Below are 57,671 nucleotides of genomic sequence, written 5' to 3' on the forward strand. Positions count from 1 at the left end.
CTGTTGCTGTTGCTGTTGCTGTTGCTGTTGCTGTTGCTGTTGCTGTTGCTGTTGCTGTTGCTGTTGCTGTTGCTGTTTTAGCTTTTCTTCTACAACCGATAGGTTTTTCTTCGCGGCTTCAAAGTTAGGCTTTTCCTCTAGCAGTTTTTTATACAAATCAGCCGCATCTTCTAATTGACCATTTTGAGCGAGCGAGTTGGCGAGGTTATAGCGGCCGTTAAGGGAGGCATCATGAGAAAATGCTTCGATAGCGGCTTCGTAGTCACCTTTTTGATAACTGGCGGCTCCTTTCCAGCTTGGGTTTGTAAATAGGTTTTGCGCCTGTTCATACTCACCTTGCTTGTAGAGTTCCGCTCCTTGTTGGTCGGCATTTAAGAACGGATTAGCTTCTGCATGCGGTGTCCACGTTACTGGGACTGCAGTCGCAACTACCACCCAAATCAGGCCACGTCGAAACAGTAAAGCCGCAGGAAGAAGTAACAACGGCAGTAACCAAAAGCCACTGTTGAGACGAGAATCAGTTTTAACTTCTTCGCTTTGGGTCGCAGAAAGCTGGCTACCAATGTTATTAGTAAAGGCCGCGATATTTTCAACATCACGGTTGGTGTGCTGAATAGGAACAAATAGACCGCCAGTTTTATTCGCTAGCGTCTGTAGGTTTTTCAGGTTTGTTTTCGCTACGACGGTTGTGCCTTGTGCCGTTTTTAGCAGAGAGCCATCGGGCAGCGCGATAGGCGCACCGTTAGGAGTCCCGACGGCAAGAACAGAAATGCGAAACTTTGTACCTTGGACTAAATCTAACGCGCGAGACAGCTCTGACGTATCAAGATCATCCGCTAACACGATGATATCGCCTTGTTGCGTGCCGGCTTGAGAAAACTGGTTGATCGCCAGTTCAATCGCGGCAGGCAGGTTTGCTCCTTGAAAAGGCATCAGCTCTGGTGACAAATTTTCGATAATCCCCGCAAGCGTGCTGGAATCAGTTGTCAGTGGACTTAAGTTATAGGCATCGCCAGCGTAAGCAATAAGTCCAGTGGCTCCCTCTTTCCATTTAGGCAGCAAATCGAGCGCCTTATAACGTGTTTGTGCTAGCCGATTGGGTTTGATGTCTGTAGCAAACATAGAGCGAGACATATCAAGCACCAAGATACGGTTTTGGTTTAACTCAAAGCTTGGTCGAGCATTGGACTGCCAGCTTGGCCCCGCTAATGAAATGCAAGTTATTGCCCAAGCTAAACCCCATAGAGTGAAGTAATGCTTAGACTGCGTGTTTTGTCCGAGCATCCGCGATAGGTGAGGGGCAATCAGTGTGGACTTTTGGGCTCTAAATTTGTGATTAAGCAAGAGTGCAATAGGGATCACGATGAGCCCCAAAAGCCAATAAGGATTGAGGAAAATAAACTCAGCCATGTTTTCTCCTTAATAGGAATAACAATACCGATAATACAAATGCAGCGCTTAATGGATATGGAAACCATTCAGACTGTGGGCGCCAAGTTTGTGTGTCGCTAGATACGGGTTCTAGCTGGTTGATGGTGTCATAAATCTTTTCGAGCTCTTCTGTATCTCGCGCTCGAAAATATTGTCCACCTGTCACCTCTGCCACTTTAGTCAGTGTTTGTTCATCTAAGTCGGCTGCGGTGTTGACTTTGCGAGTCATGAAAAACTCTTTCACCATCATTTCACCAGCGCCCACACCCACGGTGTAAATAGTGGCGTTGTATTTTTTCGCAATTTCCGCTGCTTCTAGCGGCTCGAGAACCCCTGCAGTATTGCTGCCGTCACTGAGCAAAATCATGACTCGTTGCGGAGCATCACTGTCTACAAAGGTTTTTGTGCCTAAACCAATACCATCACCAATGGCGGTTCGTTGACCAACCAAGCCGATGACGGTTTGATTAATCTGTTGCATGACGGTTTTGCGGTCTGCAGTGAGTGGTGTTTGCAAATAAGCATGGTCGCCAAACAAAACAACTCCGAGACGGTCACCTTTTCTCTTTGCTACGAAATCAGACAGAACTTTTTTGACTGCTGTGAGGCGATCGATATATTCGCCGTTGAGTTCCATGTCTTCCTGCTGCATCGAACCGGACAGATCGACGACTAACATCAAGTCCCGATATTTGGGTTGGAATTCAACGGGATCGCCAAACCAAACTGGACGCGCACAAGCGACGACAAGAAGGCCCCAGATCGCGATTGAAAGCGCTTTTTGCAGGGCTTGCTTAGGTTTGCTGCTATTCTCATTAGTTGGTAAGTACGCCAATTTGATCTCGGCTTGTTGAGATTCTTGTGGCAGGAACTTGTATACCAGCCAGGGGATGGGCAACAAAAACAGTGCCCACCACCAGACAAATTCAATGTTTAGCCATTGGGCAAGATCGGTTATGAGTGTTTGCTCAGTCACGGTTATTTGCCTTTTTCTTTGGTGGCAAAGCGTAGGTTATCCAAACGACACAATCGTCTACCAAGCTTTGATGATGCCCTTGGGAGGAATTCTGATACAACGCTTCTTGCCACTGATGTTGTTTGTCTACGAATCGACTTTCTTTGGTATGGCTATCGAGAAATTCATACCAAGCGATTCCGGTTAATGGTGCGATCTCTTCACGCGGAAAGTAACTCAATGCTGCCTGGCGCAATATTTCCAGAGCAGAAGAGGGGGTATGAGGCGCGGTAGGTTGAGTTAAAAGTGTTAATGCTGTCTTTTTTGCGCGTAAGTTTTTTTTACGCCATCTCACATAAAGACAAATGCCGAAAACGAAGAGCAAGGTGGCTGCAAGCACCACCCACCATCCCCAAGCGAGCGGAAACCAATCCGGTGCGTTTGGCAAAATCAAAGGTTCAAGGTCTAGGCTTTGGTTGTTTGTTGTCATTATTATTACTGCTTAATAAATACTGCTTGTCAGTTTGTTAGCTTAATTGTGAAATTAAGGGCCAGCCACTTGATAGCGTGTTAAATGGAATTGCTATCGAATGGCACTGCTGCTTAATGGTTTCTTGATGTTGGGTAAAGTGGCTTTCGAGTTCTCTTCGTTGTCCTTTAGAGCCAAAGTTAAACCATTGACTATGCAGCCCATCCGAAGCTTTCACTTGACCTCTAAAGTCTGTTTCGCCTCTTTCTAACGGATCATAAAACTGAACGGCCCTTACGCTATTGTGTTGTTTGAGTCGACGTAGTTGTGCCAGTTCCGTTGGTGTTACGTGGGCAAAGTCACTGAGCATAATCAATTCGCTGCCTTTTGGGGTGAGCGTATGAAGTGTCTCCAATACTTGTGTATAAGGCAGTGTACGAGTGTCGTTGCTTGCAGTACGAGTTACTTGCGCATTATGTATGTCGACTATGGCGTTAAGAATCCGCAGCCCTTGTCTTTGTAAAGAAGAGGGGCGAAATTCAAGACATTGATGTCCGTCATCAATCACTGCGCCGATGCGATCTTTTTTAGCTAGAGTTAGCCAAATTAGAACACTGGCAAAGTGGGCCAATTGAACGGATTTGAGTACATACTTAGATCCAAAATGTAGACTAGAACTTAGATCAAGATAAAGAATGACCGCTTGCTCTTTATCTTCTGCAAACAATTTTGTATGTGCTTTACCGGTCCTAGCGGTGACTCGCCAATCAATGCTGCGAATATCGTCGCCAGGTTGATATTGGCGCACCTCCATAAAATCCATACCTCGCCCTTTTTGGCGACTGGTATGGTTACCACTCATCTGCGACCAGAGACTCTGTGCTGGTGGTAACCAACGTACAGATTGAGTGCGATATTGGAGCAGCTCTTCAAGGGTTAATGTCACCCCATTCGCATGAGGTGGTAATGAATGTGTAGCGGACATATCACTCACCTGTTTATGCACTGCCAACAAGGTTTAGCAGTTTATCGATGACCTGGTTTGCCGTAATGCCTTCCGCTTGAGCGTGGTAACTCAACAATAAACGGTGGCGCAGTACCGGATAAGCCATGGTTTGAACATCTTCCGGAGAGACAAAATCACGACCAGCAAGCCAAGCGTGCGCACGTGCACAGCGATCAAGAGCGATGGTGGCACGCGGACTCACACCCATTGACAACCACTTGTCCAACTCAGTGTCATATTCGTTGGCTTGACGTGTCGCCATAACTAAACGGACGATGTACTGCTCTATCGTTTCCGCCATATGAATATCCAACACTTCTTTACGTGCGGTGAATATATCTTGTTGGCTTAACATTGGGCGTTCAACCTTTGCTTCGCCTTTTGCTTCTCCGCGGTTAATACGCAAGATAGATAGCTCATGCTCCGCATCTGGGTATTCCACTTCTAAATGCAATAAAAAGCGGTCTAGCTGCGCTTCAGGAAGGGGGTAGGTCCCTTCTTGCTCTATCGGGTTTTGAGTTGCCATAACCAAAAACAACTCTGGCAGCGGGTAGGTATGACGACCTGCTGTGACTTGTTTCTCTGCCATTGCTTCAAGCATTGCCGCTTGTACTTTGGCTGGCGCACGGTTTATCTCATCCGCAAGAATAAGCGAGTTGAAGATAGGACCTGATTGGAAAGTGAATTCTCCGGTTTCGGGACGGAAGATATCGGTGCCGGTTAAATCGGCTGGCAGCAAATCAGGGGTGAACTGAATGCGGTGGAAGTCGCCTTCAACACAGTCTGAGAGTGATTTTACTGCACGGGTTTTTGCTAACCCAGGAGGGCCTTCAACTAAAATATGCCCATCCGCAAGAAGCGCAACAAGCAGTTGCTTTACCAGATCTTGCTGTCCGATGATCTGCGACTCTAAGTATTGCTGAAGAGTTTCGAAGTTAGATTTATGCATGCTTTGGACTCTCGGTATCCATGTGATTTTCGTGTTGAGTATTGGTCATTTTCCATGTGAAAAAAGTTCCAACGCTCTATTGCAATTTATCTTTTCAATATTGGGACGCTACAGAGAATTGCAAGTACGTGCTATCTCTGAAAGTGCTTATTTGACAGTGTGTTACATTTATTTTTCATAATATAATGAGAAATGCCTCTAGTTTTGTACATATGAGCCGATAAAGATTCCGTGGTGTGCGTGTCATGAGATATGCACCTGATTCCCCTTGTGGGGCCAATAACAAGTGATTCTTTTAAAAGGTCCGAATATGTTGAAACTTCATTCCTTGAGCATCAAACAGAAGGTTGTACTTGGCATTACGTTTGCTGTTCTAGCATCAACAATCATTGTTGGTGTTATGGCTCAGCGTCATGCGAGAGATGTATTGAGCCATCGTCTTATTGACATCGAGCTACCTGCGATGTTGCAGCAAATCAATACCGAAATTGACCGCGAAGTTGTCGAAATGCAACAAGCGGCAAAACAGCTGGCTACAAACGAATTTATTGTTGAAGCCCTATCTAATACAGACCGTGATCCGTCAGTAGAAGTTCAGTTGGTTCAGCAGCTCAATAACGTTAAATCACAGTATGGTCTTAATGATGCGTCGGTAGCGAATCGTCAAACGGCATATTACTGGAATCAAAACGGATTCTTACGTCAACTTAACCGAACGCAAGATGCTTGGTTCTTTGGATTTACGTCGTCTGGTCAAGAAACGTCCGTGAGTGTGTTCCAAGAGGCAAATGGCGAAGTGAAAATGTTTGCCAATTTCCAAGATCTTAATGGTACATCAATGTCAGGTCTCTCTAAATCTATGGGAGACATGGTTACTTTGCTCAATGGGTTTAAAATTGAAGATACGGGTTACGTGTTCCTCACTAATGAACAAGGCCAGATTCAAATACACCGCCAACAAGGTAAGAACCAAACTTCTATCACTAAACTATTTGGTAGTGACGCAAGTGCGCTGTTGAACAAAAATAGCTTCAACCTAATTAATGTGGAGTTTGAAGGGCAGGATACTTTTGTTTCTAGTTTGTATGTTCCTTCAATGAACTGGTTTGTTATTGGCGTGGTTCCCGTTGATGAAGTATTCGCAGACCTGAATGCGACAGCTAAAAAAATGCTGTTTACGACCATCATTGTTGCCGTTGTATTCATCCTCATGGGCGTATGGTTAGCAAACAGCATTACGAAACCAATCCGACTGATTGCCGATCGTTTTACCGACCTTGGGCAAGGTGAAGGCGATTTGGCGCAGCGTATTGAAATTAAGGGTAATGATGAAATTGCTCAGCTTTCAAAAGGCTTTAATGGATTTATTGAGAAGATTCATGCCACGATGAAAGAGGTTGCTTTAACCAGTGGCTCATTAAGTCAAGCGGCAGAAAGTGTGTCAACGAAAGCAACATCCACACACGACAACAGCCAAGAGCAGCGTGATCAAACCATTCAAGTAGTTGCAGCTATCAACCAAATGGGTGCGACCATCAGTGAAATTGCATCGAACGCTGCTACCGCTGCTGATACGGCAAATCAGGCTTCAGATAACACTCAAACTGGTCGAGAAGTTGTGATGAAAGCAAAAGAGGTGATCAGCCGCCTAGCCGATGATGTTGAAACAACCAATATTGTTGTTACGCAGTTGGCATCGACAACCAAAGATATTGGCTCGATTCTGGGGGTAATTCGTGACATCTCTGAGCAAACGAATTTACTTGCGCTAAACGCTGCAATTGAGGCTGCTCGTGCTGGTGAGCAGGGACGTGGTTTTGCGGTTGTTGCTGATGAGGTAAGAAACCTAGCTTCACGCACGGCCGATTCTACAGAAGAGATTCAGCGCATGATCAATCAGCTTCAAAGTGACGCACAAGACGCGGTAAGTGCTATGGAAGCGGGCAAAGCGGTCACCATAGAAGGGGTTACTTCTACCGATGAAGCAGTCGAGGTATTAATCAGTATTTCTGAACGAATCACCGACATCTCTGATCGTAATACACAGGTTGCAACGGCGACGGAAGAGCAATCCACGGTGGTGCATACCATTAATCAAAATATCGAAGAAATCAACGCGATAAATGAAATGACAACCGCGACAGCAGAAGAGTTGGCGGATGCAAGTCGCGATCTTCAAGCGCTCTCTTCTCGTTTGGACAAGATGGTTGGTAGCTTCAAGTTATAGAGTTGGATAGAATAGGCGAAGTTTAAAAGTTCAATCATTAATTTTAGGTAAGTACTATGAATGACTTCGAAAAAGAACTAGAGCAAATTTCTCAAGAAACCGCTCAGGAGCCAGAAGTAAAACTGCCGTCGCTAGAAGAGCAAAAAGCGATCGTCGCTGAGCTGAAAAAGCTGGAAGCGGAAGGTAAGCTGACGCCAGAAGTGTTAGAACAACACTTTGGTAAGTTTAACCAAAAAAACGCAGTTCCAATCCACTAAGTTAGGTGGTGTTTTGCCTCTAACGTGCGTGATTAAATCACCTGCTCAAACACAAAAAGGGAGTTTATACTCCCTTTTTTAATGTCTGAAAAATGCTAATACCTCTCACATACTTGCCACTTAAAAATTATTGACACTTCAATGAGTTATTAATTAGTACTAGTGATTTTCATACTTGACAATACTACCGCTCTATCTAAATCTATTGCGTATTTCAATAAAAACGACCAAGGGAATGCGATCAGGATGGAGCAGCAAAAAAAAAGAAACGTTATTTTAATCACGGAGGGAAGTCTACAGTCATCTCTGTTGAAAGATGTATTGGAGACCAAACTCGGTATTAGTGTTGCTCTAATCACGCCAGATAATCTGATTCACGGAGTGTTACATGAATCTCTTGCATCAGCCATTATTGTTGATTGCAGCGTGATCACGGATGAAATTTTTCGCCGTTATGCGGAGTTTAAAGCGGCCAAGCAGAAAAACACGCTTGAAATCTTAATTAATTGTGAGCAATCCATATCGACAGAAGACCTCTTTGCTTGGCGTACTTTGGCCGGTATTTTCTATACCTCTGATGATATAAAAACGTTGCAAGTTGGTATTGGTAAGGTGCTTCAAGGAGATATGTGGTTCAGCCGTAAGTTTTCTCAGCAGTACATTACTTACCTTCGTCGACATTGCAAACCTATAAATAAGAATGTTTCGGCTATTCTGACCAAACGAGAGCAACAAATAATTACCTTTCTTTCCATGGGGGCGTCCAATCAACAAATCGCCGAACAATTATTTGTCAGCGAGAATACGGTAAAAACGCATTTACATAATATTTTCAAGAAGATTGATGTGAAAAATAGAGTTCAAGCACTTATTTGGGCAAAGGAAAATATTTCAGACAACTCGTTAACGGTGTAATGCTATTGCAATATTAGGTTGCCTAATTTAGTAAACTCTTAATAATTTCTGTGACCTGAATGTGTTAAAAGTGTTTCTTTTATGAGAAACACTTTTTTTGGTTCTCTTTTTAATAACTTTAGAATTTAAAAAAGTAGCAAATAACTTTACTCTGTGAACTAGCACTTACATATCAAACTAAGTGCTGACGATTAACTACTAATTTAAGAATGTTAAGTCACTGAAAGTATGAGAAACATTATGGAACAGTATATGGAAAAGCCTGAAATCCTAATGCTCACTCAACAAAGTTTACAGAGTGAAAACTTTAAGGAAATGCTTTCTAAAAATACAGAAACTAAAATAACGATCATTGATACTAAAAACCCTAGTTATCATGAACTCATTCCGGAACGCTACTTTTTGCTTGTTGATTTTTCAGTTGAGATTCCTTCCGAAACTTTAGTTTATTTAAAAGATAGTAATAAAGTGCTAGGAACTATAATGCTTAATCTAGGTTATGACTTAGACACAGAAGAACTCGCTTCTTGGCCTCATGTAAAAGGTATATTTGGTCCAGGAGATTCAATGGACAAGGTTTGTCAGGGATTAAAAGCAATAATAAAAGGGGATAATTGGCTGTCTCGAAGATTACTTGATCAGCTAGTAAATTATTATCGAGGCAGAGAAGTAAATAGCATTATCGAACCTGCTATTGAGGTTGAGCTTACTCGGCGTGAAGTTCAGGTTTTAAAAATGTTGAAAGAAGGTGGTTCAAATATGGAAATCGCTGATTCTTTATTTATCAGCGAGCATACTATTAAATCACATCTATACAATATTTTTAGAAAGTTAGAAGTAAAGAACCGTACGCAAGCTACAAGTTGGGCTAAGAGAAACCTGTAGTACTAGTATTAACTTGCTGTAATAAAAAGAAAATACTCTATAAAGTACTAAATTTTATATTTATTATTAAAATGTCAGTCTGAAATATCATCCCATATTCAAACTTATTCCTATTCAGTTGACTATTAGACTTCTCATGTCGTGACGAATCTAGTCAGACGTGGAACAGAAGGTCTATTCAATTAATAAGCTAAGAGGGAATAAAAATGAGCGCAAGTGACAATGACACGTATTTAGGCGATGCAGGTGTAAATAACCAATTTGCTGATTTCGATGGCGGCGATGATTTGTTTATCGGTTTTGGTGGTAATGACTCGTTTGTTGGCGGTGGCGGTAATGATTATGTGATCGGCGGCGACGGCGACGATCGCCTAACTGGTGGTGCTGGAGATGACATCCTTAGGGCTGGTACAGGAAACGACTACCTCGGCGGTGGTACCGGTAATGACTTGCTGTTGGGTTTGCTGGGTGACAATAAATTAAATGGTGGTGTCGGTGAAGATATTCTTGTTGCTGGTTCTGGTGACAACGTTTTAGTTGGCGGCAGCAATGGCGATAAGTTTGTGTTCACGGATAAGTTTGGTGGCCATGGCGAAGCCAAAGTTGTTGATTTCACCATTGGTGAAGACTCTTTGCACATCATTAGCGACTCTGTCACAGACTTTGGTGATTTAAGCTTTAGCTACGATGCAGTTGGGAATGCAGTGTTTACCGATGGGGCTGATCTAACAGTGAAACTTATTGGCGTGACTGAAACTGACATCAACACCTATGGTGCTGATCTGTTCGTAATCTAAACGACTGAAAATAACTCTGGATGTGAATTAGTTTGCGTGGCTCTGCCATGCTGAGGTGAACTAATCGGACACTCTAGAGCGATTTGAGGTTACCTTAAGCTAGGCGCTAGTATTTCTGGCGCCTACAATTTTCACGTTAAACGGAAGTAGTCGTGCAAAAAACGGTTTTCAAAGAAGTGAAACAAAAACTATGCACGCTTGCGGGCTTGCTGATCGTTTTTAGCCTTTTTATCAACTTATTGGTTCTCTCGATTCCGTTGTACATGCTTCAAGTGTACAACCGAGTGATATCTTCCTACTCAACCGATACTTTATTCTTGCTCACTGTCATCGTAATTGTCGCGTTGTTAACCATGTCCATCATCGACATTGCACGAGCACAAATGAGTAAATCTTTTGGTTATTGGATGGACACAAAACTCTCCGCTTTCATGCTCAAGCGCACGATTCAATATCAATCACATACCGGGAAGAGTTATACCTCGCAAACTCTGAGAGACATTCAGAACATCAAAAGCTTTTTGAGCAGTCAAGCACCTTACCCACTGTTGGATGCGCCCTGGACACCGCTGTTTATTTTATTTGTGTATTTATTGCACCCGATATTAGGTCACATCGCGTTACTTGGATCTATCGTATTGTTTAGCCTAGGTCTACTTAATGAGCTAATGACGCGTAAAACAATGCAAGAGAGCGAAGTCAGAGCGATTTCTCATATCAACAACGCAGAATTAGCCACGCAAAACTCCAATTCAATTCTCGCAATGGGGATGATGAATGCATTTTTAGAGAAGTGGCAGTCGCGCGTGAGCGAAGTGAATGTGCTTGAAGAGCGAGTTGCAGGTAAGTCTATCTACATGGCTAACTTTTCTAAGTTTGTGCGTGGCTCATTACAGATATTTTTACTGGGAGGTGGTGCATGGTTAGTTATCCAACATGAGATAACGGCAGGGGCGATGATCGCGAGCTCCATATTAATGAGTCGGGCATTATCGCCGATGGAGCAGGCGATAGGCACGTGGCGAAGCGCGATGTCTGCTAAAGGCGCCTATAAAAGGTTGAAAGAAATCGATGCGATCGTGCGCCAAGATGAATCAGATATGCCACTGCCTAAACCAAAAGGACACTATGAGCTTTCCGGACTGGCCTATCGCCACCCTGGAGCAACTGAACCAGTGCTCTCATCGCTCAGCTTATCGATTCCTCCGGGTGTTGCTGTTGGGGTGATTGGCCCTTCTGGTACGGGTAAATCGACGTTTGCTCGGCTGCTATTAGGTACGGTTAAGCCATTAGCGGGTAAAGTGACTCTTGATGGTATGGAAGTCTCCGTATGGGCATCTGAAGATCGCGGCGTGCATTTTGGGTATCTCGCTCAAGAGGTGGAGTTATTTCCTGGCACAATTCGAGAGAACATCGCGCGCTTTAAAGAAGAAGACCCCGCTAAAGTCATCAAGGCGGCGCAACTAGCAGGATGTCATGAATTAATACTCAAGAAAAACAAAGGCTATGATTGCATTATTGGTGAAAATGGCCGTGGTTTATCTGGGGGGGAAAGGCAGAGAATCGCTCTTGCAAGAGCCGTTTATGGCGACCCATCTATTGTGATTTTCGATGAAGCGAATGCCAACCTCGATGGTGAGGGAGAGGCTGCGTATCAACGTTTGATTGCCCATTTAAAAGCACAGAGTACAACGATTATCGTCATTGCCCACAATCCGAGTACGTTACGACAAATGGATAGGCTGTTGTATTTGGCTGACGGCCGAGTCAAGTTATACGGCGCTAAAGATGAAGTATTAAAACGTTTGATGGGCGAAGAAAGAACAGATATCCCAAGGGTAAGAAATGAGCAATCAACTGCCAACCGTTAATCAGAGTTCTACCGAGATCGTATATCGTTTTAGCCCCAAAGCGAGACTAAGCTTTCGAAAACCAATTTTACTTGGTGTGGTGACCTTAAGTGTTTTTCTTGGAGGTCTTGGCTACTGGGCTGCAACAGCCAAATTAGAAAGTGCAGCGATTGCTTATGGTGATTTGTCAGTTCTCACTAAGCGACAAGAAATTCAGCATTTAGAAGGCGGTATTATTGAAAAGCTATATGTACAGGAGGGGGATTTAGTCGAAAAAGGTCAGTTATTAATTCAACTTTCTAAGCGTCAAGCTATGGCTAAGTTGGACTCGTTAAGTGGTCGTTTTATCCATACTCTAGCAAAGGAAAACCGTTTAAGTGCGGAGCTTGACGAGCTTCCAACGATTGTATGGTCTGATGATCTTGAAAGCATTCCCCGTGTCGATATCGTACAAGAAGCACAACTGGTTCAAAACAAGATCTTTGAAGCGAGAAAGCGATTCTTTGATAGTAAACTGAGTATCATTGAGCAGAGTATTTCTGGAGCAAATTTAGAGCTTGAAAACCTTCAGCAAACCAAAGTGATTGAGACGGAACGACTCAACTTTATTGCTGAAGAAATAGACAGCAACCAAGCCTTGGTGCAAAAAGGTTTCTCGGGAAAATCTACTTTACTTCAACTCAAGCGCTTAGCAGCGGAGGTGAGAAGTACCTTAAGCCAGTTAGACAGGCAATCGCTCACCGTTAGAAAAAGGTTAGATGAGAACCTAGCGCAAATTGAAGAGTTGAAGCTTGAAAGGCTGAATGAGATTGTCGAGGAACTACGAAATACCAAAACGGAAATTGTCGCAATTCGGGAAGAATATCGCTCCGCTCAAGATATTGTCGCAAGAACAACGATCAACGCACCTATTTCTGGTCGCGTAGTCAACATGCAAGTGTTTACCGAAAAAGGTGTGATTGGGTCGGGTGAAACGTTACTAGAACTGGTCCCGCAAGACGATAAGTTGTTAGTCGAGGCTCGTGTTAATCCTCAGGATATTGATTTAGTGAATCCAGGCCAGCAAGCGCATGTTCGTCTGACCGCTCTGAATGCACGGACGTTGGCACCTTTAGACGGTACAGTGCTGACGATTTCTGCCGATAAGCTCTCGCAAGAAAACCAAGAAGATTTTTATCTCGCTAGAATTGCAATTTCACCGGAAGATGTGACAAAACATCGTTTAACCTCAGGTATGAATGCCGAAGTGCTTATTTTATCTGAGCCACGAACGCCATTGAGCTACCTAATAAAGCCAATTACAGAAAGCATGAATCGCGCCTTCAGAGAGGAGTAATTTCAAAAAGACTTGAGTGAGCACGGACAACAGACAAAATAATTTGTTATCGTTAGCTGTTACTGGGCCGTATTTTTATTCGAGGGAGCCGTGGAATGGAGAAAGTGCAGTTAGTTGTCGATTTTCTTCTCACTCATAAATTGATTTTTACCGCACTGATCTTTGCGATTATGTGGTTAATTCGTCGTGCAATTTTATCGATGATTCGTGGTGATCACGCTTTTCTCTCAGAAGATCAGCGTAGTTGGATGTCCAGAACTAAAAATGGCACCTTTGCTGTTACATTACTGATTTTATTTATTTTATGGCAATCAGAAATTAACGAGTTTGCTCTGAGTGTAACGGCGATTGCCGTTGCCATTGTAGTGGCATCCAAAGAAATCATTTTGTGTTTTACGGGTTCGATTCAAAGAGCAAGTTCACGTTCTTTTCGCGTTGGGGACTGGATTGAGGTCGGGAAGTTATGCGGTGAAGTGATTGAGCACAATATGATGGCGACGGTGATTCAAGAGATCGACCTGCATCATGGGCAATATCATTACACCGGCAAAACAGCGACATTGCCTAATAGTATGTTCTTTACCTATCCAGTAAAGAACCTCAACTTCATGAAGCGGTACGTTTACCACAACTTTTCTGTAGTGGTGAAAGACTTCGTCAATTTGTATCCACTGCTACCGATTTTAACTGATAAAATTGAAGAACATTGCAGTTACTTTGCTGATGTTGCACATCGTTACAATGCGATGATTGAAAAACATGCCGGTGTTGACCTTCCTGGTTCTGAGCCACATATGCATATTTCTAGCAACATTAATGGTGAACAAATTCTGCACGTGATGATTTTCTGCCCAACCGATAAAGCGAACCACTTAGAGCACTTAATTCGTAAGGACTTTATGGAACTTTATGAGCAGCGTTTTCCTGTAGTGCGAGAAGAATAGAGCATCGTACTTCGCCTTTAATTTCAAACCCCGCTATCAAAATAGCGGGGTTTGTTTTTCTTAGCGTATTTTTAGGCTGTAACAATATTCCCAACTTAGCTGAATTTACTCTTCAGCATTAAAAATAGGAAGTAAGTGCTGCCTATAATAGCGACCAACGTGCCAGCTGCGACCTGACTTGGATAAATAGCGATTTGTCCTAGCCAATCTGCCCACAACATTAGGGTTGCGCCAATTAAGGCACCGACACACAGTTGCTCTTTCACTTTTCTTGCTCCTAACATCATCGCCATATGGGGAGCGACCAAGCCAACAAAAGATATTGGACCAACTGTAGCGGTAGAAAAGGCGCATAACAAAGCAACGATGGTGAGCATAAGCGTATTGGCTACGGTAGGGTTAAGCCCTCGTGCATTTGAGAATTGTCGCCCGATGGAAATTAGTGTTAGCCAACGAGAAATCGAGAATACAGCGGCAAGCAGAACTATTATGGCCAAACATAGCATCAGTGCGGTGTCGGCTGTGACTCGATAAATAGAACCAGTTAGCCACAATAAAATTTTGTAACTGTCACCTGAGCCTTGAGCTAGCGAAAATTGAACGAGGGCTTCTAATAGTGCCGTTAGTGCGATGCCGGACAACACGAAGTTAGATGGATTAAAATGGCTTCGTTTACCGATAATCAGCAATAACATCAATACGGACATACTTCCGAAAAAAGCGATACCCCAGCTAAATACGGAGAGAAGCGACCCAGCGATGACTCCTGTCGTTATAATGGCAAACGTGGCTCCGGAAGACACACCGAGAATATCGGGACTTGCCAGAGGGTTATAAACAATGCGTTGCAAAATGATTCCGGCAACGGATAGCGCAATACCGACAGAAAGTGCGGTTAACATTCGCGGCCAACGCAATTGCCATTGGAACTCACCTGGCACAGACCATTGAATTCCGTTTATACCATGGGTAACGAATGAGTAAGCTAGAATCCCAACCAGACTGAATAGCGCAATGCTGCATACCGCGCGTTTAGAAAGCGCCGTTTTTCCTTGGCTCATTGAAAGGTTAAGTTGATCGGTTGCCGTCAGCTTTTTACGAGTAAACCAAATTAAAGCGGGAGCGCCAATAGCTGCAGCCGCTACACCGCTAGGAATGGTTTCCTCTAACCATAAGCTCAGCGAGATAGCGGCAGAGTCTGTGATGATTAGTAGCATTGCGCCCAAAAGCATGCTGCTGATCAATTCGTCGCGCGGTGTTCTTGCCCCCATCGCTCTGGCAATATTGGGTGTCAGTAATCCGATGAAGCTGATAATGCCAACTGCGGTGATTGAGGCAGATACCAGCCAAATACCCATCACCATTAACGCACCAAACGCGGGTAATACCGCTAAGCCTCGGGCTGCTGCGCCTTCTTGTCCTAGTTTCATTAAGGTCAGAATACGTGGTGCGACGATCAAAATTACGATTGCGATAGCGCAGCGAGGCAATAACCACTCAAACCAATCCCAGCTGTATTGAGAAAGGTCTCCGGCTCCCCACATAAAAATATTCTGTGCGAACTGGGCGTTTAAAATAATAATGGCTGTGGCGATAGAACCGAGCAAGATATTGATCACCATCCCCGAAACGACCAGCGGCAAACCTGTCATGTTACGCACACCGGCAATTGATACGATCAGGCCAAACGCCACTAAAGCCCCAACCATTGCGGCTAATGCAGAGTAATCGGCGACCCAATCGACGAACCAAATGTTTACCACGACTAATGCAAGCCAAGCACCAGAAGAAGTGCCAAGAGTCAACGGCGAGGTGAGGTTATTCTGCGTTAATTGCTGCATTAAGCTGCCGGTGAGACCAAGCATGGCACCAACAAGCAGGGTCATACTTAACCTAGGAAGCTGCGCTTGCGTAAAGAATACATCACGAAACTCGGTTGCTACCTCTGGTTTTGTTAATAATTGCCATTGTTCGAAAAGTGATAAATTAGTATCAATTTGTAGGCTAAAGACGCTAAGTAATGTAATCAGCGCCAGATAACCAATATAATGTTTCGTTCTCATTGTTCTGGTGCCAACTCTATTAGACTGTCGGTAATCGCTTCAGCGGTGTATTGCAAAGACATGGCACCGCCATACGCCCACACTGCTCTGACTGAATTTACCCGCTGCTTCTTTACAAACGGCATCGCTTGCCAAAGTGGCGACTCTTTCAGTTTTCGTTCTTCTGGGAAAGGCTGTACGTAGAGAACGTAGCTGTTTTTGAGGCCCTGAAGCCGATTGATTCGATCTTGCTTTACTCCCCACGCTCGTGGGTCCTCTTTAATTGGAGCCTGTAATCCCAGTTTTCTAACCACGTAGTCAGTGGTGGAGTTTTCGGTTGCAAGTAATACAGTATTCGGAGTTGAAAATCGCATCACAAGAACGCTGAGTGGAGAAGAGTAATAGTGGCGAATTCGCTGGCGCATCTGCGCAAATGAAGCATCTAATTCTGCCAGTTTCTGTTCCGCAAGTGCCTCTTTATTGAATAGCTTGCTGAGCGTACGAAAGTGACGAATGGCCGTTTCAGCTGCGGCCTCATTTTCAGAAAAATTAGGTAAATAGATTACCGGAGCAATTTGTTTGAGTAACGGAATCAAGTCTTGCTGTGGAGACGCAGCAAGGATGACATCTGGTTTCAAACTGGCTATTTTTTCTAAGTTGGGTTCTGCTCGGGTTCCAATATCTTCAATTGACTCTGGTGCAGTTGGATTGACGACCCATTGGCGGTAGCCTGGTAAATTTGGGGCTGCGATTGGTTCTACGTTTAGCGCCAAAACTTGTTCTAAGATGTCCCAGTTTAAGGCTACAACGCGTTGAGGCGCTTGCTCAAAACTATGCTCGCCATATTCATCGGTAACGGTGATGACTGCATGTGCATTGGTCATAAAAAATGCGAGGAGAAAAGCAGATTGTGTAACCACAGTAAGTAAACGAGCTATTATGCGCATACAACAGCCACCTTTTGGCTCGCTAATGTGTTAGCCGGGCTTGGGTGTTCAATCAGCTTAATTGGTGACTCATATAGTTTAGAAAGGCGTGCCTCGTCTAACAACATGTCGGCGTTGCCTTCAAAGGCAATCTTACCTTTTTTGAGCGCAACAATGTGGGTGGCGTAGCGCAGTGCTAAGTTCAGATCGTGCAGGATCACGATAATGCCTACATTCTCGGTTCGATTCAGTTCTGCCAGCAGCGCCATTAGTTGAAACTGATGGTGAACATCGAGCGCCGAGGTTGGCTCATCGAGAATTAAAATTGGCGATTGTTGAGCCAGTAGCATAGACACCCAAGCACGTTGGCGCTCGCCGCCCGATAAGTCATCCGCCAAAGCTTGAGCAAAAGGTGTAACCCCTGTTCGTTCCATAGCCTGCGTGATGATCTGTTTGTCTTCAGCTTTCCAACGACCAAGTGCCCCACGCCACGGAAAGCGACCTAAGCGCACTAGCTCTTCTACCGTTAAACCAGCCGAAGAGGGCAGCTTTTGTGGCAAATAGGCGATCTGTTTTGCCAACTCTTTGGTTTTGAGTGATGAAAGGGAAGTATCGTTTAGTGTTACCGTGCCTTTATCTGGTGGCATTTGACCAGAAAGCAGGTTCACCAGTGTCGACTTACCTGAACCGTTATGGCCTAAAACGACCGTTAGCTCATTTGTTGGGATGTTAAGTTGTTCGATGCCGAGGATCTGACGTCCACCTCGCACGATCTCAATATTAGACAGTTGAAACATGGATGGCTCTTAGGAGAAAACTCCCCTCAATAGAGGGGAGTAGAAGTACAATTACCAGCGGTAGTTTGCGTTTAGCATAACAGAGCGAGACTGGCCGTAGTAACACCAGTAATCGCAACCTGAAACAAACTCTTTATCTAGGATGTTGTTCACGTTTAGCTGTGCTTGCCACTGTGAAGTGATGTCGTAAGTGACTGACGCATCCCAAAGAGTGACAGAAGGAACCGTTAGGTTCGAGCTCTTAGGGTTATCTTTTGACTCACCTACGTAGCGCACACCAGTACCGATATTGAGGCCTGGAATCAGGCTGTAGGCGCTGTAGTCTACCCATGCAGACGCTTGATGCTCAGGAATAAGTGCGGCTTGTTTTTTACCTTGGCCAAAGCTCTCATCTGTTTTCGCTTTAGTGTAGGTGTAGCTTGCCATCAGTTTTAGATCGTCGGTTAGCTGCGCCGTGCTTTCTAGCTCAATACCTTGAGATGTCACTTCACCTGTTTGTGTCGCAATCCATGTTGATGGGTTAGTGACCAACGCGTTCTTTTGCGTGATGTCGAACCATGCAAGGTTGATAAAGCCATCCATAAAGCTTGGCTCATACTTTACACCCACTTCTACTTGCTCGCCTTCCAGCGGTTTGTAAAGTTCATTGGTTGCCGCATCAATAGTGCTGATCACTTCAAACGACTGAGAGTAGTTTGCGTAAGGTGACAGGCCATTGTTTGCAAGGTACATCACACCCGCACTTAGAGAGAGCTGACCATCATCACGAGATTCACTTTGATCAACGGTAGCGCCCTTGCCAGAGTTTTCTGTTTTCACCCAGTCGTAACGAGCACCTATGTTACCAATCCACTGTTCATGCAGTTTCAATTGGTATTGTGAATAGAGACTTGCTTGAGATTTCTCAATCTCACGTTTCACGTTGTTGGCAGGATCAAGAGGGGTGAAGTTGCCGTAAACTGGGTTCCACGGGTTGATAGTGCCAAATGCATAGTTGTCTTGCTCGTCGCCATCGGTTTTGTGGAATTGCAGATCCATACCGATAAGCACTGTGTGCTCTGCGTTGTCTGTCATCCAGTTGCCGACAGCATTGTTATCGAACGTGATGCTCTGGTTTTTTCCGTCACGGAATACGATGCCTTGCGTTAACTCTTCTTTCGCTGGATCGTTGTTTGAGAACGCGTAAGAGCTGCGCAAGTACAACTCATTCGAACCGTAGTTGAGGTTTTGCGAGAGTGACCACGTGTCATTGATGTCGTGCTCTAGTAAGTAACCTAGAGAAAACTGCGTGCGTTCGTATTTATCGTAGTTTGGCTGACCAAGGTTAGTCGAAGGATCGATTTTGCCAAAGTTAGAACCAATCAGAGTACCTGCTGCCGGGAAGAATGGGTTAGTTGGTACACCGTCATCATGAAGGTAAGTTGCCAAAACGGTCAGCATTGTACGGTCAGAAATGTCGAACTCGACACTTGGCGCTAGGTAGAAACGCTCGTTGTTTGTGCCGTCCAGTTCACCATCTTGGCTTGTCATCAAGCCAACCAAACGATAGCGCACAGTGCCTGCGTCGTTTGCTTCGTCAGCAATGTCAAAACCTACGGATTGGTGTTGGTTGTTGCCAACTTCGACTTTTACTTCGCCTTGAGGCGTAAACGTTGGTTTTTTCTGAACAGCATTCACGATACCGCCTGGTGCCGATTCACCAAACAGAATAGCCGATGGACCTTTAACGACTTCTACACTTTCTAGGCCGTAAGGTTCGACCAACCATGTGTAGTAACCATCGCGGAATAGGCGGTTGCCGTTTAGGTAAGTCGCTGCATCAAATCCACGAACTTTGAACCAATCAGTGTCGTTGTCTGCGCCATAAGGCTGAGCGGTTACACCAGACGTGTAGCGTAATGCTTCATCTAGCTTTTTCGGTGCACGAACACGAAGTTCATCTTCAGAAATGATAGATACGCTGCGCGGCGTTTCTGCTGCCGGGGTTTCTACTTTAAGTGCTTGCGCGGTGACCGTTATGGTCTCCATGGCAATCACGTCATCTTGTACGACGTCTTCTTGAGCTTGTGCTGTGAATGCAACCACTGCTGTAGGTGCTAAAGCACAAACCAACGCGTTGCGGATAGCGATGGTCAGTGAGTTATTCTTTTGCATAAATCTATTCCCGATAATTATGATTAACGCTAAGCTTAATTGTAATTATTATCATTTGAGCTTTTGTTTCGGTATTTTACTGACTTTTGTATCAAAAGATAGTAAAACGTTCGCAAATTCATTCGCGGTACCTAAAGTCATTGTTATGTTCAATTGGTTTGAAAAACTGACCCAACCCTTTCCCCAGATGGAAACCGAAAAGCCACCGAAGACGCTATTTGGCTTTTGTCGTTTTTACACTCGTGGCTTTGAAGCCCCTTTACTCGTTATGGCTGTGTTCAGTGCGCTTATTGCCATTACAGAGGTGACGCTGTTGCGTTATATGGGCGAGCTCGTCGATATTCTCTCTAATCAAGATCGCGCAACATTCTGGCAAGACCAGGGTGATCGCATGCTAATGATGCTGTTCTTAGTGGCGGTTGTGATGCCAGCTCTCGGTTTTGTCCACTCAATGGTGATGCACCAAACGTTATTGGGTAACTACCCGATGTCTATCCGTTGGTTGATTCACCGTTACTTGCTAAAACAAGCGGTTGGATTTTTCCAGCGTGACTTTGCAGGCCGAGTTGCGACCAAAGTGATGCAAAGTGCGTTAGCGGTACGAGAAACGGTCATGAAGCTGGTGGATGTACTGGTTTATATCAGCGTTTATTTTCTTTCGATGCTCTGGATGATGGGCGAAGCCGATGGTTTGCTAATGTTGCCTATTGTGATTTGGATAGGAATGTACGCGGTTATCCAGTTCTACTTTATCCCTAAAATGAAACAAGTAGCGACAGAGCAAGCGGATGCTCGTTCTGTAATGACTGGGCGCATTGTCGATTCTTACACCAACATATCTACCGTAAAGCTATTCGCGCACTCGCAACGAGAGTTGGAATACGCAGAAAGCAGCATGAAGCAATTTTTGGTGACGGTTTACCGCCAAATGCGCATGGTGACTTGTTTACTGTTTAGTGTGGATGCCATCAACTATTTGCTGCTGATGTCTATTAGTGCCATTTCGGTTTATCTATGGCTAGATCACGCTGTAACAATTGGTGCTATTGCGATTGCCATCAGTATTGCGTTGCGCGTACAAGGTATGTCGAAGTGGATCATGTGGGAAGTTAGCGCACTGTTTGAAAACATCGGTACAGTAGTAGACGGTATTAATACGATTTCAAACGATGTTGAAGTGAAAGACGTACCAAATGCTAAGCCTTTGCAAATCTCTCAAGGTGAGATCTGCTTTGATCACGTAGGTTTTAACTACAGTGATGAGAAGGCAGTATTTGAGAACTTGAATCTGACTATCAAACCGGGCGAAAAAGTCGGCATTGTCGGTCGCTCTGGGGCAGGTAAATCCACGTTGGTCAACTTGTTGCTGCGCTTTTACGACGTAAATAGCGGTAAGATTTGTATTGATGGACAGGACATTTCTCAAGTTGAACAAGAGTCGCTTCGCCAACACATCGGTATGATCACGCAAGACACCTCTTTGCTGCATCGTTCAATTAAAGAGAACATTCTTTACGGTGATCCAGATGCTTCAATGGATGCCGTTATCGCAGCTGCTGAGAAAGCACATGCTCATGATTTCATTCAATCTCTACGAGACGAGCAAGGTAACGTTGGCTATGACGTTGAAGTGGGTGAACGCGGTGTGAAGCTGTCTGGTGGTCAGCGTCAACGTGTGGCGATTGCTCGCGTTCTGCTGAAAAACGCGCCAATTTTGATCATGGATGAAGCAACGTCTGCACTTGATTCAGAAGTAGAATCGGCAATTCAAGAAAACCTTGAAGTTCTGATGGAAGGAAAAACAGTGATTGCGATTGCTCACCGTTTATCAACGATTGCCGCGATGGATCGTTTGATTGTAATGGATGACGGCAAAATCATTGAGCAAGGCTCGCATTACGAGCTGCTGCAATTGGGTGGTGTTTACGCTCAGTTGTGGAAGCATCAAACCGGCGGATTTTTGTCTGAGCAAGGTGATGCTCAACTGCAAGTCATCTAATATGACGCTACACGAAAGAGGAGCAAATGCTCCTCTTTTTTGTGTCTGTCGTTTATACCGAGTAAGTAGGCGTTAATGGGCAACGTTAACTTGTGATTATTCATTGAGTTAGGCCAACTTAATGATGATTATGTTTATAACTCACTGTCGTTATTGAATTTTTTACGCTTTTTTTACGCGAACTCCGAATGGGCTTTTGCTAAAGTTTTCTACATCGAATTTTGGTTGATGTATTTTATGTTTGTTCAATGGCGAGATAACACCTTTCTCTTTTCTACTACCGTGATTGTTGGTGCGGTTGTCGTCTCATGGCTGTTAGACCAACTGTTTGGCTCTACAGCCGCAGTCCTGCTGATTTTACAGTTAGCGGTCGTGGTAGTGGCGTTTCAATGCAACTCGCGATTCGCTTATGCGGCGGCGGTGGTCGAAGCGTTGAGCTTCAACTTCTTTTTCACGACGCCTCGTTACTCTTTGCAGATGTTTCGTCCGGAAGACATTTTTAATTTAGTCGTGTTTATGGTGGTGGCTTTTATCACCAGCACCTTTGCGGATCTTTATCGTCGGCAGCAGGGAGAGTTAAAACAAACCAAGCTGCAAAACAGCATCCTGCTATCGGTGTCCCATGACCTACGCACGCCGCTAGCAACCATTATTGGAACACTGACCACACTCAACGAGTACATGCCCAAGCTCGATGACTTAGAGCGTAAAGAATTGCTCGACAGTGCGACTTCAGAAAGCCATCGCTTGCATCAATATATCGAGAACCTCTTACAGGCGACTAAGCTCCAGCACGGCACATTAAAAATTACCAAAAAAGATGAGCTGATTGCAGATATTGTGCGGGATGCGGTTTCTCGTTTGCCGAATTACACCGAGAAAGTGTCCATGAATATGGATGATTCCGTTGGTTATTTATCAGTAAGTCGTTCGCTCATCGAACAAGCGATTTTTAATGTGCTGGATAATGCCATGCGATTTTCACCAGAGAATGAATCTGTTGAGGTTTCACTTTCTAAGCAGGGTTTGTCGTGCGTGATTGATGTTCGGGACATGGGGATTGGCATCAAAGCTGAAGATGCGGAAAAAATATTCAACCTTTTCTATTCCGGCGCGAACAACAAATCGGCCGATTCAGGCACCGGAATGGGACTCGCGGTTGCCAAAGGCATCATCATCGCACACCAAGGAGAGATTCAATCTATGCCAGTATCAGAAGGGACGCTGATCCGCATTCTACTTCCACTCAATCAAGGAGCAGAGCAGGCGTGAGTTACAAAGTTTTAGTCGTGGACGATGAGCCTCGCATTCATACCTTTATTCGAATTTCGCTGTCTGCTGAAGGGTTTGATTACATTGGCGCGAGTACCATTGCAGAAGCCAAAGCGTGTTTCGAAGCACATTCGCCGCACGTCATTCTGCTAGATTTAGGCTTGCCCGACGGCGATGGGACGGAGTTTCTCACGACGCTTCGTCAGACGTATAAAACGCCAGTGCTAGTGCTGACAGCTCGCGATCAAGAAGAGGAAAAAATCCGCCTTTTAGAAGCGGGCGCGAATGATTACTTAAGCAAGCCTTTTGGCGTAAAAGAGCTCATCGCGCGCATCAAAGTGCTGGTTCGAGATTTGGTGGATGAGAAATCCATCGCTGATGAGCTGGTGGCTGGCCGAGTCAAAATCATCAAAAGCACCCACCAATTTTGGTTGGATCAGAGGGAAATTCCACTCACCAAGAAAGAATTTTCTTTCATTGAACAGTTGATTCTCAAGCCGGGAAAACTCATTGAGCAAACTCATTTGCTAGCGGTGATTTGGGGAAAAAGTCATGTCGAAGACACTCACTACTTACGCGTGTTAGTGAGTCAACTACGCAAAAAACTGAACGATAGTGCTGACGAACAGCGGCTATTAAAAACCGAGCCGGGGCTGGGTTATCGTTTAGTGCTTGAGACGTCCAAGCACCACTAAATTCCAAATTTAATCAACGTTAATGCCAAGGTTTAGTGCTGGTTATCGGCACTCGAACAGGATTCGTGTTGCCTATTTTTCGTGACGGAAAATCAGCCTAGCCCTTAGCGCATTAGCATTTTCTATACATAAAACACAGTTAGGGATTGATATGGCTCACTTTACAGTAATTGGTTTAGGGCGATTTGGCGTTGCCGCTAGCTTAGAACTTATTCATCTTGGACACACCGTAACGGGGGTGGATAGCGACCCGAAAATCGTCGAGAAATACGTCGAAGAGTTAACGCAAGCGGTCATATGTGACGCAACAGACGAAGGTGCACTCAGAGAGTTAGCGTTAGCGAACAGTGATGTGGTGTTGGTGGCGATTGGCGAAGACATGCAAGCCAGTTTGTTGTGTACGCTGGCGCTGAAAAATCTGGGTGTGAAATCTATTTGGGTCAAAGCGAGCACCAAAGCACACCACACCATCGTGTCTAAGCTTGGTGTACAACGCATTATTCATCCGGAAGAGGAGATGGGCGTAAGAGTCGCGCAGGCACTCAACTATCCGATGGTGAACAACTATTTGGAAATGGGGCATGGTTTGTATGTGGTGGAAATCCACGTTAAATCCAATCTGCACGATACGCCGCTTTCTAAGTTGATCAGCCGAGGCAGTTACAACATTCAGCCTATCTTGGTGAAGCGCGAAGAAGCCGTCTACACCAATATCAATGATGAGTTTGTGCTTAATGAGTTCGACACGCTGTTGCTTTGCGGTAGTCGCGCTGAGCTGAAATACGTCGCTCCAAGGTTGGTGTAACATGGTTTTGTGGCATCCCTCTGTTATCCCAATCGAGCGAAAACCCAAAGCGGGCAAAAAATTGTTGGGCGCACCGCCATTAATACTTAGCCTCAGCTTTGCGTGCTTGATCATGCTCGGCACGGTCTTACTCAAACTGCCGATTGCCACCACAGAGCCCATCACTTGGATTCAAAGCCTGTTTACTGCGACATCGGCCATTACGGTGACGGGATTAGTTGTGGTAGACACGGGCACGGCGTTTACGCCTTTTGGGCAAGTGGTTATTGCTTTCCTGATTCAATGTGGTGGCCTAGGTTTGATGACGTTTGCTATCGTGACCTTGCTGGCTCTGGGCGGAAAAATTGGCTTTTTGGAGCGAGCAGTCGCGAGAGAGGCGTTCAACCAGACTGATTCATCGACACTCATTGCCACCGCTAAATCTGTATTGATGTTCGCTCTGCTCGTTGAACTTATTGGTTTCACTATTTTGAGCGTTTATTGGAGTGAAGAGCTGGGCTGGGAAACCAGTTTGTTCCATGGTTTCTTCTACACCATCAGTGCGTTTAACAATGCAGGTTTTGCGTTGAGTGCCGATAGCTTAATGCCTTACGTGGACGACCCGGTCGTTAACTTCACCATTACCAGTTTGTTCATTATTGGTGGTTTAGGCTTCTCGGTTTGGATTGACTTAAAACGCAATCGCCGTTGGCATCGACTCACCGTTTACAGTCGAATGATGATCTTAGGCACGATGATCATTAACGTGGTGGCACTTATCGCGATTTATCTGATTGAATATGACAACCCCAACACGCTTGCCCCGTTGAGCGAAGCAGGGAAATGGTGGGCATCGTGGTTTCAAGCGGTGACGCCAAGAACGGCAGGGTTCAACACTTTAGCTATCGATCAGTTGGAAGATGCCACAACGGCGATCATTCTGGTGTTGATGTTTATCGGCGGTGGATCATTGAGTACGGCAAGTGGCATTAAAGTTGTGACATTTATAGTGTTAGTCTTGGCGACTTACAGCTATTTGCGTCGCGATGAAGCAACCTATGCCTTTCAACGCAAGATTCCCAAAGAGACCATCAGCAAGGCATTGGCGCTGACTCTGATCTCGGTGGGCGTGACTTGGTTTGCCATATTCACGCTGTTACTGACAGAGAAAGCGTCTATGTTAGACATTATGTTCGAAGCAGTCTCGGCACTGGGTACGGTTGGTTTGTCGCGAGGCTTAACGGGCAGTTTATCCGAACCGGGTGAGTTAGTGATCATCTTCATGATGTTTATGGGACGATTAGGCCCCCTTACTTTGGCGTACTTCTTAGCCAGTCCAAGAAAGAAAAAAGCGCGTTACGCGAGCACTAAATTGGCAATAGGGTAAATGGGCTAACTCGAAGAAAGTGAGCAAAAGGCTAGGCAAAAGAGGAGTAACTGCTCCTCTTTTTGTGCTCGTTGTAGCCACGAAACTGTATACGGCAGTCTCTCTCACAACAATTTATGATTCATCTCTATTTTTTATCATTTATAAATTGTCGTTTTTGGGGTGTTGTCCAGAATGGCATTATCCACGTGCAACATAAGATTGCCGGGAATAAAAATAATTACAATACTGCCTTACTGGAAGATACATGAAAATCAAACCCCTCCCACCTTTAAATAGCCTCGTTGCGTTTGAAGCGTCGGCGCGGCACTTGAGTTTTACATTAGCCGCTGACGAGCTAAACGTGACCCAAGGTGCTATCAGTCGCCAAATTAGACAATTAGAAGAATACTTAGGCAAGGCTATGTTCACGCGAGCCAATCGAAGCATTAATTTAACGCCTACAGGTCTTCAATATTATCAAGCTGTCAGCCAATCTTTGCTCGATATTGCTCAAATCACGGGTGAAGTGAAGAAGTGGCAGGGCGAACAAAAGATCACGGTTGCGACGACAAATGCAATGGCAGCCTTGTGGTTGTTGCCTAAGGTTGCTCAATTTCAAAATGAACATGATGACATCGATATAAGGATATTGGCCTCAGATAATGTGTTGGACTTACGCCGATTAGATTGCGATATCGCCTTGTTTTATTGTCGCACTCCACCTGCGGAAATGGACGTGACAACGCTATTCTCAGAAGAAGTATTCCCTGTGTGTAGCCCGCTTTATCTAGAGAAAATCGGCCAGCCTAGTGAGCCAGAAGAAATCTTCAATAAAACGTTACTCTATCTGGAAGAGTCTCAAAGAGATTGGGTGAATTGGGAGCAGTGGTTTGCGAGTGTAGGATTGCCAAATATTTCGCCTCGTAATCGCATGAACATCAATAACTATCCAATGCTGTTACAAGCGGCAATTAATGGTCAGGGCATCGCGTTAGCCTGGGGCTCATTAGTGGACGACTATTTACAAAGCGGCGCTTTGGTTAGGCCAGTCGAACACGTGCTTTCAACACCTTCCAATTTTTCTATGCTTGAACCTAAAAATAGAGGTTTAATCCCAGCAAGCGTCAAGCGTTTTAGAGAGTGGCTTTTGCAACAGTTGCCAGATGAGGTGGGTGATCGAGGTTTAGCCTAAATCAATAAGCAGAGAAAATAACAGAGTTTGGTCATGTTAAAAAGCGGGAGTACCAGTTCCCGCTTTGTTTTAATTGATTGGATGAAACGACGCACTAACTTAGTACTGGTCCCTGATTGAGTGTGGAATCATCTTTTAGTGAGGATGTTGAAGCGATAGGCTCGGAAACCACTGTTTTGCTTTCAACAAGCGGTTCAACAGGACCATCAAGTTTCTCTTGCTCTGGGTGAACGTGCTCTGGAAGCATTGCCCATGGCTTAGGTTCGCGTCGAATACTATGAAACAGCGTTAAGCTCATCACCGCGATAAAAATGGCGATAGGGAAACCGGCAATAATGGAGGCCGTTTGCATTGCTTTTAACCCTCCTGCGTATAGAAGTACTCCCGCAATGGCTGCGATCATGATCCCCCACAATACGCGTATAGAGGTGGGAGGCTCACTGTGCCCAGCGGCATCGAGGGTACATAGAACCAAGGTACCCGAGTCTGCGGAGGTAATGAAATAAGTACCGAGTAATAGACACGCAAGCACGCTAAGTAGTTTACCAAACATACCTGTATCTAGATTGTCGAATAGCGTAAACAAAGCGCGTGTCGTATCGGCTTTAGTCGCTTCAAGAATCGGGCCGCCAGAAAAATCCGCAGGTGGTGTTTGTTTGGCTTCTTGTGCCGCAGTGACTTGCTCTTGATGAGCAACACGAGCGTCTTGCTCTACCTTCAACGCTGCACCACCAAATACTGAAATCCATAAAAACGTGATCAGCGTGGGTACGATGAGAGCACCGCCGATAAGTTCACGTATTGTGCGTCCTTTAGAGATACGAGCCACAAACATGCCAACGAAAGGTGCCCAAGTCATCCACCAAGGCCAGTAATAAGCCGTCCACCAGTTTTGCCAGCCAGAGTCATTCTGTGCATCGCTCCATAAGCTCATACCGACAATGTTTTGTGCATAAAGCCCTGTGCTTTCAAGTAGCGTATTTAAGATATAGCGAGTTGGACCAATGTAAAGTACGACTAGCACGAGTGCGAGTGAAAGCAGCATGTTCCATTCTGATAAACGGCGAATACCTTTTCCTACACCAGATAGCACCGACGCAACCGCACAAGTACAAAGGGAAACGATAATAAAGAGTTGAATCCCCAAACTAATTTCTAGACCAAAGGCTTGATTCAAACCAGAGTTTATTTGGATAACTCCCATCCCCAAGGTTTGAGAGATACCGAAAGCAGTCACCGCGACTGTTAGGATATCAACCGTGTGCCCGATAGGCCCATAAATACGATCACCAATCAAAGGGTACAAGATAGAGCGTAGGGTAAAAGGCAGATCTTTACGGTAGGAAAAGTAAGCTAATGCGAGTGCAACAATGATAAAGACAGACCAAGGATGTAGACCCCAGTGAAAGAATGTCAGTTTCATTGATGTTGTTGCGGCTTCATTGGTCAGGCCTTGAGTAAATGGGTTGTCAGCGTAATGCCACATCGGTTCGGCGACCGACCAGAAAATTAAGCCTATCCCCATGCCTCCGGAAAAAAGCATGGATACCCAAGACAAATAACTAAACTCTGGTTTTTCGTCATCTTTACTCAAACGAATATGCCCATATCGACTAACCATAAGGTAAAGAAGAAAACCGACAACGAGTGAAACAAGTCCGATGTAAAACCACTTCATATTCTGTAGCAAAATGCCGGAAATCGTTTCGAAGTATTGGCCCGCTTGATTGGCGAGAATGGCGCAGAAAAGTACAAAACCGATAACGACGATCTTTGATGCGATTGTCACAGTCGGATTGAGTCCTTTCAATATCCCAGATGTTGCTCTCATAGGCATCCCTCACAGTGCGTTTGTTTTAACGTTATTGTTTGTTGCGTTATTGTTAATTTTTGAAAGAGAGTAGAGAGAGGGCTTTTGTGTTTCAACTGATTAATACTCATCGGTTAATGAGTATTAATCATGACAAGAAGATCATTGTTAATTAAAAGGTTATTTTTTTGTTCGAGATCAATGCATGAATGACAAAAACTCATCCAAGCCCGGCGAAAAAGTCGTTTGTTTGTTGCCGGGTTGTTAATCAAAATTATCTCCACTAACACAACACGATGTTGTACGCACTGGATGCAACTCGACTCTCGGAGATAAGAATATGAGCAATGTCAACCAAACCATTATTCCTGTTGAACTTGTTGATAATGTACTGAACCCAATCAGTGAAGCAACAGGAATGCCGAATCAGGCCTACACCAGCGAAGAGTATTTTACTTTTGAGCGTGATCAGGTGTTTGGTAACACTTGGGTATGTATTGGTTTTGCATCAGACCTGCTTAGAAATGGTTATGTAATGCCACTTGATTTCATGAATCTTCCACTACTCATGATGAGAAATCGTCAAGGTGAAGTCCAAGTCTTCCACAACGTGTGTAGCCACCGAGGTATGAAGCTGGTTCATGAGGCAGGCGAAGTTCAAGGCATGATTCGCTGTCCTTACCATTCATGGACGTACGATCTTGACGGCAATCTAAAAGGCACACCACACATCGGTGGTATCGCAAAACACAAAGATGACCGATTTAAGTGTGAAAAGCACGGCCTTAAGCCACTTCGTTCAGCCGTTTGGATGGACATGGTATTCGTCAACTTATCGGGCAATGCAGAAAGCTTTGAAGAGCATATCGCGCCGCTAGAGCAACGTTGGCAGCAATTCTTAGGTGAAGAAGGATTAGGGCTTCTTCGCCGCGTGAACATGGGTGGCAACTTAGAGATAGAAGTGAAAAGTAACTGGAAGCTTGCCGTAGAAAACTACTGTGAAGCTTACCACTTACCTTGGGTGCATCCGAGTTTGAACAGTTATTCTCGCCTAGAGGATCACTACAACATCATGTTTGCAGAGCGTTTTGCTGGCCAAGGTAGTCTCGCATACAACCTCTCTGATACTGCAGGAACACACTTACCTAAATTTCCAAGCTGGCCAGAAGATAAACTGCGTCATGCAGAATATGTTGCACTCTTTCCAAACGTGTTGCTTGGTATTCAAGCCGATCATGCCTTTGCAATGATGATTGAACCAATCACTGCGAATAAAAGTGTTGAGCACCTACGTGTTTTCTATGTGGGTGATGAAGCAACGAAAGATGAGTTCGCTGCGTGCCGTACTGCTACCGTTGAGTCATGGCGAGTCGTATTCGGCGAAGATATTGGAGCGGTCGAGGGCATGCAGGAAGGTCGTTACTCACCTGGCTTTGGTGGTGGTGTGTTCTCACCAGAAATGGATGTTCCGACGCATTTCTTTCAAACCTGGTTGGCAAAGCAAGTGAAAGCGGCACTGGAGCAGTAATATGATGCATTACCTTAATTATATTGATGGTGAGTGGTGCGATTCAGAGCAAGCGCTGACCGTCATTAACCCTGGCACAGCCGAAGCGTATGCGACGATTGCAGAAGCCACTATCACCGATGCCGACCGCGCAATGGCAGCGGCACGTCGAGTGGTCAAGCAAGGTCTTCTTTCGGACGTTCGTCCAGCCGTCAGAACCGAGTGGATGTTAAAAGCCTCCGCGGCTATTCGTGAAATGGTTGATGAAGGTGGGTTAGTTGCCTGCCGTGAAAATGGGAAATCTTTGCAAGATGCCAAAGATGAGTTTTTAGAATCGGCACGTTACTTCGAATACTACGCTGGCATGGCCGACAAGCTGGAAGGCACGTCAATTCCATTGGGTAAAGATTATGTCGATTTCACCCAATATGTGCCGTTTGGTGTGTCAGTGCAGATTGTGCCGTGGAATTTCCCAGTTTCTATTTGTGCACGCTCATTAGCACCTGCATTAGCTGCTGGTAACGCAGTGGTGATCAAATCGCCAGAGATTTCCCCACTCGCTATGACGTTGTTGATTAAAGCGATTGAAAAAGCGGGCTTCCCAAAAGGCACGATTAACTTGCTATGTGGCAAAGGCTCAGTCGTTGGCAGTCATTTGGTGCAGCATCAAGACGTTGATCAAATTGTCTTTACAGGTTCTGTGCCGACCGGCCAACGCATACTGAAAGATTCAGCGCAACGCGCCACACCATCTGTGATGGAGCTGGGTGGTAAATCGGCCGCTATCGCACTGAAAGATGTGAGTCTCGAAACGCTTTTACAAAGCGTTCAAGTCGGTATTTTCTTTAACGCTGGTCAAGTTTGTTCGGCAATGTCTCGTTTGCTAATTCAAAAAGAGCGTTATGAAGAAGTAAAAGCGGCGGTAGTGGAAATGGCAAAAAGCCTAACTATTGGTCAAGGCGAAAGCCAGCCGGACATCACACCGTTGGTATCGGCTGATCAACAAGCACGCGTGCTTGAAATGATAGAACAAGCAAAAGCCGACGGCGCGAACATCCTAACGGGTGGGTACGCCCCTGATTTGTCAGGTTACTTTGTGGCACCGACGGTGATTGAAGCCTCACCAGATATGCGTATTGCTCAAGAAGAAGTGTTTGGCCCTGTACTGGTAATTACACCGTTTGAAACCGAGCAAGAGGCCGTTGAAATCGCGAATGGCACCGATTTTGGCCTGGTCGCTGGTGTCTTTGGTGAAAGCCTAAACCAAACATTGCGTGTGGCACAGCAACTGCGTGGTGGACAAGTGTTCATCAATGAATGGTTTGCTGGTGGCATCGAAACACCATTTGGTGGCGTGGGCTTGTCCGGGTTTGGGCGAGAAAAAGGACAAGAAGCGATTTATAGCTACGTCCAGACACGCAATATTGCCATTCGTTTGCAGTAAGACAGCAACGTATAGCTACCGTGTAACTGTATTTTCATCACCTCGTACCGGCTTGGATTTCAGACCACAAGCTAGGGCGAGGTTGATGGAATCACAACAAATCTGACAGCGGTTTGTAAACACGGAAATTCTGAACAAGGTAGTTGGAGTATAAGTGATGAGAAAGTGGCTCTGTATTATTTGCGGCTTAATCTATGATGAAGCACAAGGTTGGCCATCCGATGGCATTGCACCAGGAACAGCATGGGAAGATGTACCGGATGACTGGTTATGTCCTGACTGTTTAGTGGGTAAGGCCGATTTTGAAATGATCGAAATCACCGACGATGCGCCACTAGAAGAGGTTGCAGCTGTGTCTTCGGTGTCGGTAGAAGCGTCTGTTCAGCGAAATACGGCTCAGCCTCTTCCATCTGAAGTTACTCAACCTGTATTCTCAAATGACCCTATCGTTATCATCGGTAGTGGCCACAGTGGTTACCAGTTGGCGGCGGCACTTAGAGCACAATCCGAGACGGTTGCTATCACCGTCTTTACCGCTGATGATGGCGCTTTGTACAGCAAACCAGCTTTGTCTAATGCGTTGGTCATGAACAAAGACGGCGACGCGCTGCAAAGTGAAAGCGCGTTGAAGTGGGAAAGCCGTCTCAATATCCGCGTTTACCCGCATACGCGTGTTGAACAGATCGATCGTGCCAATTCAACGCTACATACCTCCATCGGTAAATACGCCTACAGCCGCTTGGTACTGGCAACAGGTGCATCACCGATTGAAATCCCAATTGAGGGCGATCGCTCTTGGGTTATGAGTGTGAACGACTTAGTTGACTACCGCCGTTTCAGATCGGAGCTGCAAGACAAAAAGCGCATCGCGATCCTAGGTGATGGCTTAATTGGCTGTGAGTTCGCAAATGATCTGATCGAAAGCGGTTATGAAGTAACAGTTATCGGGTTGGGTCAATGGCCAATGGAGCGTTTGATCCCGCAACAGTTGGGTGAATCATTACAAAGCGCACTTGCCGATCGAGGCGTGCAATGGGCTCTACAAGACAGTATCACCAGAATCGAACCAAGGTCGGAATCTAGTGCGGTTTTACATCTAAACAGTGGCAAGCAGATTGAAGCAGATCTAGTGCTGAGCGCGGTTGGACTCAAGCCAAATGTTTCTCTGGCTGAGCAAGCAGGGCTCGAAGTGGGCCGCGGCATTAAAGTGAATCAATTCGGCCAGACGAGTGATGAGAATATTTACTCGCTAGGTGACTGTGTTGAAACTGAGCAAGGTTGGCAGCCCTATATTGCGCCGATTAATCAAATGATCCCTTCTGTAGCGAAAAGCTTGCTAGGCGATGTCGCCCCTATCTCGTTAACACCAACTCCAGTGATTGTAAAAACGCCGATTCTTCCACTCACGATTTTCCCGGTAGCCGCTGAAGAACAGGGACAATGGTACATCGAGAACCAAGCAGATGAATTGACCGCTGCGTTTTATTCACCAGAAGGAGCAATGCTCGGTTTTGCGTTGCTAGGAAGAAAAGTACAGTCATTACGCGGCCCTTGGCTAGATCAATTGTCATTGAAACTGTCAGCAGCGTAGCGGAGAAAAAAGATGATTCATTTACCCAATGATGACGTGACGTGTGGTTGGTACCATGCGTTGCCAAGTATTCCAGAAAAACCGGCGTTAAAAGGTAAACAAATTGCTGACTATGCCGTGTTAGGTGCCGGTTTCGCAGGCCTAGCTATGGCAAGACGTTTAGCTGAACTTATGCCTAATGCACGAATTATACTGATTGATGCGCAACGTATCGGCCAAGGGGCTTCAGGAAGAAATTCGGGCTTTGTTATCGATTTGCCTCATAAGTTTTCACTTGAGCATCCCGACCCTGAGCACAAACAAAAGTTATTGTCGCTCAACCGTTCTGCGATTGCTCAGCTAAACACTTTAGTGTCGAAGCACAGTATTTCTTGTCAGTGGTCAACAAAGGGCAAATATCAAGGAGCCGTAGGGGCGCGCGGTGAAGCGTATCTCGATCACTTTGAGCACCTAATGAAAGACCTTGGCGAACCATACTTCCATGTTAATGGCAGTGAGCTGGCGAAAGTCTTGGGAACCAACTACTACAGCCGCGCAATTTACACGCCAGGTGGTTATTTAATGCAACCTGCTGCTTTGGTGCGTGGGCTAGGGGAAAGCCTTCCAGAGAACGTCGAGGTGTTAGAGAACTCGCCAATCCGCAAGCTCAGTAAAGAAAACGGTTGCTGGGTATTACATGGAGATAGTGGCTCTGTTGAAGCCCCTGAACTGCTGCTTGGGACCAGCATTTTTACTCGGGAGTTTGGTTATCTTAAAAACAGACTACTTCCAGTGATGACGTTTGCAAGCTGGACGCGTCCATTGACTGACGCAGAAATGCAGCGATACGGAGGAGAGCTGAATTGGGGCCTAACTCCAGCTGATCATGCGGGAACGACGTTACGTATGACCGCCGATCGACGTATTTTGATCCGCAATACTTACAAACACGTGCCGAAATATGGCTCAAGCATGAACGATAAAGTCAGAGAACAAATCCGAGACGATCATCGTCAAGTCTTTTTGGCGCGTTACCCCGAGCTGGCCGACGTACCATTTACTCACACATGGGGTGGGGTATATGCCATCTCTCGTAACTTTACTAACTTTTTTGGTCAATTAGATGAAGGTGTTTATGCCAGCGCTTGCGACAATGGTGTTGGTGCTGCGTGGGGAACCATTTCTGGAACACTGTTAGCTGACTATGTCGTTGGTGCGACATCTAAATCATTGGATGACATACAGCAAGTGACAGGAATGCCTTGTTTGAATCCGCCAGAGCCTTTTTTAGGTTTGGGAGTAAAAACGCGTATCCAATTAGCAAAATGGCAAAGCCGGAGTGAATTATGAAGCAAGTCAAACTTGTTGATAGTAAAAGTCTAGATTTCAATGTTCGTGGTGATACGCCGGGAATGGCGTATGTTGCAAGGGCGTTAAGCCCAGAAATTTCACCAAACATAGGCGTAGGCTTTGCTAAATGGGAAGGCGCTAAAGTGGCTTGGACAGTGCTTTATGATGAAGTTATTTTCGTGATTGAAGGCTGTTTCGAGCTGACCGCAAATGGTGAAACACATTTTGTGCACCCAGGTCAGATGCTGTGGATACCGGAAGGGACTGAATTGGTTTATGGTGGGCATGCTCTGTTCGGCTATGTGGTTCATCCAGGAAACTGGAAAGAGTTACATGGTATTGAATGACTTTTATCATTTAGTAGTGTTTCGGAAAGGTAAAACAAAAATCCGATTTTTACCCATGAGTTTTCGTAAAAGAACTTAATCTCAGTGGAGCAAGGGTTTCTTACTTGCTAGTTTCTTGGTCACGTTTCCAGACGTGTTAGACCTTTCTCAATTGCTATTTTATCTATCAAAAAGGGAAGCCTTGGCTTCCCTATAATGAGTCTTCTTTTGGCTTGGCTAAATCTTTTATTTTAGCTCAAATTTACCCTGCATGATTGCCCAGTGACCCGGGAACGAACAGAAGAATGAATAGTCACCGCCGGCTTTCATTTTCTCAGTACTGAACGTAATGCTGGTGCTTTCACCGCCACCAATTACTTTTGTGTGAGCGTAGACGCGATCATCATTTGGTTTTACGTAGTTATTTTCTGCTCCAGCTGCCATGCCATCAGTACCGACTGCTTGTAGGTTGGCTGTGTCAGAGATGACCACGTTGTGACCCATCGATTGCGCTGGCATCTTACCTGTGTGATTCAGCGTTAGTTTTACCTCTTTACAAGTGGCTGGTACGCTCAATGTTTTAGTAGAAAACTGCATCATATCGTTAGCATCTAATGACACTTCACACTCGGCACTGGCTTGGGCACCAAAGCTCATTCCTACTAATGCGAAGGTTGTTGCTAATAAACGTAAAGACATATAACACTCTCCATTTTGTATTTTAGGCTGACTTGGATTGATCTTATCCAATAGTTCTCATTATCAGCCAATTTTCACTCCAAAAACGTGCTTCAATCGGTATATTGACGTTTTGTTGCAAGCTTGTACTGGTCAGTTCCGCTATTTGATCACTCAAATGCCTTATTTCATGCGATTGCGTGAGTTAAATCAAAAGTCGTGATTAGCCAGAGTTAAGGTGAAAATAATCTCTCTAAACGGGTGGCAGAATTGTTTGGTTTTACGGTATTGGAGAGGTTTCAAGAAAGAAGCTCAGCTAAATTGCTGAGCTTCTAGAGAACAGACGACAAGTAGGCCTAGCGAGTTTGCTTTAACGTGTGCAACACATCATGCAGTGAAGGTGCGACAGTATGGTCTAATTGCTTTATTTCGTCACAAGGCTCAACCAAATCAGGAATTTGATAAGTGATCATGTTCGCTGCTACCGCAGCACGTACGCCATTATTTGAATCTTCAAAGGCGAGACATTTGGTTGGATCTACGCTTAGACGACTTGCTGCAAGCAGGTAGATCTCTGGATCAGGTTTGCCGTGTGACACTTCACAGCCTGTCGTTAAGTTGTCGAAATACTTGCTTAGGCCCGCTAACTCCAACTTCTTCTGTGCCACTTCTTTTGCTGTAGAAGTGGCGACTGCAATTGGCAACCCTTGGCCTTTCAACCACTCAAGCAGCTCAATCACCCCTTCTTTTACCGGTATCGCTTGGTGCTTAACCACAGCGTCGTAACGGTCGCGCCACTCTTGGTGTAAGCGGTCAAGATCATCCCCATAAGCTTTACGAAAAATCACTTCAATGCCCGCTGCATTGCGACCAATGATTGAAAGGTAAACATCTTTATAGAAGGGTAGGTTCTGGGCTTCACATGCTTCTTGGAAAATATGCATACAGACGCGCTCAGTATCAAGGAGCAAACCATCCATATCAAAAATAGCAGCTTGGTAGTTCATTACATTAAGACTTTTTGGTTGGGATGGCGCATTTTGACACAAGCAGATCGGTTTTTCTTCTAAAAATTAGAACTTGATTTTGATCCTATGAGTTCACATTGCCTCTGAGCACACTATACACAGAGTCTATAAATTAGGTGTGAAATATAATGTTTTTAAAATTAGAAAATTTCAGTTAAATAGATAAAACTCTAGCTTAATATAAGCTAGAGTTTTATTAATATTCTATTGTTATTTTAACTATTGGATAATTTATTAATAGTTAAAATTAATAATAAAATAATACCAAATCACGATTGTTTACGACTGCATGAGTGTACCAGCTCTTGACTTCAGATATTTGTTGCTCTGATAAGCCTCCGAAGTCAACGTTATCTTGGTGAATATCTTGATTTTTTATCATAAAAACAACAGGGAAATCGTCAGGGAATGGGAATTTTATAGGATAATCGGTATTAGTGAATGGAATATCGCAGAAATCGTTTACATCGCAAGGATACCAAGAGTTATTGGATAAGTAATAACCAGTTATCTTACATATAGCTTCAAGCAAGTAAGCATATGCGTAACCCAAGTGACTGTATTTTATCTCTTCAGACAGCATCTGCATAAGAAGCTCTTCAGCTCGGATGCTTTCGCCACTACTTTCCAGCATTTCATTAATCACTTTAAAGGAGTCTTGACACCTTTCCATGATGGCTTTTTCTAGCTCTGGATTACGCTCATTCTTTAGTACGTTAAAAACCTTTTCAGTATCTAATGAATATACTGTCGCCCCATATCCCATATTTTATTCTCCTCACTTTTATACAGTTAAATTCATTTAAGTGTTTTTATCGAAGGGATTATATTTTGATGTTTTTTGAAGGTAAAGTGTATACATAGAGGTTGTATTTATTATGATGAACTTTGAAAATTTAGATTCTTAAAATAAATACTATATATTTAATTTTATTAGATCTGGCTCATAAAAATACCTTAACTATTATTGTGTTTATTGTTAAGGGTTATTAAATCTGTGAGGTGGTTCAAGACAATAAAATTTAGAAGAAAATACCGTCAAACTTAGGTGGCTATTCTATCTGAGCACTCAGCTCACTACTTATAGTGGGCTGAGTGAGCGGTTGGGCATCGGCTCTTTATTTGGCGATGAATATGCCATATTAGGTGATATTCGTTAGTGTCTATTTTATCCCTAGCCGTTTTGCTAATCGGTGCAAATTGCCGTTATCTAATTCAAGCTGACGTGCCGTTGCTGCCCAGTTACCTTGGTTCTCTTCCAGAACTCGAACAATCATCGCTTTTTGGAAGGCGTCTGTGGCAGGCTTTAATCCGCCTTCTGGTAGCTCAAGCCGAGATTTTTGTTCCGTTTCTTCAACGTTCTTGATGTTCTGATTCGGCGTTCGGATGTCAAAATCTTGCTCAACTAACTCAATGTCCATGGCGTGGGTACGCGCTTTTGCCAAAACACCAGCACGTTTAATGACATGTTCAAGCTCTCGCACGTTGCCTGGCCATGAATAGTCTTTGAGTGCCTGCACCAAAGTGGGGGACAAACGAATGCTGTTCAATCCCAATTTGCTTCTTAAACGTTCGGCAAAAAAGCCTGCGAGTAACACCACATCGTCTTCACGTTCACGAAGAGGTGGAACATGAAGCGGGAAGACGCTTAGGCGGTGATATAAGTCGGCTCGGAAGCGACCAGCAGTCACTTCTTCATGCAATATACGGTTGGTGGCGGCGACAATGCGTGTATTGACTCGAATATGGCGGTCATCACCCACACGTTGAATGTCTCCATATTGTAGAGCTCGAAGTAACTTGGCTTGCAGCTCTAACGACAGTTCGCCGACTTCATCTAAAAACAGTGTGCCGCCATCGGCTTGTTCGAACTTACCCTTGCGATTGCTGATTGCGCCTGTAAATGCGCCTTTGATATGGCCGAACAACTCGCTTTCCGCGACTGATTCTGGCAGCGCCGCACAGTTGAGGTAAACCAAAGTATTGCTAGAGCGGCTAGAGCGATGGTGAATAGCGCTGGCAACCAACTCTTTACCTACGCCCGTTTCTCCCATCACCAGCACAGACAATTCCGTATCGGCGACGGCATCAATCTGCTCTTGAAGATTCTTCATACCCTGAGAGTTGCCAATGATTTCATTACTTAAGGTGCGCTTCTCGGCGTAAGAGTCACGTGGCAGGCTCGCTTGTGTTTCTAATTGCTCTAACAGGAGTGCAGTGTGTAGGCCACCTGCTGCCAACGCGCTGACAAAACGTAACTCTTGGTTGCGTAGCCCATCAAATTGATTGGGGTCGAAGGCGTCAATCGTAATGGCACCAATCAGTTGATCGTCGATCAGCAGAGGTAAACCAATGCAGGAATGGACATGCAGTTTGTCATCGTGGTTTGGAATCAAGCCATCGTATGGATCAGGTAAGTCGCTGTCAGAGGGAAAGCGCACGATATCGCCTGCTCGGGCAATGGCTTCTAATCTTGGGTGCTGCTCAATGGAGAAACGGCGTCCAAGCACTTCTTTCGCCAATCCATTGATCGCTAAAGGTTTAAAGTGTTGGTCTTCATACAAAAGAAGGGCAGAAGAGTCACACTTCAATACCTCTCGAATCGTGGTTAACAACGTATCGAAGCGAGCCTGTTGAGTGAGGGCCGAGTTAAGGTCTTGCGTGATGTGTAGCCATTGCGCGATTAAAGAAGTCATAGCCAATACCGATTGTGTCAATATGACTATTGTAGTGTCTTAATGACAATTTTCAACTGTGTCTAAATGACACTTGTTAAAGTTGGATTTCAATTAAGATATTGAAATATATGGCAATTAAAAGTTGGCATGCCCAGTGCAATACAAGAAGAAATTAGTTTTGTTTATCCCGTCATTCAAGGTAGTAATTATGACAATTCACGTAAAAAACAACATCCACTGGGTAGGTCAACGCGATTGGGAAGTCCAAGATTTCCACGGTACAGAATACAAAATGACAAAAGGTACCAGCTACAACAGTTATCTAATTCGTGAAGAGAAAACCGTATTGATTGATACGGTCGATCATCGATTCAGTCAACAATTCATCCAAAATTTAGAAATGGAAATCGATCTTAAGTCTATCGACTTTATCGTGGTAAACCATGCAGAGGAAGATCACTCAGGCGCATTGTCGGCATTAATGGAGAAGATTCCGAACACGCCAATTTACTGTACAGAAGCGGCGATTGATTCCATCGTTGGTCATCACCACCATCCTGAGTGGAACTTCAAAACCGTAAAAACAGGCGACAGCATTGATATTGGCAACGGTAAGCAATTGGTGTTCGTGGAAGCGCCGATGCTGCATTGGCCAGACAGCATGATGACTTACCTAACTGGCGATGCAGTATTATTCAGCAATGACGCATTTGGTCAGCACTACTGCGATGAACGCTTATTCAATGATGAAGTGGATCAAAATGAGTTGATGGAACAGTGTTTGCGTTACTACTCAAACATCCTAACGCCATTCAGCAGCTTGGTAACCGCAAAAATCAAAGAAGTGCTGAGTTTCAATTTGCCTGTCGACATGATCGCAACGTCACACGGTATTGTATGGCGCGATAATCCGGTTCAAATCATCGAGCAATACTTGGCGTGGGCAGACAATTATCAAGAAGATCGCATTACGATTTTCTACGATTCAATGTCAAACAACACTCGAATGATGGCCGATGCAATCGCGCAAGGCATTCACGATGTCGATCCTGGTGTGGCGGTCAAAGTCTTTAATGTCTCTAAGCATGATAAGAATGAAATTCTCGCCAACGTATTCCGCTCAAAAGGCATCTTGGTTGGTTCTTCTACCATGAATAACGTCATGATGCCGAAGATCGCAGGCATGCTAGAAGAAATTACCGGTCTGCGCTTTAAGGCGAAGAAAGCCGCTGCGTTCGGTAGCTACGGTTGGAACGGTGGTGCGGTGGATCGTATCCATGCTCGATTGACTGACGCAGGCTTTGAAACCGCGGTGAGTTTGAAAACCAAATGGCGACCAGATGGTAAAGCGATGCGTGAATGTCGCGAACATGGTCAAAACATCGCGAAATTGTGGGCAAAGCATGACCTGACAAGTCCTGTTACTTCGCTGGCGATTGCTGCGTCTGCACCACAAGTTCAATCACAACCCGCTGCACAAGTAGCAACACAAGCGGCAGTAGATGCTGCTTCTAGCAACCCTAGTACTGAGGCGCATCCTGCAGGTTGTCAATGCATGGTTTGCACCGTTTGTAATTGGGTATACGACCCAACTAAAGGCGAGCCTAATCAAGGCGTTGAACCGGGCATGGCATGGTCTGAAGTGCCAGATTACTTCTTGTGCCCAGAATGCCACTTGGGTAAAGACGTCTTTGTCGAATACAACGGGTAAGGGGGAGAATATGCAAGCATCTATTGTGATTATTGGTAGCGGCTTTGCGGCTTACCAATTGGTGAAAACAGTGCGTCGAATGGACGCACATATTCCGCTGCAAGTGTTTACTGCTGATGATGGCGCGGAATACAACAAGCCCGATTTGAGTCATGTATTCAGTAACAAGCAAACTGCCCAAGATTTGGTAGTTAAAAGTGGTGAGGCGTTTGCACAGGAACACAACATCGAACTGTTCGCCCATACCATGATTGAGCATGTCGACGTGCAAGCTCAGCAAGTGTTAGTCAATGGTCAAGCCTACCCTTACTCAAAACTGGTGTTTGCGACAGGCGCGAAAGCCTTTGTGCCGCCAATATCTGGTGGTGCAGCACCTGAGGTGATAACGCTGAACTCGCTACAAGAATATCAATTAGCGGAAGAGCAAATTAGCCGCGCGGAACGAATTCTAGTAATGGGTGGTGGTTTGATCGGCGTCGAGATCGCCATGGATCTCGCAACCAGTGGTAAAGCGGTTACGGTGGTTGAGCCAAATCCCCGTTTGCTCGCTAACTTGATTCCTGAATTCGTCGCATTGCCGTTGGAGAACCAACTTAAGCAGCAAGGTATTCAACTTGCCTTGGAGACTGGAGTTGCTGCGATTAATCACTCAAATGATTCGCTGGTGGCAAGCTTGAGCCAAGGTAAAGCAATTGAAGCTGATGTAGTGATTTCAGCGGCGGGTTTACGTGCTAACACTTGGTTAGCGAAGGCTTGTGGGTTGAGTGTCAATAAAGGCATTGAGGTGAATGCCCGATTACAGACATCAGCAGCCAATGTGTTCGCATTAGGTGATTGTGCTGAAATCCAAGGTCGAATGATGCCTTATCTCCAACCGATCGTGCTAAGTGCCAATGCTTTGGGCAAACAGCTACTAGGGCAAGAAGCAGAGTTGAAACTACCGCCTATGATGGTAAAGGTCAAAACACCGAGTTATCCAATTCAATTGGCAGGCGATTTTAGTTCGGTGACGAATTGGAGCGTGCAGATTTCTCAAACTGGCATTGCCGCGAAAGCAGAGGATGAAAATAGCCGACTCATGGGCTTCGTCGTGACGGGAGAACAAGTTACGCAAGCATTTCCATTACTTCGAGAGTTGTCTCAAGCCGGTCAGGCTTAACCGATTTAAACGAAAAGAATTGTAATTAGAGAGGGTATCATTATGTCGCATCTACGAATTCCTAAAGACTGGACTGTTCAACGTTCAACGCCTTTCTTCACTAAAGACAATGTGCCACCAGCGCTACTGACTCATCACAATACCGCTGAGGGAGTGTTTGGACAGCTTTGCGTCATGGAAGGGCAAGTGACTTACTACGGCTTTGCTGATGAAAATGCCACAGAAGCAGAAGTAGTGGTGGTGATTAATGCAGGCCAGTTTGCTACAAGTCCACCGCAGTACTGGCACCGCATTGAGATGAGCGATGATGCTCAGTTCAACATCAATTTCTGGTCGAACAAGGACAAGAGTGGGCAAGCGATGTTCCATGCTAAGCAGTAGTAAACCTTTTTAAGTGCTTTGACTGTTATGCTAATCGTCAAGTAAAGGGGTGTAGAAGGCGCAATAAACGAACTGAAATACTGGATCATCGAGACCGTGGAAAGAGAAATCACGAGTAATGATTTCAATTCTTTAGTAGCATGTTACGAAACATTTCAGTCAGGTGAACTAAGGGAAGCGTGCAATGGAAAAACAACGAGTAGCATTTATTGGTCTGGGAGTGATGGGATACCCAATGGCTGGTTACCTAAGTAAAGCGGGCTTTGAAACCAAAGTATACAACCGCACAAAAGCGAAAGCCGACAAATGGGCTGAAGAATACCAAGGCGTAGCTTGTGAAACACCACGTGAAGCGGCAGAAGGCTGTGACATCGTTTTTACCTGCGTGGGTAATGATGATGACGTTCGTAGCGTTGTTTACGGTGAAGAAGGCATTCTGGTCGGTTTGAAAGCGGATGCAGTGTTAGTCGATCACACGACCACTTCTGCAGACCTAGCGGTTGAGCTGGCTGAAGCGTGTGCTAAGTATGGTAATCACTTCATTGATGCGCCAGTTTCTGGTGGTCAAGCAGGCGCAGAAAATGGTGTTCTAACCATCATGTGTGGTGGTGAACAAAGCATTTTTGACCGTGTGTCTCCAGCGATGGATGTGTACGCGAAGCAGATGACGCTACTGGGTGAAAACGGTCAGGGTCAACGCTGTAAGATGGTAAACCAAATCTGTATTGGTGGCGTTTTACAAGGGCTGAGTGAAGCTTTGTTGCTGGCACAAAAATCAGGCTTGGACATCGCTCAAGTTGTAGAAACGCTTAAGCATGGCGCTGCAGGTTCTTGGCAGATGGAAAACCGCGCAAATACGATGGCTGAAGACAAGTTCGATTTTGGCTTCGCTATTGATTGGATGCGCAAAGACTTAGGTTTCTGTCTGCAAGAAGCTGAGCGAGTGGGTCTAGAACTTCCACTGACTAAGAAAGTGGATGAGCAATACGCAGACCTTCAACGTGATGGTTTAGGTCGCATGGATACATCAGTACTGATCAAAGCGGTAGCTAAAAATCAGTAGTTGATGAATCAGTAATAGATAAACAGTTCTTTGGTATCAAAGAGCTTAAAGAAATCTAAGTTAATCATAATGAATCTCCTTGAGCATGGTTTGTGACTTGTGATTAAGGATTAGTGATTTGAAATCAGGAGGTGCTGTAGAGCACCTCCTTTTTTTCGTCTTTAAATCACACAGTGTAATGATTGCAGCGTTCGCTTACTTGTTTAAGCCTAGTGCAATTTCAAGACCTTTGCCGTACGCTTCGTCCGCTTGGTATGCGTGTTGAACGTGGCGCTGTTGGATGAACTCTGGTACACCGTCCATTGCGCGAGCTGTGTTATCGAGCAGAGTTTGACGTTGCTCTTCGCTCATCAGACGGAATAGGTCACCCGCTTGGCTGAAGTAGTCTTCGTCTACACGATGATCGTAGTGATCAGCGTTGCCATTGATGCGTAGAGGTGGCTCAGAGTAATCTGGTTGCTCTGCCCATTCTTGTTTGTAGTTTGGCTCGTAACCCAGTGTTGAACCAAAGTTGCCATCAACGCGCATTGCGCCATCGCGGTGGTAGCTGTGAACAGGGCAACGAGGTGCGTTCACTGGGATTTGATGGTGGTTCACACCTAGACGGTAACGCTGAGCATCGCCGTAAGCGAACAGACGACCTTGTAGCATTTTATCTGGAGAGAAGCCGATACCAGGTACTACTGCAGCTGGGTTGAACGCTGATTGCTCAACTTCTGCGTAGAAGTTTTCTGGGTTACGGTTCAGTTCGAACTCACCAACTGGGATCAGTGGGTAATCTTTTTGAGACCATACACGTGTTAGGTCGAATGGGTTGAAGTTGACTTCATCCGCTTCTAGCTCAGGCATGATCTGTACGTACATCTTCCATTTAGGGAAGTCTTGACGCTCAATCGCTTCGTAAAGGTCACGGTGATGGCTTTCGCGGTCTTTACCTACGATTGCTTCTGCTTCTTGGTCAGTTAGGTTTTTGATGCCTTGCTGAGTTTTGAAGTGGAATTTCACCCAGTAACGCTCGTTTTCTGCGTTGATGAAGCTGAATGTGTGGCTACCAAAACCATGCATATGACGGTAAGAAGCTGGGATACCACGGTCACTCATTACGATAGTCACTTGGTGGAATGCTTCTGGTAGTGATGTCCAGAAATCCCAGTTGTTGGTAGAGCTACGCATGTTAGTGCGAGGGTCGCGTTTTACTGCGTGGTTTAGGTCTGGGAATTTTAGTGGGTCACGTAGGAAGAATACTGGTGTGTTGTTACCAACCAAGTCCCAGTTACCTTCTTCAGTGTAGAATTTTAGTGCGAAACCACGGATGTCGCGTTCTGCGTCTGCTGCACCGCGCTCACCAGCTACAGTAGTGAAGCGAGCGAATAGTTCTGTTTTTTTGCCGATGTCAGAGAAGATCTTAGCGCGAGTGTATTTTGTGATGTCGTGCGTTACTGTGAACGTACCGTAAGCACCAGAACCTTTTGCGTGCATACGACGCTCTGGGATCACTTCGCGGTCAAAGTGTGCCAATTTTTCAAGGAACCAAACGTCTTGTAATAGTTGAGGGCCACGAGGACCTGCAGTCATAACGTTTTGGTTATGTGCGACAGGGCAACCTGCTGCTGTAGTCAATTTCTTGTTTGTCATTTTTTTTACCCCTCCAGGGCTCAATACCTTAGAAACTGTAGAGGAGGTTATTACGGAAAAGCTGGGGGAGAAAACTGATATTGCTTATCAATTCAATAGATGGTGACTATGGTCGAAACTATATTAGAATCAGAAATTTACTACATTAGCTTGATTGACATAACAATCGACGTTATCGAAAGCGATTGACTGGGGGGGAGCGCTATCCAGTTAGCGTGTCTGCGATGCTAGTAATATCGCCCCTTAAATGAAGTTTTACGTGTCATCAAAGGGGCGAAAGGGGGGAAGTAATTAAGAGTACTTCACTTCAAGTTGTTCAGCTTTTGCAAATGCTGGGTGTGTCGCGAGCTGTTTCCCATAACGTTCAATATTAGGGAAGTGATTAACTAAACCAAACTTTTGAACCAATTCGACAATGAAAGACATCATGATGTCTGCGCCAGTCAGACGCTCTTCTACTAGGTAAGTTTTGCCTTCTAAGGATTGCTCGAAGTAGCCTAGTACATTCATTGCTTCCTTGTCGGCATAGCCTGATAAAAACTGAGTTTCATTTGGCTCTTTGCTTACGAAGATTTTTAGCAACATAGGTAAAATTGCAGAGCTTTCTGCAAAGTGCATCCATTGCAAATATTCTGTGTGTGCTTTTGTACCACGCTCAGGAGCAAAGGCTCCGTCACTGTATTTCTCAATCAAATATTCGGTCATTGCACCCGACTCAATGATAATCTCGCCGTTATCTTCAAGAACAGGTGACTTTCCTAATGGGTGAACACTTTTTAGTTCTGGCGGTGCCATGAAGGTCACGGAATCACGGACATAGGGTACAATCTCGTAATTTACATCTAACTCTTCAAGTAACCAAATGATGCGCTTTGAGCGAGACTGATTGAGGTGGTGAAGTTTAATCATTTACATATCCCTTTTTATAATGGATCGTTAATCTGTACTACAAGTTTGCCGAAATTCTTACCTTCCAACAGACCGATGAATGCTTCTGGCGCATTATCCAGTCCTTGTACTAGATGTTCGCGGTATTGGATCTTTCCTTCTGCCAACCATTGATTAATATCTTGCGCAAATTCACCGTAACGATGTCCGTAATCATCAAAAATGATGAAGCCTTGCACCTTGATTCGTTTGGTCAGGAGCTTACCCATTAGTAATGGAAGGTGGTCGGTACCTTCAGGCAGCTCTGTCGCGTTGTACTGAGAAATCAAACCACAAAGGGGGATACGCGCGTTTGTATTCAGAAGTGGCATTACAGCCTCGAATACTTTGCCACCTACGTTTTCGAAGTAAACATCGATACCTTTGTCACAGGCATTTTTCAGTTGTTCTGCAAAGTCTTCAGCTTTGTGATCAATACACTCATCGAAACCAAGCACCTCTTTAGCGTAACGGCATTTTTCTTCTCCGCCTGCTATACCAACAACTCGGCAACCTTTGATTTTACCAATTTGACCAACTGTTGCGCCTACAGGCCCCGTAGCAGCTGCTACCACGATGGTTTCCCCTGGTTTTGGCTGACCAATGTCGAGTAAACCCATGTACGCGGTAAATCCTGGCATACCTGCAACGCCTAGCGCGTAAGAAGGATTTTGCGGTTCTTTACCAAGTTTAATGACCATCTCACCAGTTGAGATAGCGTAGTCTTGCCAGCCAACGGTGTAGGCAAGAACCCATTCACCCGCTTCGTAATCTGGGTGGTTTGATGTTTCTACCTGACAAACTGTACCACCGACCATTACGTCATCAATTGCAACAGGGTCAGCGTATGATTCGGCATCACTCATGCGACCACGCATGTATGGATCTAGAGATAAATAAACCGTTCTCAATAGCATTTCACCCTCTTTCGGAGTCGGTTTCGTTACCTCTTCTAAACGAAAGTTTTCTTGTGTCGGTGCACCATGGGGACGTGACGCGAGTACGATTCTGCGATTTGTTGCGTTAGTCATATCTATCTCACTTGTTGATTAGACCGGTCGTCTAGTATTTATTTCAAAATATCCCGCTTATTTAAAGCGGGAAGGTTTACTGTGTTAACACTGACGCTTTTTCTGACAGTGAAACGTGTGTAGGGTGTTCATTCTGCTTCCACGCCGCCCGTTATGGGCAAGTGCGCGTATTCTGCAGTAAGTGTTGAGTATAGGTCAGACTTTGCGTCAATGCTGCCTGATCTTGATAAAGTTTGTTCAGCAAGCTAGCGCCATTCCAAAGGTAGTATATCTGCCTTGCTAATAACGCACCGTCACCATTGGGGATTGAGCCATCTTGAATGCCGATGTCAATGCAATCCGCTATCGCTTGAATGGTTTTGTCTGCTCCTTGGCGTAATGCCAAGCGCATTGACTCTGAGAGATCGGAGACTTCTGCACTTAACTTAACCAATAAACATTTGTTCGCATTACACACGTCGTCTTCTACTTTGACCATTTCTTCGAAATAGCTCATTAGGCGTTGGTAGCCACTCAGTTCAGTATTGGTAAAGCGTGCGTTTAAACGCTCAAAATACTTAGTAAAGTAGTCTTGAATCATCGCTTCACCAAATTGTTCTTTGGATTTGAAGTAATGATAAAACGAGCCTTTTGGCACTGCGGCCTTTTTTAATAGCTCTGAAAGACCAACACTCGTGAACCCTCGGTTTACGATCAACTCGTATCCGACGTCGAGAATATGTTGGCGTGTGTCATTCGTCTTTGCGTTCATGAAGTGTACTATAGAATGAATTAGACCAGTCGTCTAGCCTTTGTTGTGGGTTATTTAATCAGCTCATACTCAATAACAAATAGCGTGTCGGTATTTGGGTAGATTTCTCGAATTAACTGCTTGAGTTTTGGTAGTTCGATGGATTCTTGTTCTGCATGAAACTCATTAATATCTTCAAAGTGAAGTGGTTCTACAGAACGTATCTTGATATCGCAGACTTTACGATCCGTTTCTAAGGTAAAAACTTCGACTTCTGTATTGGGAACGTAATGGCTTTCTGATTCATCTCGAATCGTTATCGTCTTTTTGCCTGACGTGATCAACGGGGTTAAGAATTCAAAAAAAGTAATCTTGGTTGGATGAGATGGCATGATGTACTCGTTAGTCTGGTTGTTTGGCGTAATTATATACCCAAATCCCCCAGAGATTCCTGTATTACTAGAACGATCGAGTGCGGATGAAGCGAATTAACTTGGCACTAAAGTAACCTGAGATTACGCCTATCCAGTTGGTGCTGAGATCATCAAAACTAAATGATCGATTTGGAATAAAAAGTTGGCTCATTTCTTCCATTGAAACGATAGCCAACAGCAGTAGCAAAAGACGAATCCCAAAAACGTCGGTTTTATTCGAGCTCACCAGAGAAGGGAACGTGAAGACCGATAAAAAGCCGATCAATAAACTGAAAGTAAAGTGAAGCGTACTCGATCCGCCTAAGTAGGTTTCCATTTGCAGGTAAGCAGTATGGTGTAGGTCAGAGCTTTTCCACAAAGAGAGTGAAGCGGTTAGCATCAGGACTAAAACAAAACTCGTGCGTGCCAGTATTAAAGCCATAATTAACCTATTGGAAAGAAGCCTAAGTAACGTTTTACAAAGTACAGTGCAGCTAAATTCTGGATAGCCATGCCAATTGCCATTGCCCACGCTGCACCAATCACCCCAAACATTTGGCAAAGCGTAACAAGTAGGCAGATGGACACCGTACCGGAGGAAATTGTAATGTATTTCATGGTTCTCTCATGACCACTCATTAATAATAAAAAACCTACCGAACCAGTTGCCACATTGACTAACTGCCCCAGAGAAAGGACGACTAATAGTGGTGCCGCAGCGAGAAACTCCTCACCAAAAAACTGCATTACAAACTCGGGGAAGAGGGTACAAATAATTACGGGTACAATCGCTAAACCAACATTGGCTCGGCACGCCAAGCGGCTCAGATTCTGCAGTTTGAGCATTTGACGCTCTTTGTAGATAGATGCAAACATCGGGGCGACCACAAAGTTAATGGTAATCAGCACAAAGCCAATCAGTAGTGATGTGCGTTGGGCTGCGGCTAACAAACCGATTTCCGCTGTTGAGATAAAAAAGCCCGCAATAACAAGGCTTCCCCATTGAAGAACATTCGTGAAGATACTGCCAACCCAGACTTGCTTGGCAGAAGCGACCATTTTTTTGTTTGGTACGAAAGCCGATGTTTGATATTGATCTGAGCCAAGCCAATTGGCACTAGATATGACCGCGACACCTATGCTCGCTAAAAGCAGTGCGGTCATTAGATTGTTGATATTTTGCTGACCGATATAGTCTAGGGCAAAGACAAAAATGACCATCAACATGCTTACCCCAAGCTGCAACGCAAACAGAGATGATACAACTTTTCTACATGCTTGAAGCACCCGACTGTTGGTTTGCGCAAGCACCAAGAAAGGTATGCAAAGCAAGCATAAAGTAATCGCATACATTGGTGATTGAGTCTGGTTTAGCTGTTCTGGAAACAGATTAAACCCTGCTAACAAAACGCCTATGGCGAGCAAGCAAAATGCCATACTTCGATAAAGTGCGGTTTTATAGTTTTGGCTTTGTTCAAGCTTCTCTTTGTTATTAAAAGCGATCGCATTGTAACGAACTAACGAGACATCAAAACCTAGCTGAGAAACGATGGTGAGTAGCGAGACTAGGTTGAATAAAAAGAAGAATTGACCGGCCGTCGAAGCGTCACTGGTCTTCGATACAATCAGAGTCAGTAAAAAAGCAAATAGCGCACTCAACACACGCGTGATTGCGGTTTTTAATCCAGTAGATAACAAGCTTTTTTTACCGCTGGGCATCAACAGTAATTTTTGTTGAACAGTGTGAAACATAGGAGCATTTAACCGTATAGTTTATTGAGTGCTAGGCGCTGTTTTTCTTCACTGAAGGCATTGTTTAATTCTGCTGTATATTGGCGAAAATCGATCTCTTCATAATGATTGACACAATGCGCGATCTGCTTGGCCATTTCTTCAGGTGTGAGCGCTAAAAACGGGTAGTTGAGATCTTTGGTTGCGCCGATGGTCCGAATAACCATAGGAAGATGTAACTTGGATGCTTCTAGAATGGTTAACGGCATCCCTTCCCATGCTGCAGTGTGTAGATAAAGGTCTGAACCTTTGAGCTTTTCAACTACCTCATCGCGAGGCAGCATACCCGTTACATCCACATTTTCAGTACGTAATTTCTGTTCGAGTACTTGGTCACCGCCACCTATCCATGTGATCTCTATCGGGCGGTTAAGCGCATACCGATTAAGGAACTGCAATGTGCTGATAAGAAACTGAGGATCTTTTTGGGGCGCGACACGACCAAGTACAATGAGCTTCAGCGCTTCTTGCTTGTCTCGCTCTATACGATCTTCACTTTGATAAGACACGTAGTTGTTGAGCAGTTCGGCATGTTTCGCACCAATGCTAATGGCTAGGTCACACTCTCGTTGGCTACAGCCTGCAACCACATCAATTTTGCTCAGTTTTACTTTCTCTAGTGCTTTATAGATCTGGCGTGCAAGCTCTGAGATATCTTCACGTTCGAAGGCATAACAGTGCGGTGTGTAAACCAAGCGTGCCTTGCCAAGCTTTAGAAATCGGCCGAGAAATCCTGCTTTACTCGAGTGCAAATGCACGACGTCGGGACCAAGTGATGCAATCATGTGGTTTGCATCGCGAATAAATTGAAGCAAGCCGCCTTCTACCCACTTTGTCTGTACGAAAATGTGGTGGTTGTTCTCATTGGTTAAGTCGTTTTCTCGGGCTCTGGCTAGCAAGAAATGCTGGTAAGGCTCGTCTCTGGATGAGTGAACATAACTATAGAGGGCGGTTTGAACGCCACCTCCAAACGCTTCTGTAACATGGAGTACTTTCTTCATGATGATTTTGTCCCTGGTGTTTGCATCCATTTGTGTTTAAAAGCATCACGCTCTTGCTCTGAATAAACGTGGCGATACAAGGGAAGATCGTACATATAGAACAGTTTTGAGAAGTCGTAGTGATTCTTAAAGTGTTGGTGGATATTGGAGTACCACTTGTTTTTCGCTTCGTTACTGTTTTTCAGCACGAAGTCTTGCAACTCAAGAAACTCACCGATTTCTTTATCAAGAGAACTGAGCTGTTCGCATTTGATTAGCATGACGTTGGCCTGATCGTTCTGGAATGTGAAGAAAGGTTGAGTGTTGTCCAGCTCTTGGCGCATCACATCGATATTGAAATTACGCTTTAACTCGTTGTCGAACCAGTCCGCAAAATAGTTGAGATTGATATAGTTATCAAAACAATGCTCGAGGTGCTGATACGTGACTTCCATATCTCGGTGAATTGCATCGTTCTTTTTGCCTTCGATAAATTGCAAATGGAGATCTTGAAAGAAGCGAGAAAAGACAGTTGCGATTGGATCGCGGACCAGAGTAACGATTTTAATCTGCTCGCGTTTTTGTAAGATACGTTTTCGCTGCTTGAGCACTAAGCGATAGAGTGCGCGGTTTCGGAAGTCGAAGAATTTACTCACGTCTTTTTTATTGTGATACATGTGAAATTCTTCGTGATCATCAAAGGTGTGGATGTGATAGCTCGGGATATTTTTCTCCCCTAGCGTGTGCTCAATTGATGAGGAGCCAACTTTGCCCATTTGGTAAACTAAAACAAAATTATCAGCTTGGAGTTCTCGGTTCTTTTCAAATTGTCGAGAGATTGAATACTTCATCTATCCTATCCTATCCTATCCTTGATTATTCATATTCGTGGTGATGGTTTACCGGAAAAGTATGAGCAATGGCCCTTGAGTCGTTGCTCATGCTGATCATGACGGGTAACAAGAGTATTAAAATTATGGTGGTGTTTACCGCAACGAAAAACACCATGATGAGGGCGTATATCGCAAGTAATAGGCTTTTTCTGTTTTCATTAAGGCTGCGGAAGCAAAAGCGAATAAAAAGAAAATAACCACCAAACAGCAGACCGATACCAAGCAATCCGTATTCAATTGCGGTATCTAACACAAAGTTGTGGGTGTAGATCGCCAGCTCATCATAGTTAAAGTAACTGATCATAAAGTTGGGTAACATTTTCGCGCCGACACCTAACACTGGGTGTTGAAGTAAAATATCTAGCCCATTGGCAAGTAAAAGTTTTCTATGAAGATTCGATACCCAGCGCGCTTCACTTTGGTTGGCAAATAAGACGTCTTCTTGGGTTATTTCCAATGTGTCTGCTAGCGTTTCAAACCCAACGTAGAGTGTGGTTGTGACGGCAGTAAACACAATGAAGCTCAAGGCTAATAAAATTGTCCACGTGTACGTTTCGCTGAGCGATTTTCTCATTAAGTTTTTTACGAGCAGTTGGTCAAAGAAGAAAAGCAGACAAAAACCAAGTAGCGCTTTTCTTTCTTGTGACAACACCAGTAATACTAAAGCTACGAGCATCAAAAGGTGGAAAGCGCGAATTTTATCTCGATAAAGGTACAGTAGTGAGCACAGTACACCGAACCCGTATTTACTTACCCCGAGTAACTTAAACCCGCTTTGATAGCCCTGAGCAAAGTGCCATAAGGCAACGAGCGTACAGATGAAAAACAACAGATACGTGAAATATACCATTACCCGTTCGTCATCAAACACGCCATAGGCGTACATTAGGCTCAGTAGGCACAAAATCGCTAACCATTGCACAGTTTCTATAACTAGCGGCATTAAAGGGACGCGATTTAGCAGACCATTTATGAACACATACCCAGTGAACAATACGAGGAACCCCATACAGGGATGCATGAGTTTTTCAGCTTTTCCTTCCAATACCACTAATGCAGTAAAACCAATAGACAAAAGGCTTGCGATGTCAGATGGGGCTAGCGCTATTCCTCCAGCACGAAACTTCATTGGAATAAAGAACAATGCTAATAGGCATGCTGCAAGCAATGAGGCGCGATGGCTCGATGGCGCGGAACTATTTGTTGGCGCAAAGCTGCTGGTAGATTCCATAGTAACCTTCACGAAATTTATCGATGGTGTAGAGAGAGGCCCTATTGACTGAGTATTGACTTGCAGCGTCGTACCGCTCAACACTTTCACATAGCTGGAGCACTTTTTGGCTCAGTTCAGTGGCGTTACCAACTTGAAATAAATATTCGGCACGTCCGGTGACGTCATCCAAACCAGGTACGTCCGACGATAGTACGGGTAAGCCTGCTGCCATCGCCTCAACCGCCGCCAAACCAAAGCCTTCGACGTGCGACGATTGCACGTAAATATCCATGTCGTTCAAAAAGGCTGGAACGTCTGAAACTACGCCATGAAAGTGAACACGTTGCGCGACGTTGATTTTTGTTGCCAATGCTTGCAGTGACGATTTTTTTTCTCCATCTCCCGCAAGGTGGAGTTCGTATCGTCTTGGTAAATGGATAAGTGCTTGGATAAGCGTTTCATGGTCTTTATGTTGGTGAAGTCGGCCCACCATTCCAATCTTGATAACTGGTTTGTCGATTAGGTGGCTGGCGAATCTTGGCGTCATAGAAAACCTTTTTAAATCAACGCCATTGTGCACCACGTGATATTTATGTTGATAGCGAGGCATGAACTTCACCAGTTCATCTTGTACTTTTTCACTAATACTGACTGTCAAGTCGTGGCCCCAATATAAGACGTATTCCATGAACTTAAACAGCGGATAGTCACGTCGACGGTTATAAGAACAGTGCTCAGTCTGGATTCGTTTTTTACCTACCGCCAATAGCGCTAGGTAAATGGAAGGGTAGAGGTGCCCGTGAACGACATCCGGCCAACGCAGCAAAGAGAATTTCTCACTCAATGGCAATGTGCGCCAGTTAAAACACTCTATGCCTTGGGCGGATAGCATTGGTAAGTAATCATTTTCATCACACAAGACCAAAATTTTGATTTCGTATTCAGGCTTATGTTCTAAAACAAGGTCGACTAAGAACTTCTGAGCACCGCCGTTCTGAGAAAGATCATTGATAATATGTAGAATCTTGGTTTTCATGATTAATTGGTCAGATATTGCTGTTTAAGGTCGGTGATTTCTGCATTTGAGAAAAAGTGCTTCGTCAATTTAGAATTCAGCATTTCTTCAACGTACTCGGGTGTAGGTTGAAATTGCGTTTTGAATTCTTTCATTAGTGGCGAGTACCATTTGTTGTCTGATTGATTTTCATAAACAACATCCACGGGGTAACCTAAAAAGTCTTCAACTGCGGAGTTAGCCTTCGTTAGCTTGTCACTTCGAATGACCAACAGTGAGAAGTTATTGTTATGGTATGTTTGATAGCCTACTTCGTGATTAAAAGACTCGTTAAACACATCAATCCCTGTTAGTTGTTTGATCTCGTTGTCAAACCACTGCAGCGCATATTGATGATTCATGTGCTTATCAAATGCTTCTTGGAGTAATTGCGGTCGTTCGGTACGTATTGCGCTGTCATCCTTTAGATATTTGTCCGCCATCCAAAAAGGAAGTGCTTGAAAGAACATTGAGACATTTCGTCCGATCGGTTCACGCACAAGCGAGATAATTCGAACTTTTTTCTTGCGCTTTAACATATGGCTCATCGTTATACGCTTTAGTCGTCGCTTTAACGCATTGATCTGAGGCTTATGCAATTGCGCTCTAACGGGGGATATTTGTTTTTGCGCATCGACGGTCATAAGGTCGTGCAAGTGAATCGAGTTAGGAATGGAATGCTCTAATGCACTCGAACCTACTTTGCCCATTTGATAGATCAATACCGGCTGTTCTTGGCTTTTCAACGTTTGGTACCAAGATAGGTTTACGTTAGTAGGCGTATTTCTGGACATAAAGCGTCTCTCCTTCCTTGGCCTTGGCTTGTGTGATTAAGACGCCAAGAGATGGAACTGAGTGTTGTATTTGTTTAGATAACGCAAGGTTAACCAGTGATGATTTTGTTGATTCTGAGCGAATGACGGTGATCAGACCATTGGCATACTTACCAAGAATAAGTGCGTCACTCACTGACAATAGGGGCGGTGTGTCGATAATGATTCGGTCATACTTATTTCGAAAATGTTCGAGCAACTTTTTAAAGCGATCAGAAGCCAGTAATTCCTGTGGGTTTGGCGGAACTAGGCCGGCCGGTAATACATCTAAGTTGGCTTCTTTTATATGTGTAACACAATCTTTGATTGGCGTATCCATCGTCAGGATATGCGTTAAGCCAGGGCTTGATTCAGCAATACCGAATCGCTTTGCGATGGAAGGTCGACGTAAATCGCAGTCGATGATCAACACCTTTTCCATTTTTGAAAACGACACCGCCATATTGATACTGGTCGATGTTTTTCCTTCTTCTGGAATAGCAGAGGTAAAGGGCAATATCTTTTGCTTCGTGTTGGTTAATCTGAGCAGAAGCGAGGTTCTGACCGAGCGGCAAGCTTCACTAAATAGTTTTTCTTCATCATCTAAATACGCGCTATAACTGACGCCGTTTTTACGCAAATTGCGTTTTTTGACCATAGGAATCACACCTAAACACGTAACACCAAGTTTTTCCTGCACATCAGCTGTGCTTCGGATAACTTCTCGCATCGTTTCTAAGATGATGACTAGAGCGCAAGCAATGGCAAAGCCAAAAAAGGTGGCAATCAGTACCAGTTTGATTCGTTGTGGTGCCACCGGGAATAGAGGAATGATGGCTTTATCAGTAAAGCGAGCAGTGACATTCTTGTAGTCGCTGGTGGCGTTGGTCTCTTTCTCACGATTTAAGAACGCTTCATAGAGTGCCTTATTGGATTCAACCTCGCGTTTTAACTGTTCGTAACGCGCTTTTTGTGACCCTAACGATTGGAAGTCTGACTTTTTGTTATCGAGTTCTGCTCGAAGCATGTCCTCTTGCGCTTTTGCAGCAAGAAGGTCTTGTTGCTTACTGAAGGAAATGTCACGGATGAGTTGCTGGGTTCTTGATTGAATTTCAGCAAGCTGTGCTTTCGCCTGAATCATTCGATCATGTTTAGGTCCGTAGCGCTGTGCCAGTTCAGAGAGATTTTTGGCTGCCTGTGCTTCCGACAATTTTAGATCGCGGATTTGCGCTTGATTAGCGAATTCATCAATTGACAACAAGCTGTCTAAACTTTGCGAAGATTTACGTCGTAACAGTTGGATTAACGTCTGCGCTTCAATACGCTTATTAACAGCGATATTCAGCTTGCGAGTGAGTTCTTCTAGCTCATTTGCGTAAATTTCATCAATACCGTTTATATCGATCAACCCTTCTTTTAACAAGAATTCTTGCAGCGCTTGCTCCGAGTTACGTAATCGCTCCTCCAATTTTTGAGAGTTATTTGTCAACCAAGTAGCCGCATTTTGTGTAACGACCAATTTGGCTTCAAAATTTGCGTCAATATAGGCTTGGCCGACCGCGTTGGCGATTGTCATCGCAAGCTTAGGATCGGTAGAACGAAAGCGAATTCTGACTAATTGGGTGTTACGTACTGGCTCAATATCGAGTTTACTTCTGAAAGCTTGAAGTGCCTGATAATAGGACTCTGAAAACTGGGCGGTTTCTTTTGGGCTTGGTGCAACATTCAGTAGGTCTTGAACAAAAGGAATCGACTTTATTTGGTCGATTTTTTTATTTACCCCCCCTGAGCTTGTGAACTCAGGTAATTGGGTGAGGTTCAACTCTCTAATGACCTTATCTGCAATATGATTCGATTTTAAAATGGCGATTTGCGTTTGAAAGTACTCTTTTTTTGTCGTGTCGACGCCATATACTTCCTCGATTGAAAGGGCGCTTTTTTGCTCCTCTTGGATGAGTAGCGTAGCTGTAGCTTGGTATATCGATGCTTTGGAGTAGATATACCAAGTACAAGTTAATGAGAACAGAAGCGTGAATGCTGCGATGCTTAGCCAATTCTTTTTAATCGCTTTGAAGTGATGGCCAAAACGAATCAGTTCTACTTTGTTCATCTGGAGATTATTTGGATGAGTCCCGTTCATTTGATTCCCTGTCACTTAAAAGAAGCTCTGGTCAATAAATACAATGTCACCAGGTTCAACGTTGCGGTGCATACTGACTCCTTCCATCGTTTGACC

General features: G+C 44.7%; 51 protein-coding genes and 1 pseudogene (1 of these 52 running past the window's edge). 24 read left to right on the plus strand and 28 right to left on the minus strand.

Features of this window, described 5'->3' with window-relative positions; all coding sequences use genetic code 11:
* The 5 genes from R7P72_RS11780 to R7P72_RS11800 form a co-directional block, all read right to left on the minus strand.
* Positions 1 to 1,410, minus strand: a 1,410-nt coding sequence (locus tag R7P72_RS11780) for a VWA domain-containing protein (RefSeq protein ID WP_318110533.1), incomplete at its 3' end; no start/stop codon positions are given.
* Positions 1,403 to 2,407, minus strand: coding sequence for a vWA domain-containing protein (locus tag R7P72_RS11785; RefSeq protein ID WP_213906931.1), 1,005 nt, complete (start codon positions 2,405 to 2,407; stop codon positions 1,403 to 1,405). The genes R7P72_RS11785 and R7P72_RS11780, both read right to left, overlap by 8 nt.
* Positions 2,400 to 2,876, minus strand: coding sequence for a DUF4381 domain-containing protein (locus R7P72_RS11790; protein WP_025768549.1), 477 nt, complete (start codon positions 2,874 to 2,876; stop codon positions 2,400 to 2,402). Before R7P72_RS11790 ends, R7P72_RS11785 begins: the two co-directional genes overlap by 8 nt.
* A gap of 37 nt (positions 2,877 to 2,913) precedes the next feature.
* Positions 2,914 to 3,840 carry a DUF58 domain-containing protein gene (locus R7P72_RS11795; RefSeq protein ID WP_025768548.1) on the minus strand — a complete coding sequence of 309 codons (927 nt, stop codon included), beginning with the start codon at positions 3,838 to 3,840 and terminating at the stop codon, positions 2,914 to 2,916.
* Between the two features lie 13 nt (positions 3,841 to 3,853).
* Complete coding sequence (locus tag R7P72_RS11800; protein ID WP_025768547.1) at positions 3,854 to 4,810, minus strand: AAA family ATPase; 957 nt, start codon at positions 4,808 to 4,810, stop codon at positions 3,854 to 3,856.
* Between the two features lie 310 nt (positions 4,811 to 5,120).
* Between R7P72_RS11800 and R7P72_RS11805 the strand changes: the two genes are divergently transcribed.
* The 8 genes from R7P72_RS11805 to R7P72_RS11840 all read left to right on the plus strand — a co-directional run bounded on the left by R7P72_RS11805 (position 5,121) and on the right by R7P72_RS11840 (position 14,021).
* Positions 5,121 to 7,037, plus strand: coding sequence for a methyl-accepting chemotaxis protein (locus R7P72_RS11805; protein ID WP_025768546.1), 1,917 nt, complete (start codon positions 5,121 to 5,123; stop codon positions 7,035 to 7,037).
* A gap of 56 nt (positions 7,038 to 7,093) precedes the next feature.
* Entirely contained in the window at positions 7,094 to 7,294 is a 201-nt protein-coding gene (locus R7P72_RS11810) for a restriction endonuclease subunit S (RefSeq protein WP_005375165.1), read from the plus strand.
* Positions 7,295 to 7,540: 246 nt separating this feature from the next.
* Positions 7,541 to 8,209: a LuxR C-terminal-related transcriptional regulator gene (locus tag R7P72_RS11815; protein ID WP_025768545.1), complete on the plus strand. Its 669-nt coding sequence runs from the start codon at positions 7,541 to 7,543 to the stop codon at positions 8,207 to 8,209.
* 228 nt (positions 8,210 to 8,437) lie between these two features.
* Complete coding sequence (locus R7P72_RS11820; RefSeq protein WP_031777174.1) at positions 8,438 to 9,094, plus strand: LuxR C-terminal-related transcriptional regulator; 657 nt, start codon at positions 8,438 to 8,440, stop codon at positions 9,092 to 9,094.
* Between the two features lie 206 nt (positions 9,095 to 9,300).
* On the plus strand, positions 9,301 to 9,891 hold the full coding sequence (locus R7P72_RS11825; RefSeq protein WP_005375168.1) for a calcium-binding protein: 591 nt from the start codon (positions 9,301 to 9,303) through the stop codon (positions 9,889 to 9,891).
* A 152-nt stretch (positions 9,892 to 10,043) separates the two neighbouring features.
* Complete coding sequence (locus R7P72_RS11830) at positions 10,044 to 11,762, plus strand: type I secretion system permease/ATPase (protein WP_025768544.1); 1,719 nt, start codon at positions 10,044 to 10,046, stop codon at positions 11,760 to 11,762.
* Positions 11,737 to 13,077 carry an HlyD family type I secretion periplasmic adaptor subunit gene (locus tag R7P72_RS11835; protein WP_005383906.1) on the plus strand — a complete coding sequence of 447 codons (1,341 nt, stop codon included), beginning with the start codon at positions 11,737 to 11,739 and terminating at the stop codon, positions 13,075 to 13,077. The genes R7P72_RS11830 and R7P72_RS11835 overlap by 26 nt, the downstream gene beginning before the upstream one ends.
* A 95-nt stretch (positions 13,078 to 13,172) precedes the next feature.
* Entirely contained in the window at positions 13,173 to 14,021 is an 849-nt protein-coding gene (locus R7P72_RS11840) for a mechanosensitive ion channel family protein (protein WP_005375171.1), read from the plus strand.
* Positions 14,022 to 14,116: 95 nt separating this feature from the next.
* Here the strand turns inward: R7P72_RS11840 and fhuB are convergent, their stop codons facing one another.
* The 4 genes from fhuB to R7P72_RS11860 are packed head-to-tail and all read right to left on the minus strand — an operon-like array spanning position 14,117 to position 19,940.
* Positions 14,117 to 16,084 carry a Fe(3+)-hydroxamate ABC transporter permease FhuB gene (gene fhuB / locus R7P72_RS11845; protein WP_025768543.1) on the minus strand — a complete coding sequence of 656 codons (1,968 nt, stop codon included), beginning with the start codon at positions 16,082 to 16,084 and terminating at the stop codon, positions 14,117 to 14,119.
* Positions 16,081 to 17,010, minus strand: coding sequence for an iron-siderophore ABC transporter substrate-binding protein (locus R7P72_RS11850; protein ID WP_025768542.1), 930 nt, complete (start codon positions 17,008 to 17,010; stop codon positions 16,081 to 16,083). Before R7P72_RS11850 ends, fhuB begins: the two co-directional genes overlap by 4 nt.
* Positions 17,001 to 17,786: an ABC transporter ATP-binding protein gene (locus R7P72_RS11855; RefSeq protein ID WP_017635311.1), complete on the minus strand. Its 786-nt coding sequence runs from the start codon at positions 17,784 to 17,786 to the stop codon at positions 17,001 to 17,003. Before R7P72_RS11855 ends, R7P72_RS11850 begins: the two co-directional genes overlap by 10 nt.
* Before the next feature lie 51 nt (positions 17,787 to 17,837).
* A complete protein-coding gene (locus tag R7P72_RS11860; protein ID WP_025768541.1) occupies positions 17,838 to 19,940 on the minus strand; it encodes a TonB-dependent siderophore receptor in 2,103 nt (700 codons plus the stop codon).
* 145 nt (positions 19,941 to 20,085) lie between these two features.
* On the opposite strand from R7P72_RS11860, the gene R7P72_RS11865 reads away from it, so the two are divergent.
* From R7P72_RS11865 to gcvA, 6 genes are all read left to right on the plus strand, one after another.
* A complete protein-coding gene (locus R7P72_RS11865; protein ID WP_042521744.1) occupies positions 20,086 to 21,939 on the plus strand; it encodes an ABC transporter ATP-binding protein in 1,854 nt (617 codons plus the stop codon).
* A gap of 237 nt (positions 21,940 to 22,176) precedes the next feature.
* Complete coding sequence (locus R7P72_RS11870; protein ID WP_171344188.1) at positions 22,177 to 23,211, plus strand: DUF4118 domain-containing protein; 1,035 nt, start codon at positions 22,177 to 22,179, stop codon at positions 23,209 to 23,211.
* The gene (locus R7P72_RS11875; protein ID WP_053307901.1) at positions 23,208 to 23,906 is read left to right on the plus strand and encodes a response regulator transcription factor; all 699 of its coding nucleotides are present in this window, start codon (positions 23,208 to 23,210) and stop codon (positions 23,904 to 23,906) included. The genes R7P72_RS11870 and R7P72_RS11875 overlap by 4 nt, the downstream gene beginning before the upstream one ends.
* Positions 23,907 to 24,057: 151 nt before the next feature.
* Complete coding sequence (locus R7P72_RS11880) at positions 24,058 to 24,711, plus strand: potassium channel family protein (RefSeq protein ID WP_005375180.1); 654 nt, start codon at positions 24,058 to 24,060, stop codon at positions 24,709 to 24,711.
* Between the two features lies 1 nt (position 24,712).
* Positions 24,713 to 26,077, plus strand: a complete 1,365-nt coding sequence (locus tag R7P72_RS11885) for a TrkH family potassium uptake protein (RefSeq protein ID WP_213906930.1) — start codon at positions 24,713 to 24,715, stop codon at positions 26,075 to 26,077.
* 247 nt (positions 26,078 to 26,324) lie between these two features.
* Entirely contained in the window at positions 26,325 to 27,251 is a 927-nt protein-coding gene (gene gcvA / locus R7P72_RS11890; RefSeq protein WP_047103923.1) for a transcriptional regulator GcvA, read from the plus strand.
* Positions 27,252 to 27,345: 94 nt separating this feature from the next.
* Here the strand turns inward: gcvA and R7P72_RS11895 are convergent, their stop codons facing one another.
* A complete protein-coding gene (locus R7P72_RS11895; RefSeq protein WP_031778888.1) occupies positions 27,346 to 29,082 on the minus strand; it encodes a BCCT family transporter in 1,737 nt (578 codons plus the stop codon).
* Positions 29,083 to 29,401: 319 nt separating this feature from the next.
* Between R7P72_RS11895 and R7P72_RS11900 the strand changes: the two genes are divergently transcribed.
* From R7P72_RS11900 to R7P72_RS11925, 6 genes and pseudogenes are all read left to right on the plus strand, one after another.
* Positions 29,402 to 30,589, plus strand: a complete 1,188-nt coding sequence (locus tag R7P72_RS11900; RefSeq protein WP_005375185.1) for an aromatic ring-hydroxylating oxygenase subunit alpha — start codon at positions 29,402 to 29,404, stop codon at positions 30,587 to 30,589.
* 1 nt (position 30,590) lies between these two features.
* Complete coding sequence (locus R7P72_RS11905) at positions 30,591 to 32,012, plus strand: aldehyde dehydrogenase family protein (protein ID WP_005375192.1); 1,422 nt, start codon at positions 30,591 to 30,593, stop codon at positions 32,010 to 32,012.
* 157 nt (positions 32,013 to 32,169) lie between these two features.
* Positions 32,170 to 32,331 (plus strand): annotated as a pseudogene (locus R7P72_RS11910) (rubredoxin); the annotation flags it as partial.
* On the plus strand, positions 32,320 to 33,603 hold the full coding sequence (locus tag R7P72_RS11915) for an NAD(P)/FAD-dependent oxidoreductase (protein ID WP_232284618.1): 1,284 nt from the start codon (positions 32,320 to 32,322) through the stop codon (positions 33,601 to 33,603). The pseudogene R7P72_RS11910 and the gene R7P72_RS11915, both read left to right, overlap by 12 nt.
* 12 nt (positions 33,604 to 33,615) lie before the next feature.
* Positions 33,616 to 34,932 (plus strand): NAD(P)/FAD-dependent oxidoreductase, encoded by a 1,317-nt coding sequence (locus tag R7P72_RS11920; RefSeq protein WP_005375205.1) that lies wholly within the window; start codon positions 33,616 to 33,618, stop codon positions 34,930 to 34,932.
* The gene (locus R7P72_RS11925) at positions 34,929 to 35,279 is read left to right on the plus strand and encodes an ethanolamine utilization protein EutQ (protein WP_005375208.1); all 351 of its coding nucleotides are present in this window, start codon (positions 34,929 to 34,931) and stop codon (positions 35,277 to 35,279) included. The genes R7P72_RS11920 and R7P72_RS11925 overlap by 4 nt, the downstream gene beginning before the upstream one ends.
* 225 nt (positions 35,280 to 35,504) lie before the next feature.
* On the opposite strand, the gene azu is transcribed toward R7P72_RS11925, so the two are convergent.
* From azu to norR, 4 genes are all read right to left on the minus strand, one after another.
* Positions 35,505 to 35,957: an azurin gene (azu, locus tag R7P72_RS11930; protein ID WP_005375211.1), complete on the minus strand. Its 453-nt coding sequence runs from the start codon at positions 35,955 to 35,957 to the stop codon at positions 35,505 to 35,507.
* A 335-nt stretch (positions 35,958 to 36,292) separates the two neighbouring features.
* Entirely contained in the window at positions 36,293 to 36,943 is a 651-nt protein-coding gene (locus tag R7P72_RS11935; protein WP_005375213.1) for an HAD family hydrolase, read from the minus strand.
* A 268-nt stretch (positions 36,944 to 37,211) separates the two neighbouring features.
* Complete coding sequence (locus tag R7P72_RS11940; protein ID WP_005375218.1) at positions 37,212 to 37,730, minus strand: hypothetical protein; 519 nt, start codon at positions 37,728 to 37,730, stop codon at positions 37,212 to 37,214.
* A gap of 397 nt (positions 37,731 to 38,127) precedes the next feature.
* Positions 38,128 to 39,660 carry a nitric oxide reductase transcriptional regulator NorR gene (gene norR / locus R7P72_RS11945; protein ID WP_005375220.1) on the minus strand — a complete coding sequence of 511 codons (1,533 nt, stop codon included), beginning with the start codon at positions 39,658 to 39,660 and terminating at the stop codon, positions 38,128 to 38,130.
* Positions 39,661 to 39,850: 190 nt separating this feature from the next.
* Between norR and norV the strand changes: the two genes are divergently transcribed.
* The 4 genes from norV to R7P72_RS11965 all read left to right on the plus strand — a co-directional run bounded on the left by norV (position 39,851) and on the right by R7P72_RS11965 (position 43,956).
* Complete coding sequence (norV, locus tag R7P72_RS11950) at positions 39,851 to 41,353, plus strand: anaerobic nitric oxide reductase flavorubredoxin (protein ID WP_005375223.1); 1,503 nt, start codon at positions 39,851 to 39,853, stop codon at positions 41,351 to 41,353.
* Between the two features lie 10 nt (positions 41,354 to 41,363).
* Positions 41,364 to 42,512, plus strand: a complete 1,149-nt coding sequence (norW, locus tag R7P72_RS11955; protein WP_005375228.1) for an NADH:flavorubredoxin reductase NorW — start codon at positions 41,364 to 41,366, stop codon at positions 42,510 to 42,512.
* Positions 42,513 to 42,554: 42 nt separating this feature from the next.
* Positions 42,555 to 42,893 (plus strand): DUF1971 domain-containing protein, encoded by a 339-nt coding sequence (locus R7P72_RS11960; protein ID WP_005375231.1) that lies wholly within the window; start codon positions 42,555 to 42,557, stop codon positions 42,891 to 42,893.
* Between the two features lie 184 nt (positions 42,894 to 43,077).
* Positions 43,078 to 43,956 (plus strand): NAD(P)-dependent oxidoreductase, encoded by an 879-nt coding sequence (locus R7P72_RS11965; protein WP_005375233.1) that lies wholly within the window; start codon positions 43,078 to 43,080, stop codon positions 43,954 to 43,956.
* Between the two features lie 195 nt (positions 43,957 to 44,151).
* Here the strand turns inward: R7P72_RS11965 and R7P72_RS11970 are convergent, their stop codons facing one another.
* The 14 genes from R7P72_RS11970 to R7P72_RS12035 form a co-directional block, all read right to left on the minus strand.
* Positions 44,152 to 45,591 (minus strand): catalase, encoded by a 1,440-nt coding sequence (locus tag R7P72_RS11970; RefSeq protein ID WP_033906756.1) that lies wholly within the window; start codon positions 45,589 to 45,591, stop codon positions 44,152 to 44,154.
* 291 nt (positions 45,592 to 45,882) lie between these two features.
* Positions 45,883 to 46,500 carry a glutathione S-transferase family protein gene (locus tag R7P72_RS11975; RefSeq protein WP_005375238.1) on the minus strand — a complete coding sequence of 206 codons (618 nt, stop codon included), beginning with the start codon at positions 46,498 to 46,500 and terminating at the stop codon, positions 45,883 to 45,885.
* Positions 46,501 to 46,514: 14 nt separating this feature from the next.
* Complete coding sequence (locus R7P72_RS11980; protein WP_005375239.1) at positions 46,515 to 47,549, minus strand: NADP-dependent oxidoreductase; 1,035 nt, start codon at positions 47,547 to 47,549, stop codon at positions 46,515 to 46,517.
* Between the two features lie 151 nt (positions 47,550 to 47,700).
* Positions 47,701 to 48,300, minus strand: coding sequence for a TetR/AcrR family transcriptional regulator (locus R7P72_RS11985; RefSeq protein ID WP_005375241.1), 600 nt, complete (start codon positions 48,298 to 48,300; stop codon positions 47,701 to 47,703).
* Between the two features lie 50 nt (positions 48,301 to 48,350).
* Positions 48,351 to 48,671, minus strand: a complete 321-nt coding sequence (yqfB, locus tag R7P72_RS11990) for a N(4)-acetylcytidine aminohydrolase (RefSeq protein ID WP_005375246.1) — start codon at positions 48,669 to 48,671, stop codon at positions 48,351 to 48,353.
* Between the two features lie 67 nt (positions 48,672 to 48,738).
* Positions 48,739 to 49,134: a VanZ family protein gene (locus tag R7P72_RS11995; RefSeq protein ID WP_005375248.1), complete on the minus strand. Its 396-nt coding sequence runs from the start codon at positions 49,132 to 49,134 to the stop codon at positions 48,739 to 48,741.
* 2 nt (positions 49,135 to 49,136) lie between these two features.
* Positions 49,137 to 50,444, minus strand: a complete 1,308-nt coding sequence (locus R7P72_RS12000) for an oligosaccharide flippase family protein (protein ID WP_005375249.1) — start codon at positions 50,442 to 50,444, stop codon at positions 49,137 to 49,139.
* 8 nt (positions 50,445 to 50,452) lie between these two features.
* Complete coding sequence (locus R7P72_RS12005) at positions 50,453 to 51,484, minus strand: glycosyltransferase (protein WP_005375250.1); 1,032 nt, start codon at positions 51,482 to 51,484, stop codon at positions 50,453 to 50,455.
* Positions 51,481 to 52,314, minus strand: coding sequence for a putative capsular polysaccharide synthesis family protein (locus tag R7P72_RS12010; protein ID WP_005375258.1), 834 nt, complete (start codon positions 52,312 to 52,314; stop codon positions 51,481 to 51,483). The genes R7P72_RS12005 and R7P72_RS12010 overlap by 4 nt, the downstream gene beginning before the upstream one ends.
* 25 nt (positions 52,315 to 52,339) lie before the next feature.
* Positions 52,340 to 53,587, minus strand: coding sequence for an O-antigen ligase family protein (locus R7P72_RS12015; RefSeq protein WP_005375259.1), 1,248 nt, complete (start codon positions 53,585 to 53,587; stop codon positions 52,340 to 52,342).
* Positions 53,553 to 54,605 (minus strand): glycosyltransferase, encoded by a 1,053-nt coding sequence (locus R7P72_RS12020; RefSeq protein WP_005375260.1) that lies wholly within the window; start codon positions 54,603 to 54,605, stop codon positions 53,553 to 53,555. Before R7P72_RS12020 ends, R7P72_RS12015 begins: the two co-directional genes overlap by 35 nt.
* 2 nt (positions 54,606 to 54,607) lie before the next feature.
* Positions 54,608 to 55,417: a putative capsular polysaccharide synthesis family protein gene (locus R7P72_RS12025; protein ID WP_005375261.1), complete on the minus strand. Its 810-nt coding sequence runs from the start codon at positions 55,415 to 55,417 to the stop codon at positions 54,608 to 54,610.
* The gene (locus tag R7P72_RS12030; RefSeq protein ID WP_213906926.1) at positions 55,395 to 57,575 is read right to left on the minus strand and encodes a GumC family protein; all 2,181 of its coding nucleotides are present in this window, start codon (positions 57,573 to 57,575) and stop codon (positions 55,395 to 55,397) included. Before R7P72_RS12030 ends, R7P72_RS12025 begins: the two co-directional genes overlap by 23 nt.
* 15 nt (positions 57,576 to 57,590) lie before the next feature.
* On the minus strand, positions 57,591 to 57,671 hold the 3' end of the coding sequence (locus tag R7P72_RS12035; RefSeq protein WP_005375265.1) for a polysaccharide biosynthesis/export family protein. Its footprint extends 453 nt past the window's final position; only the last 81 of its 534 coding nucleotides appear in the window; its start codon lies off the right edge, out of view; it ends in the stop codon at positions 57,591 to 57,593.

This window comes from Vibrio sp. Vb0888, assembly GCF_033338835.1.
In the GTDB taxonomy this organism is placed as follows: Bacteria; Pseudomonadota; Gammaproteobacteria; order Enterobacterales; family Vibrionaceae; genus Vibrio; species Vibrio alginolyticus.

What these genes read in the sequence shown, in the direction of transcription:
- R7P72_RS11790 (WP_025768549.1), bottom strand. Translation starts at nt 2,876, where the DNA reads ATGACAACAAACAACCAAAGCCTAGACCTTGAACCTTTGATTTTGCCA.
- R7P72_RS11795 (WP_025768548.1), bottom strand. Translation starts at nt 3,840, where the DNA reads ATGTCCGCTACACATTCATTACCACCTCATGCGAATGGGGTGACATTA.
- R7P72_RS11800 (WP_025768547.1), bottom strand. Translation starts at nt 4,810, where the DNA reads ATGCATAAATCTAACTTCGAAACTCTTCAGCAATACTTAGAGTCGCAG.
- R7P72_RS11805 (WP_025768546.1), top strand. Translation starts at nt 5,121, where the DNA reads ATGTTGAAACTTCATTCCTTGAGCATCAAACAGAAGGTTGTACTTGGC.
- R7P72_RS11810 (WP_005375165.1), top strand. Translation starts at nt 7,094, where the DNA reads ATGAATGACTTCGAAAAAGAACTAGAGCAAATTTCTCAAGAAACCGCT.
- R7P72_RS11815 (WP_025768545.1), top strand. Translation starts at nt 7,541, where the DNA reads ATGGAGCAGCAAAAAAAAAGAAACGTTATTTTAATCACGGAGGGAAGT.
- R7P72_RS11820 (WP_031777174.1), top strand. Translation starts at nt 8,438, where the DNA reads ATGAGAAACATTATGGAACAGTATATGGAAAAGCCTGAAATCCTAATG.
- R7P72_RS11825 (WP_005375168.1), top strand. Translation starts at nt 9,301, where the DNA reads ATGAGCGCAAGTGACAATGACACGTATTTAGGCGATGCAGGTGTAAAT.
- R7P72_RS11835 (WP_005383906.1), top strand. Translation starts at nt 11,737, where the DNA reads ATGAGCAATCAACTGCCAACCGTTAATCAGAGTTCTACCGAGATCGTA.
- R7P72_RS11840 (WP_005375171.1), top strand. Translation starts at nt 13,173, where the DNA reads ATGGAGAAAGTGCAGTTAGTTGTCGATTTTCTTCTCACTCATAAATTG.
- fhuB (WP_025768543.1), bottom strand. Translation starts at nt 16,084, where the DNA reads ATGAGAACGAAACATTATATTGGTTATCTGGCGCTGATTACATTACTT.
- R7P72_RS11850 (WP_025768542.1), bottom strand. Translation starts at nt 17,010, where the DNA reads ATGCGCATAATAGCTCGTTTACTTACTGTGGTTACACAATCTGCTTTT.
- R7P72_RS11855 (WP_017635311.1), bottom strand. Translation starts at nt 17,786, where the DNA reads ATGTTTCAACTGTCTAATATTGAGATCGTGCGAGGTGGACGTCAGATC.
- R7P72_RS11860 (WP_025768541.1), bottom strand. Translation starts at nt 19,940, where the DNA reads ATGCAAAAGAATAACTCACTGACCATCGCTATCCGCAACGCGTTGGTT.
- R7P72_RS11865 (WP_042521744.1), top strand. Translation starts at nt 20,086, where the DNA reads ATGTTCAATTGGTTTGAAAAACTGACCCAACCCTTTCCCCAGATGGAA.
- R7P72_RS11870 (WP_171344188.1), top strand. Translation starts at nt 22,177, where the DNA reads ATGTTTGTTCAATGGCGAGATAACACCTTTCTCTTTTCTACTACCGTG.
- R7P72_RS11880 (WP_005375180.1), top strand. Translation starts at nt 24,058, where the DNA reads ATGGCTCACTTTACAGTAATTGGTTTAGGGCGATTTGGCGTTGCCGCT.
- R7P72_RS11885 (WP_213906930.1), top strand. Translation starts at nt 24,713, where the DNA reads ATGGTTTTGTGGCATCCCTCTGTTATCCCAATCGAGCGAAAACCCAAA.
- gcvA (WP_047103923.1), top strand. Translation starts at nt 26,325, where the DNA reads ATGAAAATCAAACCCCTCCCACCTTTAAATAGCCTCGTTGCGTTTGAA.
- R7P72_RS11895 (WP_031778888.1), bottom strand. Translation starts at nt 29,082, where the DNA reads ATGAGAGCAACATCTGGGATATTGAAAGGACTCAATCCGACTGTGACA.
- R7P72_RS11900 (WP_005375185.1), top strand. Translation starts at nt 29,402, where the DNA reads ATGAGCAATGTCAACCAAACCATTATTCCTGTTGAACTTGTTGATAAT.
- R7P72_RS11905 (WP_005375192.1), top strand. Translation starts at nt 30,591, where the DNA reads ATGATGCATTACCTTAATTATATTGATGGTGAGTGGTGCGATTCAGAG.
- R7P72_RS11915 (WP_232284618.1), top strand. Translation starts at nt 32,320, where the DNA reads ATGATCGAAATCACCGACGATGCGCCACTAGAAGAGGTTGCAGCTGTG.
- R7P72_RS11920 (WP_005375205.1), top strand. Translation starts at nt 33,616, where the DNA reads ATGATTCATTTACCCAATGATGACGTGACGTGTGGTTGGTACCATGCG.
- R7P72_RS11925 (WP_005375208.1), top strand. Translation starts at nt 34,929, where the DNA reads ATGAAGCAAGTCAAACTTGTTGATAGTAAAAGTCTAGATTTCAATGTT.
- azu (WP_005375211.1), bottom strand. Translation starts at nt 35,957, where the DNA reads ATGTCTTTACGTTTATTAGCAACAACCTTCGCATTAGTAGGAATGAGC.
- R7P72_RS11935 (WP_005375213.1), bottom strand. Translation starts at nt 36,943, where the DNA reads ATGAACTACCAAGCTGCTATTTTTGATATGGATGGTTTGCTCCTTGAT.
- R7P72_RS11940 (WP_005375218.1), bottom strand. Translation starts at nt 37,730, where the DNA reads ATGGGATATGGGGCGACAGTATATTCATTAGATACTGAAAAGGTTTTT.
- norR (WP_005375220.1), bottom strand. Translation starts at nt 39,660, where the DNA reads ATGACTTCTTTAATCGCGCAATGGCTACACATCACGCAAGACCTTAAC.
- norV (WP_005375223.1), top strand. Translation starts at nt 39,851, where the DNA reads ATGACAATTCACGTAAAAAACAACATCCACTGGGTAGGTCAACGCGAT.
- norW (WP_005375228.1), top strand. Translation starts at nt 41,364, where the DNA reads ATGCAAGCATCTATTGTGATTATTGGTAGCGGCTTTGCGGCTTACCAA.
- R7P72_RS11960 (WP_005375231.1), top strand. Translation starts at nt 42,555, where the DNA reads ATGTCGCATCTACGAATTCCTAAAGACTGGACTGTTCAACGTTCAACG.
- R7P72_RS11965 (WP_005375233.1), top strand. Translation starts at nt 43,078, where the DNA reads ATGGAAAAACAACGAGTAGCATTTATTGGTCTGGGAGTGATGGGATAC.
- R7P72_RS11970 (WP_033906756.1), bottom strand. Translation starts at nt 45,591, where the DNA reads ATGACAAACAAGAAATTGACTACAGCAGCAGGTTGCCCTGTCGCACAT.
- R7P72_RS11975 (WP_005375238.1), bottom strand. Translation starts at nt 46,500, where the DNA reads ATGATTAAACTTCACCACCTCAATCAGTCTCGCTCAAAGCGCATCATT.
- R7P72_RS11980 (WP_005375239.1), bottom strand. Translation starts at nt 47,549, where the DNA reads ATGACTAACGCAACAAATCGCAGAATCGTACTCGCGTCACGTCCCCAT.
- R7P72_RS11985 (WP_005375241.1), bottom strand. Translation starts at nt 48,300, where the DNA reads ATGAACGCAAAGACGAATGACACACGCCAACATATTCTCGACGTCGGA.
- yqfB (WP_005375246.1), bottom strand. Translation starts at nt 48,671, where the DNA reads ATGCCATCTCATCCAACCAAGATTACTTTTTTTGAATTCTTAACCCCG.
- R7P72_RS11995 (WP_005375248.1), bottom strand. Translation starts at nt 49,134, where the DNA reads ATGGCTTTAATACTGGCACGCACGAGTTTTGTTTTAGTCCTGATGCTA.
- R7P72_RS12000 (WP_005375249.1), bottom strand. Translation starts at nt 50,444, where the DNA reads ATGTTTCACACTGTTCAACAAAAATTACTGTTGATGCCCAGCGGTAAA.
- R7P72_RS12005 (WP_005375250.1), bottom strand. Translation starts at nt 51,484, where the DNA reads ATGAAGAAAGTACTCCATGTTACAGAAGCGTTTGGAGGTGGCGTTCAA.
- R7P72_RS12010 (WP_005375258.1), bottom strand. Translation starts at nt 52,314, where the DNA reads ATGAAGTATTCAATCTCTCGACAATTTGAAAAGAACCGAGAACTCCAA.
- R7P72_RS12015 (WP_005375259.1), bottom strand. Translation starts at nt 53,587, where the DNA reads ATGGAATCTACCAGCAGCTTTGCGCCAACAAATAGTTCCGCGCCATCG.
- R7P72_RS12020 (WP_005375260.1), bottom strand. Translation starts at nt 54,605, where the DNA reads ATGAAAACCAAGATTCTACATATTATCAATGATCTTTCTCAGAACGGC.
- R7P72_RS12025 (WP_005375261.1), bottom strand. Translation starts at nt 55,417, where the DNA reads ATGTCCAGAAATACGCCTACTAACGTAAACCTATCTTGGTACCAAACG.
- R7P72_RS12030 (WP_213906926.1), bottom strand. Translation starts at nt 57,575, where the DNA reads ATGAACGGGACTCATCCAAATAATCTCCAGATGAACAAAGTAGAACTG.